General features: G+C 28.2%; 42 protein-coding genes, 3 pseudogenes and 1 riboswitch. Of the genes and pseudogenes, 39 read left to right on the forward strand and 6 right to left on the reverse strand.

The window, feature by feature from the left end:
• The first annotated feature begins 506 nt into the window (after positions 1-506).
• From hisS to treR, 7 genes and pseudogenes are all read left to right on the forward strand, one after another.
• Positions 507-1,802: a histidine--tRNA ligase gene (gene hisS, locus I2E98_RS12575; protein WP_195469247.1), complete on the forward strand. Its 1,296-nt coding sequence runs from the start codon at positions 507-509 to the stop codon at positions 1,800-1,802.
• 217 nt (positions 1,803-2,019) lie between these two features.
• Positions 2,020-3,459 carry an FAD-dependent oxidoreductase gene (locus I2E98_RS12580; protein WP_195469248.1) on the forward strand — a complete coding sequence of 480 codons (1,440 nt, stop codon included), beginning with the start codon at positions 2,020-2,022 and terminating at the stop codon, positions 3,457-3,459.
• A 124-nt stretch (positions 3,460-3,583) separates the two neighbouring features.
• The gene (locus tag I2E98_RS12585; RefSeq protein WP_195469249.1) at positions 3,584-5,509 is read left to right on the forward strand and encodes an oligopeptide transporter, OPT family; all 1,926 of its coding nucleotides are present in this window, start codon (positions 3,584-3,586) and stop codon (positions 5,507-5,509) included.
• Positions 5,499-5,843: a PqqD family protein gene (locus I2E98_RS12590; protein WP_195469250.1), complete on the forward strand. Its 345-nt coding sequence runs from the start codon at positions 5,499-5,501 to the stop codon at positions 5,841-5,843. Before I2E98_RS12585 ends, I2E98_RS12590 begins: the two co-directional genes overlap by 11 nt.
• 325 nt (positions 5,844-6,168) lie before the next feature.
• A pseudogene (locus tag I2E98_RS12595) lies at positions 6,169-6,906 on the forward strand (glucose PTS transporter subunit EIIB); the annotation flags it as partial.
• 2 nt (positions 6,907-6,908) lie between these two features.
• Positions 6,909-7,631 (forward strand): annotated as a pseudogene (locus I2E98_RS12600) (alpha-amylase family glycosyl hydrolase); the annotation flags it as partial.
• Between the two features lie 35 nt (positions 7,632-7,666).
• The gene (treR, locus tag I2E98_RS12605) at positions 7,667-8,377 is read left to right on the forward strand and encodes a trehalose operon repressor (protein ID WP_195469252.1); all 711 of its coding nucleotides are present in this window, start codon (positions 7,667-7,669) and stop codon (positions 8,375-8,377) included.
• Positions 8,378-8,461: 84 nt separating this feature from the next.
• On the opposite strand, the gene I2E98_RS12610 is transcribed toward treR, so the two are convergent.
• On the reverse strand, positions 8,462-9,517 hold the full coding sequence (locus I2E98_RS12610) for a hypothetical protein (RefSeq protein WP_243251130.1): 1,056 nt from the start codon (positions 9,515-9,517) through the stop codon (positions 8,462-8,464).
• A 164-nt stretch (positions 9,518-9,681) separates the two neighbouring features.
• Between I2E98_RS12610 and I2E98_RS12615 the strand changes: the two genes are divergently transcribed.
• The 5 genes and pseudogenes from I2E98_RS12615 to I2E98_RS16070 all read left to right on the forward strand — a co-directional run.
• Positions 9,682-11,325 (forward strand): potassium/proton antiporter, encoded by a 1,644-nt coding sequence (locus tag I2E98_RS12615; protein WP_195469253.1) that lies wholly within the window; start codon positions 9,682-9,684, stop codon positions 11,323-11,325.
• Positions 11,326-11,483: 158 nt separating this feature from the next.
• On the forward strand, positions 11,484-12,293 hold the full coding sequence (locus tag I2E98_RS12620) for an MBL fold metallo-hydrolase (protein WP_195469254.1): 810 nt from the start codon (positions 11,484-11,486) through the stop codon (positions 12,291-12,293).
• Between the two features lie 133 nt (positions 12,294-12,426).
• A riboswitch (cobalamin riboswitch) is annotated at positions 12,427-12,633 on the forward strand.
• A 356-nt stretch (positions 12,634-12,989) separates the two neighbouring features.
• A complete protein-coding gene (locus tag I2E98_RS12625) occupies positions 12,990-13,364 on the forward strand; it encodes an ABC transporter substrate-binding protein (protein ID WP_195469255.1) in 375 nt (124 codons plus the stop codon).
• Between the two features lie 43 nt (positions 13,365-13,407).
• Entirely contained in the window at positions 13,408-13,695 is a 288-nt protein-coding gene (locus I2E98_RS12630; RefSeq protein WP_243251135.1) for an iron chelate uptake ABC transporter family permease subunit, read from the forward strand.
• Positions 13,680-13,763 (forward strand): annotated as a pseudogene (locus I2E98_RS16070) (ABC transporter); the annotation flags it as partial. The gene I2E98_RS12630 and the pseudogene I2E98_RS16070, both read left to right, overlap by 16 nt.
• Before the next feature lie 66 nt (positions 13,764-13,829).
• Here I2E98_RS16070 and I2E98_RS12635 read toward each other — a convergent pair.
• Together I2E98_RS12635 and I2E98_RS12640 are read right to left on the reverse strand one after the other, a co-directional pair.
• A complete protein-coding gene (locus I2E98_RS12635) occupies positions 13,830-14,489 on the reverse strand; it encodes a TIGR04100 family radical SAM protein (protein WP_195469256.1) in 660 nt (219 codons plus the stop codon).
• A gap of 19 nt (positions 14,490-14,508) precedes the next feature.
• Positions 14,509-15,339: a pyridoxamine kinase gene (locus I2E98_RS12640; protein WP_195469257.1), complete on the reverse strand. Its 831-nt coding sequence runs from the start codon at positions 15,337-15,339 to the stop codon at positions 14,509-14,511.
• Between the two features lie 285 nt (positions 15,340-15,624).
• On the opposite strand from I2E98_RS12640, the gene I2E98_RS12645 reads away from it, so the two are divergent.
• From I2E98_RS12645 to I2E98_RS12690, 10 genes are all read left to right on the forward strand, one after another.
• Positions 15,625-16,809: a M20 family metallopeptidase gene (locus tag I2E98_RS12645; RefSeq protein WP_195469258.1), complete on the forward strand. Its 1,185-nt coding sequence runs from the start codon at positions 15,625-15,627 to the stop codon at positions 16,807-16,809.
• A gap of 35 nt (positions 16,810-16,844) precedes the next feature.
• A complete protein-coding gene (locus I2E98_RS12650; RefSeq protein ID WP_195469259.1) occupies positions 16,845-17,495 on the forward strand; it encodes an HTH domain-containing protein in 651 nt (216 codons plus the stop codon).
• 164 nt (positions 17,496-17,659) lie between these two features.
• Complete coding sequence (locus I2E98_RS12655; protein WP_195469260.1) at positions 17,660-17,848, forward strand: hypothetical protein; 189 nt, start codon at positions 17,660-17,662, stop codon at positions 17,846-17,848.
• A 9-nt stretch (positions 17,849-17,857) separates the two neighbouring features.
• Positions 17,858-18,337, forward strand: coding sequence for a two-component regulator propeller domain-containing protein (locus I2E98_RS12660; RefSeq protein WP_195469261.1), 480 nt, complete (start codon positions 17,858-17,860; stop codon positions 18,335-18,337).
• 59 nt (positions 18,338-18,396) lie between these two features.
• Positions 18,397-18,933, forward strand: coding sequence for a two-component regulator propeller domain-containing protein (locus tag I2E98_RS16225; protein ID WP_347708039.1), 537 nt, complete (start codon positions 18,397-18,399; stop codon positions 18,931-18,933).
• Between the two features lie 152 nt (positions 18,934-19,085).
• Positions 19,086-19,244, forward strand: coding sequence for a hypothetical protein (locus I2E98_RS12670; RefSeq protein WP_195469262.1), 159 nt, complete (start codon positions 19,086-19,088; stop codon positions 19,242-19,244).
• Between the two features lie 87 nt (positions 19,245-19,331).
• Positions 19,332-19,535 carry a cysteine-rich CWC family protein gene (locus tag I2E98_RS12675; RefSeq protein ID WP_195469263.1) on the forward strand — a complete coding sequence of 68 codons (204 nt, stop codon included), beginning with the start codon at positions 19,332-19,334 and terminating at the stop codon, positions 19,533-19,535.
• 411 nt (positions 19,536-19,946) lie between these two features.
• The gene (locus I2E98_RS12680; RefSeq protein WP_243251132.1) at positions 19,947-20,270 is read left to right on the forward strand and encodes a YhcH/YjgK/YiaL family protein; all 324 of its coding nucleotides are present in this window, start codon (positions 19,947-19,949) and stop codon (positions 20,268-20,270) included.
• A gap of 212 nt (positions 20,271-20,482) precedes the next feature.
• Positions 20,483-20,899 carry a hypothetical protein gene (locus I2E98_RS12685; RefSeq protein ID WP_347708037.1) on the forward strand — a complete coding sequence of 139 codons (417 nt, stop codon included), beginning with the start codon at positions 20,483-20,485 and terminating at the stop codon, positions 20,897-20,899.
• The gene (locus I2E98_RS12690; protein ID WP_195469264.1) at positions 20,812-21,531 is read left to right on the forward strand and encodes a hypothetical protein; all 720 of its coding nucleotides are present in this window, start codon (positions 20,812-20,814) and stop codon (positions 21,529-21,531) included. Before I2E98_RS12685 ends, I2E98_RS12690 begins: the two co-directional genes overlap by 88 nt.
• 321 nt (positions 21,532-21,852) lie before the next feature.
• Here the strand turns inward: I2E98_RS12690 and I2E98_RS12695 are convergent, their stop codons facing one another.
• Complete coding sequence (locus I2E98_RS12695) at positions 21,853-22,242, reverse strand: LysR family transcriptional regulator (RefSeq protein ID WP_347708038.1); 390 nt, start codon at positions 22,240-22,242, stop codon at positions 21,853-21,855.
• A 200-nt stretch (positions 22,243-22,442) separates the two neighbouring features.
• Positions 22,443-24,485, reverse strand: a complete 2,043-nt coding sequence (locus tag I2E98_RS12700) for a hypothetical protein (protein WP_195469265.1) — start codon at positions 24,483-24,485, stop codon at positions 22,443-22,445.
• 519 nt (positions 24,486-25,004) lie between these two features.
• Between I2E98_RS12700 and I2E98_RS12705 the strand changes: the two genes are divergently transcribed.
• From I2E98_RS12705 to I2E98_RS12720, 4 genes are all read left to right on the forward strand, one after another.
• Positions 25,005-26,975 carry an ABC transporter substrate binding protein gene (locus I2E98_RS12705; protein WP_195469266.1) on the forward strand — a complete coding sequence of 657 codons (1,971 nt, stop codon included), beginning with the start codon at positions 25,005-25,007 and terminating at the stop codon, positions 26,973-26,975.
• A 205-nt stretch (positions 26,976-27,180) separates the two neighbouring features.
• The gene (locus I2E98_RS12710) at positions 27,181-27,849 is read left to right on the forward strand and encodes an HAD family phosphatase (RefSeq protein WP_207737618.1); all 669 of its coding nucleotides are present in this window, start codon (positions 27,181-27,183) and stop codon (positions 27,847-27,849) included.
• A gap of 74 nt (positions 27,850-27,923) precedes the next feature.
• Complete coding sequence (locus tag I2E98_RS12715) at positions 27,924-28,127, forward strand: heavy-metal-associated domain-containing protein (RefSeq protein WP_195469267.1); 204 nt, start codon at positions 27,924-27,926, stop codon at positions 28,125-28,127.
• Positions 28,128-28,355: 228 nt separating this feature from the next.
• Positions 28,356-29,300, forward strand: coding sequence for a CPBP family intramembrane glutamic endopeptidase (locus I2E98_RS12720; RefSeq protein WP_195469268.1), 945 nt, complete (start codon positions 28,356-28,358; stop codon positions 29,298-29,300).
• 61 nt (positions 29,301-29,361) lie between these two features.
• On the opposite strand, the gene I2E98_RS12725 is transcribed toward I2E98_RS12720, so the two are convergent.
• Positions 29,362-30,090, reverse strand: a complete 729-nt coding sequence (locus I2E98_RS12725) for an AraC family transcriptional regulator (RefSeq protein ID WP_195469269.1) — start codon at positions 30,088-30,090, stop codon at positions 29,362-29,364.
• A gap of 217 nt (positions 30,091-30,307) precedes the next feature.
• On the opposite strand from I2E98_RS12725, the gene I2E98_RS12730 reads away from it, so the two are divergent.
• From I2E98_RS12730 to xdh, 13 genes are all read left to right on the forward strand, one after another.
• Positions 30,308-32,356 (forward strand): NEAT domain-containing protein, encoded by a 2,049-nt coding sequence (locus I2E98_RS12730; protein ID WP_195469270.1) that lies wholly within the window; start codon positions 30,308-30,310, stop codon positions 32,354-32,356.
• A gap of 98 nt (positions 32,357-32,454) precedes the next feature.
• Positions 32,455-33,108: an NEAT domain-containing protein gene (locus tag I2E98_RS12735; RefSeq protein WP_195469271.1), complete on the forward strand. Its 654-nt coding sequence runs from the start codon at positions 32,455-32,457 to the stop codon at positions 33,106-33,108.
• A gap of 37 nt (positions 33,109-33,145) precedes the next feature.
• The gene (isdE, locus tag I2E98_RS12740) at positions 33,146-34,036 is read left to right on the forward strand and encodes a heme ABC transporter substrate-binding protein IsdE (RefSeq protein WP_195469272.1); all 891 of its coding nucleotides are present in this window, start codon (positions 33,146-33,148) and stop codon (positions 34,034-34,036) included.
• 2 nt (positions 34,037-34,038) lie between these two features.
• Positions 34,039-35,031, forward strand: a complete 993-nt coding sequence (locus I2E98_RS12745) for an iron ABC transporter permease (RefSeq protein WP_195469273.1) — start codon at positions 34,039-34,041, stop codon at positions 35,029-35,031.
• Positions 35,031-35,801: an ABC transporter ATP-binding protein gene (locus tag I2E98_RS12750; protein WP_195469274.1), complete on the forward strand. Its 771-nt coding sequence runs from the start codon at positions 35,031-35,033 to the stop codon at positions 35,799-35,801. The genes I2E98_RS12745 and I2E98_RS12750 overlap by 1 nt, the downstream gene beginning before the upstream one ends.
• Before the next feature lie 21 nt (positions 35,802-35,822).
• Positions 35,823-36,173, forward strand: a complete 351-nt coding sequence (locus I2E98_RS12755) for an FAD:protein FMN transferase (protein ID WP_195469275.1) — start codon at positions 35,823-35,825, stop codon at positions 36,171-36,173.
• A gap of 181 nt (positions 36,174-36,354) precedes the next feature.
• Positions 36,355-37,554, forward strand: a complete 1,200-nt coding sequence (locus I2E98_RS12760) for a YgeY family selenium metabolism-linked hydrolase (RefSeq protein ID WP_195469276.1) — start codon at positions 36,355-36,357, stop codon at positions 37,552-37,554.
• Between the two features lie 54 nt (positions 37,555-37,608).
• The gene (ygeW, locus tag I2E98_RS12765; RefSeq protein ID WP_195469277.1) at positions 37,609-38,802 is read left to right on the forward strand and encodes a knotted carbamoyltransferase YgeW; all 1,194 of its coding nucleotides are present in this window, start codon (positions 37,609-37,611) and stop codon (positions 38,800-38,802) included.
• Positions 38,803-38,917: 115 nt separating this feature from the next.
• A complete protein-coding gene (gene arcC, locus I2E98_RS12770; RefSeq protein WP_195469278.1) occupies positions 38,918-39,850 on the forward strand; it encodes a carbamate kinase in 933 nt (310 codons plus the stop codon).
• Positions 39,851-39,879: 29 nt separating this feature from the next.
• Entirely contained in the window at positions 39,880-41,085 is a 1,206-nt protein-coding gene (gene dpaL, locus I2E98_RS12775; protein WP_195469279.1) for a diaminopropionate ammonia-lyase, read from the forward strand.
• A gap of 98 nt (positions 41,086-41,183) precedes the next feature.
• A complete protein-coding gene (gene ssnA / locus I2E98_RS12780; RefSeq protein WP_195469280.1) occupies positions 41,184-42,518 on the forward strand; it encodes a putative aminohydrolase SsnA in 1,335 nt (444 codons plus the stop codon).
• Between the two features lie 27 nt (positions 42,519-42,545).
• Positions 42,546-43,634 (forward strand): 4Fe-4S binding protein, encoded by a 1,089-nt coding sequence (locus tag I2E98_RS12785; RefSeq protein ID WP_195469281.1) that lies wholly within the window; start codon positions 42,546-42,548, stop codon positions 43,632-43,634.
• Between the two features lie 20 nt (positions 43,635-43,654).
• A complete protein-coding gene (gene xdh / locus I2E98_RS12790; RefSeq protein WP_195469282.1) occupies positions 43,655-46,213 on the forward strand; it encodes a selenium-dependent xanthine dehydrogenase in 2,559 nt (852 codons plus the stop codon).
• Positions 46,214-46,352: the final 139 nt, after the last annotated feature.

The raw sequence follows: 46,352 nt of genomic DNA on the forward strand, positions 1-46,352 counted from the left end.
TTTGACTAAAATGTAAATTCTAATTATTGTACATAATTATTTTCCAATTTTTATACAAAAATATATTGACATTTACAAGTATTGATTATATGATAGTAAATAAGTTATAATTGAATCCATAATAACGACATCCTTTCAGGGTTAAATTTGTTTGGTTAGAGATTCAATTTTAACATGAAATTAGGGGGTCGTTGTTTTTTTATACAAAAAAACTTGCGAAACCTTGATATATAAAGATTTTAAAAGAAAAGTAGTGTAAAAAACTTTACACTAACTAATTTATTTTAGGAGGAAGATTATGAAAACACTTAATATAAGCAAACAAAACAAAGTGCATCATCATTACTAGAGACTTGGTCTGTTTAAAGACAGATACAAGTCTATCAGTGTAGGCTTGTATCTCTGGTAATGATAAATTAAGTGGAATCATAATTTATTTATAGCCATGTGGGATATATGCCTGCATGGCTTTTTTGTATAAAAATTATTTTAGGAGTGAATTAATTATGAAAAGAAATATTATAAAACCAAGTATATTACCAGGATTCATGGAGTTATTACCAAAGGAGCAGCAAATATTTAATGATATAGTATCTAAAATAACAAGGGTATACGAAGATAATGGATGTTTGGCTATAGATACACCAATAATAGAAAAATCAGAAGTATTACTTGCAAAAAGTGGAGGAGAAACAGAAAAACAAGTTTATAGTTTTCAAAAGGGAAAAAACAATTTAGCATTAAGATTTGATTTAACAGTGCCTTTTGCTAGATATGTGGCTCAATATTATAATGATTTAGTTTTTCCATTTAAAAGATATCAGATAGGAAAAGTATATAGAGGAGAACGAAATCAAAAAGGAAGATATAGAGAGTTTTATCAATGTGATATTGATGTTATTGGTAAAGGAAAATTAAGTATAGATAATGATGCATGGGTTATAAGCTTAGCATCTAAAGCGTTTAAAGCAATAGGATTAACTAATTATAAATTTCAAATAAGTAATAGAAAAATATTAAAAGGTATATTAAGTGAATTAAAAATAGAAAATGTTAATGAGGTAATGATACTAATTGATAAGTATGACAAAATAGGAAAAGAAGTATTTACTAGTGAGTTAGAAAATCTTATAGGTAGTGAAAAAAGTGAGTATCTTAATAATATATTAGATATTAGTGGTTCTAATGAAAAAGTATTAGAAAATCTTTTTAATCTTAATATTAAAAATGAATATTTCATTGAAGGATTAAGGGAACTAAAAAAAGTAAATTTAATGTTGGGAATATTAGGGGTAAATGATGATGAATTTAAAATAAATTTAAAGATTATAAGAGGTTTAGATTATTATACTGGAACTGTTTTTGAAACAATATTAGTAGGTAATGAAAGTTATGGCTCTATTTGCTCTGGAGGAAGATATGATAATTTAGCAGAGAAATATACTGATAATGTTTTACCAGGAGTAGGTATTTCCATTGGAGTTACTAGGTTATTTTTTGTATTAAAGGAAATTGGATTTATAGATAAATATAATATAGAAAATAAGATAGATTATTTAATATTACCTATTGGAGAGACAATAGAGTATTGTGGAGAAGTATTAAAGAATTTACAAGGGAAAGGTTATAAAGCAAATATATATTTTGAAGAGGATTCACTAAAGAAGAAAATGAATTATGCTAATAAATTAGGTGTTAGCAATGTAATTTTAATTGGTGAAGAGGAAGTTGGGAAAGGGGAAGTTAAGGTGAAGAATATGAATAGTGGAGATACTATAAGTATTGATTATAAGTTAATATAAGATATCATTAAAGTTAAATAAAGAAAAATATTTTTAATTATAAAATTAGATTTTTATTAAGATATTTAGGATTGCTTACAGTGAACCGTATCATAGATAATGATGCGGTTTTTTTGTTATTCTTATTAAAGGAATTAGAAATATTGATATATAAAAATAAGAAAATATAACTGCATACAGATTTATAAAAGTGAAACAATATAATGGAGGTGATATGATGAAATCAGTATGGAGTGAAAGTTGTAATTTTGGTAAAAGAGAAGAATTAAATGGAGATATAAAGGTAGATGTATTAGTTATTGGTGCTGGAATAGCAGGAATATTAACAGGTTATATTTTAAGTCAAAGGGGGAGGGATGTAGTATTAATAGAAAAAGATAAAATTACAAGCGGAAATACAAAAAATACTACTGCAAAAATAACATCACAACATTATCTAATATATGATAAGTTAATAAATGAGTTTGGAGAGGAAAAGGCTAGGCAATATGCAAAGGCAAATGAACTTGCTATAAAAAAATACAAGGAGATTATTGAAGAAAGAAGAATAGATTGTGATTTTGAAGAAGTTCCGGCTTTTGTTTACTCACTAAATGAAGTGGATTCAATTAAAAAAGAAGTAGAAGCAGCAAAGAGAGTAGGAATAGATGCAGAGTTTGTAGATAAGATAAATCTTCCTTTAGATATCAAAGGCGCTGTTAAGTTTAATAATCAAGCACAATTTAATCCATTAAAGTTTTTAGTAGATATTACAAAAGAATTAAAAATATATGAGAATACTAAGGCAATAAAGGTAGAAGATAATATTGTAGAAACAAATAAAGGAAAGATAGTAGCTAATGAGATAGTAGTAGCTACACATTATCCAATAATAAATGTACCAGGATTTTATTTTATGAAAATGCATCAAGAAAGATCCTATGTTATAGCTTTAGAAAATGCACAAAAAGTTGATGGAATGTATATAGATTATGAGAGTAATGGATATTCATTTAGAGATTATAATGGACTATTACTATTTGGAGGAGAAGGTCAAAGAACTGGAGAAAATGAAACTGGAGGAAGTTATGATAAATTAAGAAAAGCGGCTAAAAAGCTCTATCCAGAATCAGTAGAAAAATACTATTGGTCAGCTCAGGATTGCATTACTATAGATGGTATACCTTATATAGGACAGTACTCCGATAACACACCTAATATATATGTAGCTACAGGTTTTAATAAATGGGGAATGACTAGTTCAATGGTATCAGCTATGATAATATCTGACTTAATAACACAACAGGAAAATGATTTTTCAGAAATATTTTCGCCACATAGATTTGATTTATCATTATCTATTAAAAATGTTGCTAAAGATATGGCTACAACAGCTAAAAACTTTATTGCACAGAAGGTATATATTCCAAGTAGCGAAATTGAACATATTAAAAATGGACATGGAGGAATTGTTGAGTATGATGGACAAAAGGTAGGAGTATATAAAAATGATGGTGGACAGATATTTACAGTCTCAACAAAATGTTCCCATTTAGGTTGTGAACTTCATTGGAATGCGGATGAATTAACATGGGATTGTCCATGTCATGGATCAAGGTTTGATTATAAGGGAAATTTGATAGATAGTCCTGCGGTTAAGAATATTGTAGAAGATTAAAAAGGCCATAAGAATAGTATGATAGGAATCTTTACAATAAAAATATAATCTCCAATTATGTAAAAAAATAAAATGCATATACTAACTATATTGCAGTAATAAAACAAAGGAAGGAGATTATATTATGAAGAACAAATTATCTAAAGATGCTTATGGTGGTGTACACGGAAAAGATTATGTTCCATATATAACTGATAAATCAAAAAAAGGAACTAATATTGCTGTAATGATAATTGGAATAATATTAGCTGTTATATTTGCAGCATCAACTGCTTATTCAGGAATGAAGTCAGGATTGACAGTGGCAGCAGGAATACCAGGGGCAATAATTGGTTCAATGTTTATAGGAATATTTGCAAAGGATAAAGGTATACTTGGAAAAAATATAACACAAGGAATGTCAAGTGGTGGAGAATCAATAGCAAGTGGTATGATATATGTTTTACCTGCAATTATCTTAATAGGAAGTGATTTTACTTTCTTAGAAGGTATAAGTGTAGGAATAGGTGGAGCATTATTTGGAATAGGAGCTTTATCATTAGTTTATAACTATCTAATAGTTGAAGAACATGGAAAGCTAATGTATCCAGAATCAATGGCAATATCTGAAACATTAGTAGCATCAGAAGGTGGCGGAGATGCTATTAAGTTCATGGGTATAGGTTTTGGAATAAGTGGTATTATTAATGTCTTAACAGGATCATTTTTAAATATAATTAACAATACGATTACTTATGTAGGAAGTAAATTTTATAAATGGAAATTTTCTATTGAGGTAAATCCACTTTTATTAGGAATAGGATTTATAGTTGGATTAGAAGTTTCTATAACTATGCTTGCAGGATCAATATTATCTAATTTTGGTATTGCACCATTAATAGGTTATTTTACTGATATGGCAGAGAGCAATGTTAGGAGCTGGAATGATACATCAATTCTTATTCACCAAATGGATGTAAATGCTATAACAGGAAGTTATGTTAAATATATAGGCGCAGGTATGATGCTTTGTGGTGGTATAATAGGTGCACTTAAACTTATACCAACTATAGTTGTTTCTATAAGAGAAACATTAAAAGCAAAATCACGTAAAGAGGGAAATACAGAAAAAAGTTCAGGTGAAATGATAATACTTTTAGCAGGTGTTGTAATAGCATTCCTAGCAGGATTTTTTATTTCACAAAGTATTTTAATGGCAATAGTATCTGCAATAGTTTCATTAATATTATCATTATTATTTGTAATAGTTGCTGGGCGTTTAACAGGTACAATCGGAACATCAAATCTTCCTGTTTCAGGAATGACAATTGCTTCCTTAGTAATACTAACATTAGTATTTGTAATAATGGGATGGAAAGGGCAAGCAGATAATAAATCATTACTTTTATTTGCAGCATTTATGGTTGTAGCAATATCAGTAGCAGGTGGATATAGCCAATCACAAAAAGTAACTTATGTTATAGGTGGAAGTAAGAAAGAAATGCAAAATTATTTTGCAATAGCAAGTATTATAGGTGTTATTGTTACTACAGGAACAATATTAATACTTTCTAGTCAATTAAGAATTACTGGAGCAGATGCGCCGTTTGCATTACCACAAGCAAATTTAATGTCTACATTAACTTCAGGTATAATGTCAGGAAACTTACCATGGCCAATGATTATAGTTGGTATTGTTATGGCCTTATTTTTATTCTTGTTAGATTTACCAATAATGACAATTGCAATAGGATTTTACTTACCTATAGCTACAACTACAATTATTTTAGTTGGAGCATTAATACGTGTATTTATTGAAAAAATGAGTAAGAGTGAAGAAGAAAAGGAAGTTAAAGTTGCAAATGGAATAAGCCTTTCATCAGGACTTGTTGCAGGGGGTTCTATTATAGGATTAGTAGGAATTATATTACAAGTAACAGGATTAATAAAGCCAAGAGTTCCAAGTGGATTTGCCGCTAGCAACATGATGGGAATATTATTGTTAATAGTCTTAGTTATAGCTACTACAGTTCCTATTATGATGTCAAAGGTGAAGAATCATGAAAGATAATGAGGAGATTTTAAGTTTAAAATTTAGAATTTGTGATAATGTTGAGTATAAGGTTGACGATAATGGAATAGTTACAGTGCTTGAAAAACAGGATCATAAGATTCAAAAGTTTTTCAGAAAGTTAAAATTTAAAATTCCTTTATATAAGGAAATTACCCTTGATGAAATTAGTAGTGAAGTATTTTTACAAATAGATGGTGATAAAACTGTTAAAGAAATTGGTGATAATTTAGAGAAAAAGTATGGAGAGAAAGTAAATCCATTGTATGAAAGATTATTAATTTTCTTAAATCATATATATATAAATTGTGAATATATTGAAAAAATAGATTAGATTTTAAATCTGATAAAGAAGTGTTTTTGTATCATGATAGGAAATGGATAGAGGAAGCTTTAAGCAATATAATAAAAAATGCTATAGGGCATACAGATATCAATGGGAAAATTGAGATAGGATTAGATATATTTATTAGTATAAATCTACTTTGGAAGTAAGAGAGTACCTTACTTCCAAAGTAGATTTTTTTTCAATAAATAGGAAAGGATAAAATCAACTGTGAAAACTATTTCAGAAATTTGTTGACAAACATATACGTACAAGTTATTATTAAAGCATAACATGAGATGTACGTACAAGTTTTGAATAAGGAGGAAAAGCGATGGGAAAGTATATTGATGAATCAAAAAGATTGCTTGAATGTGTAGGAGGAAGAGAAAATATTGCTGCAGTTACACACTGTGTAACACGTATGAGATTTGTATTAAAAGATACAGCTAAAGCAAATAAAGAAGAGATTGAAAAAATAAAGTCTGTAAAAGGTACATTTATTCAAGCTGGACAATTCCAAGTAATTATAGGGAATACAGTAACAGATTTTTATAACGATTTTGTAAAGGTGTCTGGAGTAGAAGGAACGAGTAAAGAAGATGCAAAAGATGCAGCAAAATCAAATATGACTTTTATTCAAAGACTTATGGCAAATTTAGCAGAAATATTTTCACCACTTATTCCAGCAATTTTAGCAGGATTTGTATTAGTTTATTTAGAGAGATTCTTTAGAAAAATATCACCAGCAGCTATTTCTATGATAATAGTACCATTCTTTGCATTAGTACCATCAGTACTTATTGCACATACAGTACTTGGTCCTATAGGCTGGAAAATTGGGGATATGATTTCAACTGTAGTATATTCAGGGTTAACATCATCATTTAGTTGGTTATTTGCAGGTGTATTTGGATTTGTTTATGCACCATTAGTTATTACTGGTTTACATCATATGACAAATGCTATTGATCTTCAATTAATGTCACAAGTTGGTGGTACATTATTATGGCCGATGATTGCTTTATCAAATATTGCTCAAGGTTCAGCAGTACTTGCAATGATATACTTACATGGAGTGCTGTATTCTGGTGTAACCATGACCAACCTAGAGCAATATCAAGATTTGGAAATGATAAAAAATATCATAATGAAAGTGGTAAAATGTTAGCCACAACTATTCATATGATGAGAGGAACACCATATATTTATCAAGGTGAAGAATTTGGAATGACTAATCCTTACTTTGATACAATAGAAGAGTATAGAGATGTTGAGTCAATAAATTATTATAATATATTAAAAGAGCAAGGTGAATCAGAAGCTGATATTGTAGAAATTTTAAGATCAAAATCAAGAGATAATTCAAGAACTCCGATTCAATGGAATAGTGAAGAAAATGCCGGATTTACAACTGGAACACCATGGATACCAGTAGCAAAATCTTATAAAGAAATAAATGCAGAAAATGCTCTTAAAGACAAGGAATCTATATTCTATCATTATAAGAAATTAATATCATTAAGAAAAGAATATGATGTTATTTCAAAGGGTAATTTTAATATGATCTTAGAAGATAATAATAAAGTACTTGGATATACTAGAAATTATGAAAATAAGACATTAGTTGTTTTAAATAATTTCTATGGAGAAGAGGCAAAGATAGATATTCCATCTCAATTATTAGAAAATAATAATGTTAAGGTATTAATATCTAACTACTCTAATGAAGTTAAATTAAATAAGGAAATGACTCTTAGACCATATGAATCAATAGTTTATTATATTGAGAAATAGCATATTTATATGATAAAATTACTATGGTGATATAAATGGATAAAAAGTATTTAAATATATATAACATTATAGTAAATAAAATAGAAAGTAAAGAATATCAAAGTAATGATAAGTTACCATCAGAAAAGGAACTAATGGATCAATATAATGTATCTAGGGATACTGTTAGAAAATCTTTAAATATGTTAGAGCAAAATGGATATATACAAAAGACTAAAGGAAAAGGATCTTTTGTATTAGATATAAACAAATTTAACTTCCCAGTATCAGGTGTGGTTAGTTTTAAAGAAATTGCTCAAAAGTCTACTAGTAATATAGAAACTTTTGTTGAGTTTTTGGATTGCATATATCCCCAAAAAAATATAGCAAGAGGATTGGAAATTACTGAGGATGAAAAGGTGTGGAAGATTATTAGAACAAGATCCTTTGATGGAGAAAAGGTAATTTTAGATAAAGATTATATGATTAAAAGGTTTGTAGACAATCTTACATATGATGTATGTAAGAATTCCTTATATGAATATGTAGAAGATGTATTAGGATTAAAAATTGCATATGCTAAGAAGGAAATAACAGTGCAAAATGTAACTGAAGAAGATAAAAAATATCTAGATATGAAAGGCTTTGATATGATAGTAGTAGTAAAAAGCTACACATATTTAGATGATACAAGTTTATTTCAATATACGGAATCAAGGCACAGACCAGATAAATTTGTATTCGTAGACTTTGCACGAAGACATTAAATTTGATATTATGTAGATATAAAAAATTGCTATTTTATCTTTCACCAAAGGTAAAATAGCAATTTTTATTTAATGTACTAATTTTTAATAAGGTAAAGGTGTGTAGTAAGTATATGGTTTCCAGTTAGTAGTTATTTTTTCTTCTTTTATTGAATAGGTAACATCCAAATCATTTCTTTTATATTCATTAAATTCATTTAATAAGTTATTAAATTTAACAGAAAATTGAATGAGCGCTTCAGGTATTAATGAAACAGAAGCATTAAATTTTTCTAAAGGATTTAAATAAGAATCACTACTTCTAAATGAAGTGATAGTATTTATAGCAACATTACTTGCATTATTAGCCATTTCATTTATTTTAGACTTTAAAGATTCATTATAAGTATCTGGATAACTTATATCTAAAGTAATGCTATAGTTAGTATTTCTATATTTTAAGCATGGAATTCCTGATTCAAGTTTATCATCATCTATATATCCTATAGTTTCTATTATATAATCTTCTTTGACTTCGGGAATATCTATAGAGGCCAATGTTTTAGTATAAATATTTTTAGTTCCATTTATAGAATATTCTTTTTTACTACTTTCTAATGGCAAACTATTATCTCTTAAGTTTTCACACTCTTCACAAATATCATCCGATCTATAACATATAAATGAGTCTATTCTTCTTAAATCTAATCCAAAGTAAACCCAAGAAAAGCCAAGCCATCTAAAACCTGATACAGAGCGTCTATCTACATTAAGTAAGAATGTCCAATAGCTTCTACCACTAACTTCCCATATATAAGTATATTTAAAAAGACAAAATCTTATTGAATTAGGGCTAACTGCTTTTGTATCTTTAGATGATGAAAAGTTTTGAACTCCTTTATCCTTTTTACTAGGAATATAGTTAGGTGGAGGAGATTTTGGCATGTTAGGTTGACCTGGTGAACCGCCAGGGAAGTTGCTTCCGGGTAAATTAGGAAAGCCGGGTAAAACAGGAAAGCCTCCAGGGAAATTTCCGCCAGGTGGCAATTCAGAGCGTGAATTTAGAAATTCATAAGAAAAAGGAGAAAATTCATAATCTGAATAAGGAGAATTTAGATTGTTATTGTTATTTGTGAAATAATTATAATTATTTTTGCTCATTAAAAAAATGCTCCTAATTAAATTATTATAAAAATATTATATTCAATGTAAGAGAATAAGTTAATTTTTAAAATTTAAAAAATTTTATACTCAGATAAATAAAATGATGAATATTATAAAAAAGAAGGGTAGTAAATATGAGAATTTTATGAAGGGGGTAATATATGATAAAAGTAATGATTATTTGCGGATTAGTATTATTAATGTGTATAACTTCTACTAAAATATTATATAAGTTTGGGGTACCAATTCTTTTAGTATTTATAGTATTTGGAATGTTATTTGGATCTGATGGACTTGTTGGAATATACTTTAATGATTATCAATTGGCTAGTAAAATAAGTACCATAGCATTGATATTTATAATGTTTTATGGAGGATTTGGTACTAATTGGAGTATGGCTAAACCAGTTGCAATACAATCAATTTTTATGTCAACATTAGGGGTTGTTTTTACAGCACTATTAACAGGATTATTTTGTTTTTTTGTATTTAAAACAACATTGTTAGAAGGATTACTTATAGGATCAATTGTTGGGTCTACAGATGCAGCATCTGTATTTGCAATATTAAGATCTCAGCAGTTAAATTTGAGAGGATCAATTGCATCTATGTTAGAGTTAGAAAGTGGTAGTAATGATCCATGTGCATATATGCTTACAGTAATAATATTAGGGTTAATGGCTGGTGGGGGATATGGTAATATAATCCCAATGATAATAAAGCAAGTTATAGTAGGAATAGTAGTTTCAGTTGTTTTAGCTAAATTATCTATTTATTTATTGAGGCATGCTAAATTTGAAATAGAAGGGTTTTATCCAATCTTTGTAACTGCTATAGCAGTGTTATCTTATTCATTAAGTGAATATTTTTCAGGAAATGGATATTTAAGTGTCTATATTACAGGTATTATAATAGGAAATGCAAAGATACCACATAAGAAAAGTATATTTCAATTTTTTGATGGAATATCATGGATTATGCAAATTATGTTATTCTTTTTACTTGGATTAGTGGCATTTCCATCTAAGATACCATCAGTTATGGTTAAGGGAATATCAATTTCACTATTTATGATTTTTGTAGCAAGGCCAGTTGCAATATTTAGTATTTTATATTGGTTTAAGACACCTATAAAAGAAAAAGTTTTTGTATCATGGGTAGGGATAAGAGGTGCGGCATCAATAGTTTTTGCAATATTTGCTGAAACATATGGAGTTGCAATAAATAATGATATTTTTCATATAATATTTTTTATAGCATTATTTTCAGTGGCTGTACAAGGTACAGTTATTCCAAGATTAGCTAAAAAATTAGATTTAATAGATAATGAGGAGTCTGTTTTAAAGACTTTTAATGATTATAAAGAAGATAAGAGTACAAGGCTTATAGAGTTTACAATCGATGAGCATAATATTATAGCTAATAAAACAATAATGGATGCTAATATACCTGAAGATATTCTTGTGGTAATGATAAAGAGAAATGGCGATGTATTTGTACCAAATGGATCTACAGAAATTTTACCAGGAGATATATTGGTATTATCAGGAAATAAGCTTAAACATTTCAATGAATATAAAGAAGAAAAGAGTACCACATTAACAGAGGTTTCTGTTGAGAAAAAAAGTAGTTTAATTAATAGAGCCATAAAAGATGCCAATATTCCTGATGATGTTCTTATAGTTATGATAAAAAGAAGAGGGGAAGTAATAGTTCCTAATGGAAATACAGTAATTCTTCCAGATGATATATTAGTTATAACATCAAATAATATGGAAGAAATAGAAGATTTATTAACTGTATAATTTAGTGGAAATTCACCATAAAATTATGGTGAATTTTTGTATGAAGTAATATTTGATATTTATAGAATTAACATAACTTTGAAAAATTAACTTTTTATTTATTATATATTTATGTAAGATAGATATAAGAAAATTTTTACTAGAAAGAGGTACATAGTATGAATATGGAATTGATTATGTTAGGAACAGGTTCTGCAATGGTAACAAAATGTTATAATACTTGTTTTGCATTAAGAAATAATAACGAGTATTTCTTAGTAGATGCAGGTGGTGGAAACGGAATATTAGCCCAATTAGAAAAAGCTGAAATTGATTATAAAAATATTAAAGGTATGTTTGTTACACATGGACATACAGATCATATAATTGGAGCAATATGGATAATAAGAAAGTATGCATCATTAATGAATGAAGGAAAATATGAGGGTGAATTTAATATATACGGACATAATGAAGTTGTTAATATATTAAATACTTTAAGTAATATAATGTTAACTAAAAAATTATTAAAATTTGTTGGTAATGGTATTAATATTTGTGAAGTATGTCATGGAGATAAAATAGATGTTATAGGAATGAATATAGAATTTTTTGATATAGAATCAACTAAGGATAAACAATTTGGATTTAAGGCAGTTCTTCCAAATAAAAAGACATTAGTTTGTCTTGGTGATGAGCCTTATAAGGAGATTTCTAAAGTATATGTTGAAAACTGTAATTGGTTGCTTTCAGAAGCATTTTGTTTATACGCAGATAGAGAAATATTTAAGCCTTATGAAAAAAATCATAGTACGCCTATTGAGGCAGGAAAACTTGCAAAGGAACTTAATGTAGAAAATTTAGTTTTATATCATACAGAAGATAAGAAGCTTCCAGAGCGTAAAAAGCTTTATAGTGAAGAAGCAAAATCTGTTTATGATGGACAAGTATTTGTTCCCTATGATTTAGAAAGAATAGAACTAAAATAAAAATTTATATAATAAGATTATAAAATTTAAAATTAAGTTGTAAAATTATAGTGTTTTTAAATACTATAATTTTACAGTTGGATATGGACAAATTTAATATATTTAGATATACTTAGTTAGTTGTTAAATATAACGATAATAAAATAATATTGGTTAGAAATAGATATATAGAAATATCTATTTTTATTAAAAAGGAAGTTAGGTGAAAGTCCTACACAGTGCCGCTACTGTATTTAGGGAATGGTATTTCAAAGTAATCCATTGAGCATATATGCTTGAGAAGGAGAAATAACGTGATGATCTATAAGTCAGGAGACTTGCCAGTATTATAATATCGATACTCTTCGGTAAAAGAGTGATATTAATAAAAATTAAATATCAAACAAGTAAGAGTATCCTTATATCTTTATATTGAAATAAACAAATATAAACAGATAAAGGGAGACAAAGATGAAAAAATTCAAAAACTTAACAGCAATTCTATTAAGCACAATGCTTATCTTAGGACTTGTTTCTTGTGGGACAAGCAATCAAGAGTAAGGAGATGTAGATTCAAATTTACAGTCTCAAGAAAATAATGACTCACATTACCCAGTAACTATAACAACTTATAATTATTCGAAAGAACCTGTTGAAATAACTTTCGATAAGGCACCAGAAAAGGTAGTAGCTATTTATCAAAATTCAATTGAAACTATGCTAGCATTAGGACTAGAGGATAGAATAGTTGCAGCTGCAGTCCTTGATCATGACGTAAAAGATGAATACAAAGAAGCTTTTAGTAAGGTGAATTATTTAGAAGAGTTTACTGTTAATGAAGTTTCTTCAAAAGTAAGTAATGAAGAAAAACAAAGTGCTATGGTAATAGAGTTTTATGATGATGAAATATATACATATGGTTCTAAAACTTTAGCAGGGGATATGGTAACAAAATTAGGAGCAGAGGTTTTAAATCCTGAAGGTGGAAATATAGGAGCAGGAGATTTAATTAAGCTAAATCCAGATTGTATTTTTGTTTCTTATATGGACATGGGAGATGAAAATATTCCAGTTGAAGAGGTAAATATCTAATATAGGGGGAAGAAGTAACTCTATAAAGCTACTTTTGGCAGGAATGGCATTAAGCTCCGTTTGTAGTTCTTTTTCAAGTTTTTTAGTCTATATATCAGATGACTCACAAAAGCTGAAAACTGTAACTTTTTGGTTAATGGGGAGTTTAGCAGGAGCTAAATGGAATGAAATAATCATTATATTACCAGTTATAATTTTAGGAACAATATTTTTTATTACTCAATATAGGACATTAAATTTAATGTTATTAGGAGATGAAGTATCAATTACATTAGGTACAGATTTGCATAAATTTAGAATTATATATCTATTAATCTTGCAAGAGCTTTAGCACAACAGCCACAATGTTTAATATTAGATGAGCCAACAAATCATTTAGATATAAAATATCAACTGCAGAGTAAATTAAGAAGCTATATCTAAAATTAAATTTTAAATTTAGATATAGCTTTTTTTATTTATATTTTATTCAAAAGCTCTAACTCTTAGTTTTATTCCTAAATCATCACATACTCTTTGACTTGCTTTAATATCTTCCTCACCAATACAATCAACAACAGTGAATACAACATTAGGAATATAAGACTTACATGATACAGCGAATTTTTTCATGGCATCATAAGATTCAATTCCAAACTTACTCTTAGTTATTTCATAAAATTCTTTAGCTGTTGGTGCATTAAGGCTTATAGAAACTGTATCAATTAATCCTTTTAGTAAAGGTGCAATATCTTTTTTATTAATTAAATCTCCAAGACCATTAGTATTAATTCTAATTGGAATTTTTGGGTTTCTATCTTTTATATATTTAGAAACTTCAATTATTGCATCTAATCTTTCAGTTGGTTCTCCAAACCCACAGAATATAATTTCATCGTAAAGATTAATATCAATAGATTCAAACTCACTAATTACTTCATCTACTGTTGGTTCTTTTTCCAACCATAGACTATTAGATTCAAGCATTTTTTTAGTTTGTCTTAAACAAAATGTACATGCACATGGACAACGGTTAGTCAAATTTACATATATATTTTTCTTTATACCATTAGATTCCATTTCTTCGATTGTTATATTTTTTAAGCTTATAAAATTTCCATTATCACTAGTATATAGAATAACCATATTACCCCATCCTTTTATATTATTTTAATTCAGTTAAGAATTCTTCAAAGCAAACACCATAGTTATCTGGTAAGTTTAAATCAGTAGTAAATTTTAATGATTTACTAATAAAATCTGTTGCTTTTTTTACTGCATCTGCAAAATCTTCACCTTTAACAAGACTAGCAGATACAATAGAAGAGAAAACATCACCAGTTCCTGAACGGTCTTCCCCTATTTTTTCAACATCTATAATTTTATAAGGTTTATTAATTTCAAATATAAAATTTTCTATTGCTCCTTGTCTTTGTAAGCCAGTAATTACTATTTTACTTGGACCCTGAAGAGATAATCTTTCACATAATAAATATAATTCTTCGTGTGTCGGAGTATCAGCAGGATAAGATAAATCTAATAATCTACAAAGTTCAGTAAGGTTAGGTGTTAATACATCTGCATATTTAATTAGGTTTTGCATTTCTTTGCACATTTCATCTGTATAAGTAGAATAAAGCTTGCCATAGTCGCCCATAACAGGGTCTATTAAAACTATATTATTATCAGTTTTAAATTTATCTAAAAAGTCTATTACTATCTTAATTTGTTCTTTAGAACCTAAAAAGCCTGTGCATATTCCATCAAAGTTTAATCCAAGGATTTCCCAATTATTAATATATTCTTTCATTTTAGGAGTATAATCTTCAAAAAAGAAGTTATTAAATCCAGTGTGGTTTGAAAGTATAGCTGTTGGTATGAAACAACATTGAACTTTAAGTGCTGAAATAATAGGCAATGAAACGGCTATGGAACATCTACCAAAACCTGTTATATCATTTATAAGAGCTATTTTTTTTTGATTAAATCCCATCATTCTTTTCACATCCTTTAAATATTAATTATAAAAGAAGAATTTGGGAAAATCAATTTTAGAAGCTTTGTAACGATACAATATTGTATTTATAAAAATTAAGAAGGTATGTCATAATGAATTTAAAAATTTAAGGTAATATAATTTTTGATTTTGTTAAAATTTTTTAAATAAAAAAAACTAGACTATAGATGTCTTATTTAGAGAATACTATATAAATTAAAAGTGAATTAATTCATAAAAATAAATAAAATTTAAAGTTAATTTAAAAGTAAATGAGGTATGGATATGAATAAATTTATAGAACAAGCCAAATTAATAAAAGATGATATTATAAGTTATAGAAGAACTATTCACGAAAATCCTGAAGTAGGTGCAGAATTACCTAAAACAAAAGCTTATGTAATGGAGAAGCTAAGAGAGTTTGGATATGATCCAAAAGAAATATGTGAAAGTGGTATAGTTGCTACAATAGAAGGAAATAAAGTAGGAAAAACATTTTTATTAAGAGCTGATATGGATGCACTTCCAATGGAGGAAGCTACTGAATGCGATTTTAAATCAAATAATGGTTGTATGCACTCTTGTGGACATGATATGCATACAGCAATGCTTCTAGGAGCTGCAAAGTTACTTAAAGAAAATCAAGATGAAATAGAAGGAACTATTAAGTTAGTATTCCAACCAGATGAAGAAGGGTTTACTGGAGCAAAAAAAATGTTAGAAGCAGGAGTACTTGAAAATCCTAAAGTTGATGCAGCAATGGCAATGCATGTACATTCTGGAACACCTTCAAATCTTATATTATGTGGTTTAGGAACTAGTATAGCAGGCTGTAATAGATTTAGAATAGTTGTAAATGGAACAGGATGTCATGGAGCAATGCCTGAACTTGGAGTAGATCCAATTAATATAGCAGCTCATATATATATATCTTTACAAGAAATAATAGCTAGAGAAATATCAGCTACAAAGCCTGCAGTTGTAACTATAGGAAAGTTTGTAGGAGGAGAAGCACCAAACATAATACCAGGAGAAGTTATTATGGAAGGTACTATAAGAAGTTTAGATAAAGAAGTTGGAGAATTCATATTTAACAGAATTAAAGATATAGTTGAATCTACTGCTAAAATGTTTAGAGGAGAGGCTAAATTAATAGAATTATCATCAGTACCACCATTAGCTAATGATACTGATTTAGCTAAAGAGCTTACATCTTATGTGAAGGATTTAGTAGGAGAAAAAGCTGTGTGCTTATTTGAAGGAGGAGGAATGGGTTCAGAGGATTTTGCATCTTACTCATATGAAGTTCCAAGTGTTTATCTTATGTTAGGTGCTGGTATAAAACAAGAAAATCCTTTATACGGTGAACCAATGCATAATGAAAAAGTAGTATTTAATGAAGATATATTAGTTACAGGAGCAGCTATGCATACATATTGTGCTATTATGTGGTTAAAAAATAATAAATAAGCACAGTAGAATTGAAAAAATGAAAGGTAAAAATAATGAGATTATTAGATATTGTATTTTACCTCTTGAGAAGTAGTTCTAAAGTTACGATTAGTGAACTTTCAAGAATTTATAATGTATCTACAAGGACTATAAAAAGAGATCTAGATAAACTATCGGTATTAGGCATTCCTATAATAATTCATAGGGGGAAAAATGGGGGTGTTGAGATAGATGAAGACTATGTAATAAGACGACAAATGTTAACATATAATGATTATGAAGAGCTAATTTTAGCATTATATATCGGTGAAAATATAAGTAAGAATATAGATAAATCATTTTTAATTGACAAATTTAGAGTAGTAGAGAATGAGAAGTGTTCTGAAATTTTAAGTAAGTTTAAAGAAAGATTCATAGTAGATTTATATGAAGAAAAATTTGATACTAAAAATGAAATTTGCAAGGAAATTGATAAAGCTTTAGATAATAAATGCTTTATAGAGATAGAAACAAGAAAAGGAAAATCAGTTATAATTCCAATTTCATATGTTTTAAGAAAAGAAGGATTATGTTTATATTGTTATAGTGAAGAATATAATCTTATATTAATAAATGAAATATATAATGTTAAAATTCTTAATAAAAGTTATGATAATAATATAGTTAGTTATATAGATAATAAAAAGAATTTAAAGGTAATATAAAACAGAATTTGTTAAATTCTAGAAACAAGACATTAAATGTCTTGTTTTTTGTTATTATTATTAAAGTAATCAATAAGTTATATTAATTGATAATTTGTATTTTGATGTAAAGATTATAAGGATTAAAGAGAATAAATGATGAATTTAGGAGCGAAATCAAAAAAATGGGTAAAAAGATCATATTATTTATGGTTATATTTACTGTTTTGTTAAGTGGGAATACTTTAGCATTTTCTAGTAAGATTAATTTTTATAATAGTTCAGTAGCTGAATTAGATAAAATAAATTTTAATAGTTTATCCTCAAAGGATGGGTTAACAAGTGATCTTATAACTTATATTTATCAAGACTAAATAGGATATATGTGGATAGGTACTGAAGATGGATTAAATCAATACAATGGAAATATAGTAGTTCAATATAATTATGAAAAAAATAATAAAAAAAGTCTTACTTCAACTTGCATAACAAGTATAAATGAAGACAGCTATGGTAACATATGGGTTGGAACTGATTCTGGATTAAATATTATTAATAGAAATGAGGATAAAGTAATAAGAATAGAATCAAATAAAGAGTCAGAAGATATTTTATCTGATTATATGATAACCTCAATATATAGAGATAGTAAGGATACTATGTGGGTTGGTACTACAAATGGTCTTAATAGGTATGATGAGAAAAATAATAAATTTATAAAATACTATTCAGATGGAACTTATAAAAGCATAACTAATAATTACATAACAGATATAGATGAGAATGAATCAGGGGAGTTATGGGTATCTACTAGGGATGGAATATCTATTATAGATTTAGATACTTATGCGGAAGTGGATTAATAAGATATATAGCAAGTACTAATGAAACAAAAATTTATAACGAAGGGCCAGACTATTTAATAAGTAACTCAATAAGGTGTTTATATGAAGATAGAAGTGGGGTGCTATGGGTAGGGACGAATAAGGGGGTTAGTATATTTAATAAAAACACAAAAGAAATAATATCATATCCTTATGAAGAAATAACTCCAAATCTATTTTTCAATGAAGGTTTAAAAATATTAAATGATGACAAATATGTATGGATTGCAAGTGAACAAGGACTTTATAGATATAGTAGAGAAAATAATGTGATAGTTAATTATAGAGAAAATTTTATTGAAAAAGGTATTACTAACTATAAAGTATTTGATATTTTTCAAGATGAAAGTGATGAAAATATTCTTTGGTTAGCTGGGGGAAAAGAAGGAGGATTAATAAAGTTTCATAAAACTGAAGGTGTAATTAAAAATTATTTATCAACTTCAGAAGAAAATTCATTAAGTTATGATTCTATAAATTGTATTCAAGGAGATGAAAAAGGAAACCTTTGGATAGGAACTGAAGTAGGATTAAATAAGTTTAATATTGAAAAAGAGACGTTTACCCTAAAGTAGATAAAGTAGTTTTAGATAACTTATGGATAAATAGAGAATTATTCATAAGTGATGGCGATAACATAGAACTTAATTACGATGAAAATAATATAGCAATTCAATATTTTCTTCCTGATTATGCTCGAATAGGTAGTATAACTTATTTATATAAAATGGATGGATTAAATGAAGAGTGGAATATTAGTAGTAGAGATGGGTCTGCAGTTTATACAACATTGAAACCAGTGGAAGAAAATAAAAAACTTTACGAGAAAAATATTAGAAATGAAAAGTTTAAAAATGATTATTCCATAGTATTACCTATAAATTAAAAAAATAGCATTATATTTATAATGAAAATAGGGAATATGTTATATTTGATGCAAAATAAAAATAAGTTAAAAAGGAAGGTAAATATAATGGAAGTTAATAAAAGTATTTGCCCTATTTGTGGAAAACCCAATAATTGTGCATATGAGAAAGGGTTATCACATGGAAGCTGTTGGTGTGAGAAAATTGAGGTTCCTAAAGAATTAAGAGATCAAATACCTGAAAATTTACGAGGAAAAGCTTGTATTTGCAAAGAGTGTGTAATGAATTATAAAGAGAAAAGTAGTCAATAAAATGAAAAAGTGACATCTCTATATAGGAGTATATGGAGATGTCACTTTTTTGTATAAAAATATTAATAGAAAGATATGCAAAAGATATTTTTTTAGTAGGGTTTATAAATTATTAATATTTTTAATGAAAATTATTAACAACTTCTATGAATAAAATTAATAGATTAAAACTATGCTAACTCATTGAAATAACTATAGAAAGTGATAAAAAAATAACAAAGTTTATAATTAGATTTAATAATACTATTCAAAAAAGGAATAATATCATTCCTAAAATGAATTAAAAGTGGGTTTGATTGTCTGTAATATAACAAATGTAAAGTTTGTGTGTAAAACCTTGTAGAAAATTGTAGAAAAAATAACAATAAAAACGAGGATGGATTTAGACACTAATTTTAGAGGAGTTATAAAATGATTTTCGGAAATATAAAGTGTAATGAAAATATATCAAGCTATCCAATGGCTATCCAAAAAGCTATAAATTACCTTAAAGAAAATGATTTAGTAGCAATGGAACCAGGAAGATATGAATTAGATGGCGATAATATGATTTTACAAGTACTTGATGTACAAACTACTGAAAGATGCAATTTACGTCCAGAAGTACATGAAACATATATTGATGTTCAATTCCTAGCAAGAGGAAAAGAGAAATCTCCAGCTGACTTAGAAAGTGCAGCACACGTTATAAAAGTAATGGATGATATATTAGAAGAGTATAGAAAAAGATATTAATTAAAATTTAGTTAGGCATTGCTAATATTATGAGAAACTTATATTATTAAAAGGTTGTCTTTATAAAATTTATATTAGCAATGCACTACTAAAAAATTTAAATAACATTGTTAATTAATAAATTAACGAATTAATACGTTAATCAGGGAGGCCCTGAAGGATGGGGTGGAGTTCTTGTAAACTTCATATTTGGAGCATGGTTTGGTAGAATAATGCTAGAAACAGGTATAGCATCTACTATGATTAAAAAGATAGTAGAATTTGGTGGAGATAAGCCTATTGTTACTTCTACACTTTTAGCTATAGTTACAACAGCAGTATTTTCAAGTATGTTTGGAGCAGGAGCAGTTGTTGCTATCGGAGTAATTGTACTTCCAATATTATTATCATTAGGTATTCCTAAGGTTACAGCAATTATATCATTCTTATTATCAATTGGAGCTGGTTTATATATAAATCCAGTTATATTTAACCAATATCAAGCATTCTACTTAGGACCAAATGGAGAGCAAGCATATTTCTATGATTCAACATACTTAAGATGGGGATTTGTAGCTTTAGCAGTTCAATTATTAGTTGCTATAATAGTTCCTATGATAGCTATAAAGAAGAAGAAGAGAGTTCATTAAAAGATATAGATTTAGGAACAGGAAGAGTTATAAAAATATCTAATAGTATAATTAATAAAAGAGATTTAACTATTAAGAATATAGAAAGTAAAATTAATGAATTGAAAAAATTGGGGGTTCAAGTACTTGTAACATCTAGAGCTTTTGGAGTAGATGATATGAGCGATGAAATAATGGTTGCAGAAGTAATTTCTTCTATAGGAGTTGCGCTTTCTATGATAAGAGAATCTGTTGAAAGAGTGATACCTAATCCAACACCTCAAGATGTGAAAAATATTAGAAGTGAAGTTATGACTAGAGTAATAGAAAATGGAGCAGATCCATCTAGTGTGGATATACATATTGAAATTGATAATACTACATCTAAGCTTATTGCAATTGCAACAGGAGCAGCAGAAGCTAAAGCAATGGATTTATTAAAGGAATGTACAGAAGAAGAAGCTAAAGAGTTAGCTGCAAAGGATATGAATGTAGATATAAAAGATGTTAATCTAAAAGATAAAACTAATAATTTTTATGTTTTTGATGCAGAGATAAAGGGAAAAGAATTGATTCGTATTTTAGATAAAAAAGGATTTATTAAGGTACAAAGAAATAATGGTACAGTAGTAAAGAAGAAAAACTGGAGCTAATAAAAAAGGCTAATTTATGTGGGAGAGAATATGCAAAAAAGATAAGGGAAGAAAATGGAAGTATAAATGTATATAAAATTACAAAAAATTTAGGAATTAAAGTTGATTATCCTCAAAGACCTAATGGAGGAGGTCATATTATATTTGCACAATTTGTTAATCCTAATAAAGTCACTATTTTTAAAGATAGTGTTGATAAAGCAATAGATTTAATAGATAAAGAAAATCTTCAAGAGCTATTTAACAATGTAAATATAGAGGAAATTTTATTAGCACATGAAATTTTTCATTATATAGAAGAACACAATAGAGATGATATGTTTATTCAAACAGAAAAGATAAGATTTTAGAATAATTATTTTTAAATGATGCAATTGTTGAGGTTAATCCGTATTGTGTTAAAACAGCAATTGTTCCAATGTTTAATGTGCAGTTTTTAGATGAAGAATGTTTACGCATTGCTTGAATAATATTATTATAATCATCTAAAAACTTTAAGGCATATATGTAGAAGTCTTCCCCTGCTTCAGTTAATGACGTTACTCTTGAATTTCTATCAAACAATGTAGTATCAAGTTCTTTCTCTAAAGCTTTAATTTGTTTTGATAAAGATGATTGAGAGATACAAAGTTCATTGGCTGCAGTTGAAAAGCCATTATATTTTTTTACAGCCCAAAAATACTGTATTTGTTCAATAGTGATAATAATCACCTCGCTTAAAAAAATGTCATAATATATATTATATACTTATAATTAAAAATGGCTAGTATTATTTCAATAGTCCCTACAAATTAATTTCTAAGGAGAATACGAAGAAAATTATATCTTTTAGCTTAAAATCCAGTAATAAAGAAAAATTAATAATATTCCCAGAGGTAATATCATTAATTTTCGTCATCACCGCATTTAATCTAGCTATAAATAGTTTGTTTAAGTTTTGAGATAATATCTATTAATTTAGTTTTTGTTTTAGATTTATAATAATCAGGATTTGTAATAACATCTACTGGAATAGGTGATTTCTTCTTACCTGATAATCTATAGTTTATATTCTTTAAATAAAGATTTACAAATGTAAGCTTTGAATTAAGCTTAGATAATTTTTTGAAGTATTTTTTCGCATTAGTTAAATCATTTGTATAATAAAAGCTAATTGCATATTTAGTTAAAAAATCTTCATTATCAAGCAACATACTACCTGCAGTAGTATTAACACTTTTATTTAAATAGTAAAGGGCTTCTTGATAATTTTCTATTTTAGTTAGTAATAAAGCTAAACTACAAATAGAGTAATAATCGTCATCTTTAAAAGAAAGAACCAGCTTAAAATTTGTAATTGCAACGTCATAAGATTTATTATTTGAATAATATTGACCAAATAATTTATATAATTCAAAATCCTTATCGTATAAACTTAAAGCTTTATTTAAGTAATACTCTGCATCATTTGATCCACTAGCAACTAAATCATAAGCCATTGAACGAAGTTCTATATATTCTTCTAATACATTAGAATTAATATCTTTTATAGAATCGTAGCTTAATGTTTCATTAAAAGATAATCTATCAAATAAATAATCAATTTTTAAAGTAGGATAAATTGATATTAATTCATCATGTCTAGATAGCCAGTTAAATTTATCATTCAGTAATGTAAAAATATTTTTAGGAATATTTTTATTATTAGTTATAAATTCTATAATATTTTGTTCTACTAAATAAAATAGTATTTCATTTGAAGCTATAGGTAAAGAAAATAATTCTTCCCAGCTTTTCTCATCTATTCTAAATGAGAAGTTGTTATAGATTTCTTTCAATTTATTCATAAATGGTTCAATATATGGATTAAGATATTTTTTATAAATTGGAATTGTTAAAGGTAAAGATACTGAATCATTAGAAAGTTTATTCTTAATAGTATCTAGTTCAGCTTTTGTTGAAATATCCCAAGGCCTTAATTTAATTATTAATGTATATAAGTCTTTAGCTTTTTGTAAATCATATGAATGATGATAACAGTGGGCTAAATCTATAATGCGATCCAAATCAAGTGTATTTTTTAACTTTTTAATATATTTTTCTAGATAATAGATTGCATTTGAATATTGATTAGTTTTTGCTAGTAAATGTCCAAAATTTGAAAGACAAAACATATCGTTAGAATTTATGTTAATAGCTTCTCTAAAGTAATTTAAGGCCATAAGATTATCATTTTTATTAAGATAATAGGTTCCTAATAGTTTTAATAAGTCTAAATCTTTTGTATATATAGAATAGGCGTCAAATAAGTAGCTTTTATCAGTTTCTTCTTTAGTAGAGTTTAGAGATAAATAAGCTTTTTCTCTAAGAGAAAGATATTCATCTAACTGATCTGCATTAATATTTGATAAATAATTATAAGTTAAAGGCAATGGATTATTTATCTCATTTATTATAAAATCAACTATTTCACTTGAAATATTAGTTTTTAATTCAATTTCTCTGCTAGTCCAATTGAATCTAGAATTTAATAAATTATAAATATTTGTAGGAAGATATTTATGTGTATATATATACTTAATAAATTCTATTTCTAACTTTTGGTTGATAGAAGGGTCTTTTAAAATAGGCAATGTTAGTAAATTAATCCAAGAATCCTTAGTAAATCTCAAGCTAGGATTAGTATAGATTTCATTTAATTTATTAATAAATTTATCTACTGAATCTATAGCTGTATCATCTATGGATGAATTTATTAAAGCAGATAAAATATCGAAATTAGAATTATTTAATAAAGCTATATTTAAATCTCCAATAGATGCAGTAGCTAAAGATATAGCTTTATTATATGCTAACTCTAATTCTTCAGCATCTTTATTATTTTCAGATATAGAATTACTTAATTCAACATAAGCTTCGTTAATTTTATCAATATTTCTAGTTGGTGTTATTCTTAAAACAGTCCAGCAACTCATAAGGTTAAATTACCCTCCTATTCATCAAATTTTTATTTAATAAATCTCTTGCTATAAAAAAATAGCAGAAATATAAAAAGTATTGTATATACATATTTTATATTAAATAGAAAATAATGTAAAAACATTTAATCACAAATATTATTACATTATTTTCATGATAAAATAGAATTAAATGTAAATAATAGGAGAAAACAAGAAAAAGATTAAATATAATAGAAAGCAATAGTATTAAATGAGAAATCAAGGAAAAAAATGCAAAAAAAATACTAAAAGTTGAAATGTCATATTTGAATATCATAAAGGAAAATTGATTAAATGAAAGAATAAAAGATATGATAAGTTTTTATAGTAATATAATTTATAGAGGCCATTCTAATAGGCAATGTGGAGTGTACAGGAAGTAAAAAGTATAAAATATGAAGAAAAATATTAATAAAAAGATAGGAAAAAAGTACAAAAATGGAATTAAAAATAGTATAATATTGGTATGGAGATTTAATGAACAGGAGATAAGGGATGAAGAAGATACGATGGAGATTAAGGGTTTTAATAAGTATTTTAATAATTACTTATATTACATTATGTAACAATATTGTTTATGCAAATGAATATGAAGAGGAAAAGTTAAGTGTCTTATTTATTAGTTCATATAATTCAAATTTTATATCTTTTGCGGATCAAGTTGACGGGATAAAGGCTGGATTTGAAAATAACGTTAATTTAAGAGTTGAATATATGGATCTAAATGGATATTATAATAGAGAAAATGAAGAGAAATTTTATAATTTACTAAAATCTAGTTTTGAGAACTATGAAAGTTATGATGGCATAATAGTAGGAGATGACGAAGCATTAGAATTTTGCTTAAGATATAGAAATGATATATTTAAAGATATTCCAATATCATTTTTAGGGATTCAAAAGGAAGAGCTACTAGAAGAAGCTTTTAAATATGAAAAAGTTTCAGGAGTGCGAGAAATAGAATCTATAGAAGAAAATTTAAAGCTAATTAAAGAATTTCACCCTGAAACAGAAAATATAATTTTTCTAAATGATATTGGCGAAGTGTTTTATGAAAATATTGTTAATAGTCATTCTGACTTAAATTTTGATAAAATAATCACAAGTGAATTAACTATAGATGAATTTAACGAGACTATAAAGAATATAAAAAATAATAGTGTTATAATTTCACTTTATCCTAATGATTTCAGAAGTGGAGAATGGATAAAAACTTTAGATATAAATAAATTAATAGCAGAAATAAACCGGAGAATTCCAGTATATAGTGTATTAGAGTATAGTATCGGTACTGGAAGTGTTGGCGGTAAGGTGATTAATCATTTTAATCAAGGGAAAAAAGCAGCAGAAATAGTATTAGGATTATTAGAGGGGATAGATGAAGAAGAATTATATAGTGATGGTGAAGATGCTAATGAATATATATTTGATTATAATGTATTGAAAAATTTTAATATAAAAATAAAAAAATTGCCCCAAAATTCACGAATAATTAATAATCTGATGGATATGATTAGACAATATAAAACGGTATTTATTGTACTTACTATTATATTTACTATATTAATACTTTTAATATTAGTATTAATAAAATATATATACTATAAGGGAAAATATGAAAAAGAAATAATAAATGCAAAGAATAAAGCAGAAGAAGCCAATAAACTTAAAGCTCATTTTATAGCAAATATAAGTCATGAGCTTAAGACGCCAATAAATGTAATATTATGTGCAGCGCAACTTATGGAGAGTAATAGGTATGAAAAAGATAAAGAGGCTAATACCATTAATATAGTAAAGAATAATTGCTATAGATTAATTAGATTAATAAATAATATGATAGATGTAGAAAAGGCTGAATTAAATGATTTAAAATTAAATTTAGATAATATTAATATAGTTAGTTTAACAGAGGAATTAGTAATGGCTGTAATTCCATATGCAGAAAAGAAAAATTTAAATTTAATTTTTGATACAAATGAAGAAGTAGTGATAATGAAAGTTGATGTTAGTAAAATTGAAAGAGTTATTTTAAATTTAGTATCCAATGCAATTAAGTTTTCAAATGATAATGAAAGTATTTATGTAACGATAAACTCTTTAAATAAATACTTAGAGATTATTGTCGAAGATAATGGAATAGGAATAGCAGAGGAGGATAAGCTTAATATATTTGATAAGTTTATGCAGGTTGATAATGGTTTAAATAGAAAAAATGAAGGTAGTGGAATAGGGTTATCAATAACTAAATCTTTAGTAGAACTACATAATGGTGAGATTATAGTTGAATCTGAAATTAATAAGGGAACAAAGTTTACGGTTAGATTGCCTAAGGAAATCAGTGAAAATAAAAGTGATATTTGCAAAGAGTTTGAAAAAAAAGATTCTCATGAAATAAACATGATAGAAGAAATGAAAAATATAAGATATAAAACAAAAACAGAATTGTCAGATATATATATATAGAAGAAGCTCCACTAAAATTTTAGTAGTGGAGCTTCTTCTATAAAATATGTTAAATTTACTGGCAAAAGCATATGTTTTTATGTATATTATCTAGAAAATAATATGGAGAAAGAGTGTATATTTAAATTATGATATAATTTAGTATAAATAAATTATTACTAAAATTTGTAGAAGATAATAGTAAATAGAGGGTGGCAATAGTTAGATGAATTTAGAAATTGATAAAATAAAAGCTGTAATATTTGATATGGATGGAGTAATATTTGATACTGAAATGGTATATTTAAAGGTATGGTCAGAGGTTTTTGAAAAGTATGGATATAAAATGACAAAAGAAATATATGCATCAGTATTAGGTACTGGTCGTGAAAATGTCAAGAAAGTATTTTTAAGTAATTTTGGAAGTGATTTACCAATAGATGATATGTATATAGAAAAAGATGAAAATTTAGCTAAAGAAATAGAAAAAGGTGTTCCTTTAAAGCCAGGGGTATGTGAGATTTTAGAATACTTAAAAGAAAATAATTTTAAAATTGCATTAGCAACATCGGCTCTTTCTGAAAGGGCCTTTAAACAATTAAAACAAGCTAATATTGAGAGCTTTTTTCATGATATAGTGTGTAGGGATGAGGTAAGGGAAACTAAACCGAATCCTGATATATTTTTAAAGGCTGCAGATAAGTTAAGTATAAGGCCAGAACAATGTATTGTAATTGAAGATTCAAGTGCAGGAATAGAGGCTGCATTTAACGCTGGTATGCTTCCTTTTCATGTTGTTGACTTGAAAAAAGCCGATGAAAAGATTTTAAGTAGTGCCTATAAAAGTTTTAATAATCTAAATGAAATAAGAAGTGAATTAATGAGTATAAAATAAAAAAAATTTATTTAATAATAATAATGTTTTTTGAGAATACTATCTATGTAATTTTGATAAAAGGAGAAGTATTAATGGAAAGAGAACATTATATGGTAAATGGTATTGCAAATGAAAATATGAAAACGCAAATTAAAAATGCACTTGAAAAAATAGATGGTGTAAATAATGTTTGTGTAGATATGGCACGTGGAAGTGTTGAGGTAATTTATAATAAGCCAGCAACAGAACAAGAGATAAGAAGTTGTATTGAAAATACAGGACATAAAATTGAATAAAGTTATATGAATAAAATGCTAATAAGAAAAGGTATCTTAGTAGCATTTTTTTTGTTTTGCTTTAAAAATAACTAATTTAAATTATGTAATCATAGAGTATTTATTATAATAATAAATGAGTTAATGGCAAAATAATACTTTATACTAGATATAAGTTTGTTAGATATAACAATAAAAAAATAAGAAAAATGTGGTAAAATATAACTGGAAAGATAAGGAGGGGGAAAAATGATATTTAAAAACAAGTATAACGAGGTAAGAAGTGGATGGAAAATACTTTTAGTATTTTTACTTTCATGTGCTTTGACATTTGGAGCATCTATGTTAATAGGAGTAATAATTGGTATTATTTTTTTAATTAAAGGAAATGCTGATTCTTTGATGAATTTTAACATAGAATCTACGGCAGAATATGAATTAATTTTTCAAATTAGTACTTCCATAAGTAATATTTTACTTATTATATCTTGTATTATTATATGGAAGCTATTTGAAAAAAAGAAAATTAATAAGATGGGTATAACATCTATTAAAAAAGGTTATAAAGAGTTAGTTATAGGATTAGTATTAGGGGCAATTACAATGAGTATGGTAGCTATAATTATAATAGCTATAGGAAACGTTAAGCTAATAAATCCTATTAGTAAACCACAGATATCCATATCTTTATTATATGGATTAATAGGTTTTATATTTGTTGGCTTTGGAGAAGAGATATTATCTAGAGGATATATTATGTCTGTATTAAAGCAAACAAGAAATAAGTGGTTTATATTAATTGGACCAGCATTAATATTTGCGGCATTACATTTAGGTAATAATGGAATAGATGTATTGTCATTTATTAATTTATTTTTAGTTGGTGTGTTATTTGCATATATGTTTATGAAGTCTAAAAATATTTGGATGCCAATAGGATATCATATAACATGGAATTATTTTCAGGGGTATATTTGGGGATTTGGAGTAAGTGGAATAAGTGTTAATGGATTATATAAGGTAGAAAATGTAACTAATAATATAATAAATGGAGGAGCTTTTGGGCCAGAGGGAGGAATAATAGTTACAATTATTACTTGCTTAACTTTTGGATTTGTATATTGGTTTTATAAAGATAAAAAAATTGATGATTTTATAGGAATCGAAAATAAGGAAATAATAAATTTAAAATAAGAATAATAAGTTAAAAAAATCAACTATCTTCTATAAAGTAAATAGAAGGTAGTTGATTTTTCTAGTTTTTATTTTTTAGATATTCATCTCTAAATTCTAATGGAGTTTTTGAGGTGATTTTTTTAAATACTGTACTAAAATAACTTTGATTGTTATATCCTACAGAAAGTGAAACATCAAGTAGAGATATATTAGGTTTTTTTAATAGTTCTTTGCTTTTTTCTATTCTATAGTTGTTTAAATAGTTTATAAATGTTGAGCCAGATTCTTTTTTGAATATGCTACAAAAATAGCATTTATTTACGTTTAATTGTTTACAAACATCATCTATTGATATTTCATTAGCATAATTTTTTTCAATATATTTAATAGCATGATTTACAACAGGAGAGTTAATCATATTTGATTTATTACTACAAATATGATTATGGATAATGTAAGAGTGTAATTTAATAATATTTTGCAATCCATCTTCTGTTAGTGTATTAATAGCATTAGTATCATTAGGATTTTCATTAATTATATATGGTCCTAGTAATAGAGATATTTTAGTATTGTCATAATGATTAAATCTAATACAAGTAAAAGCTATATCAGTATTTATATTAAACGAAAAAGTATTAGAGCAAAAATCAGATTTCTTAAGTTCCTCTATAGCTTTAGAAGTATAAAAAGAATTATTTATTTTTGAATCATGATTATAAGCAAATATAGTTTCAAATTTATAGTTTAAAACTAATATTGGAATAGTAAGGTAGTTGAAGAAATTAGTTAATATATTTGAAATCATTAATTTTAGTATCCTTCCCTTAAAATTTTTTAATGTTTTTAAAATATAAAAATATTGTTAAAAAAAATATAAATATTGTTAAAACATATTAAGAAGATATATGATATCATCTTAAAGTAAATGAGAATCAATATCAATAATTATCGAATATAATTATTAATATGTCAATTAGAAGAGATAAATAAATTTTAGAAATATACTTAGGAGGAATATGGTTATGTTAAGAAAGAAACTTTGTAAGATGTTAGCAGCTTTAATGGTATCAACAATAGTATTAGGAAATAGTGTACAAGCTGTTGGAGCTACAGTAGTTGAGACTATAGCTAGTGAAGGGGAAAACCAAGGAAATGTCTTAGCTGATGGAACATATAAAATAACAAATAAAACTTTACAAAAAGGAACGGATAATAATAGTGCAATAAGAAATTATATAGATACAAATTCTATTGTAACAGTTAAAGATGGAAAAATAACAGTAACTATGAAGTATAATGAAAATGGATTAGAAACTGTAAAATCAACAAATTCAATAACTGTTGACGGACAAGAAATTGAATTTAAGAACAATGAAGATGGTTCAATAAGTTTTGAAATAAGTTCAATAGATACTTTATATACAAGAGTAAAAATTAACTTAACATATTATAATGCTATGATTCCGGAGTTTATTGCACCAGGAGGAATGCATGCAGTTGATGTTGATTTACTACATGAAGGTGAATTAGTAAAGGACTCTTCTAATGATTCAGGTAGCGACAATGAAAATCAAGATAATGTTTTAGCTAATGGAATATATAAAATAGCTAACAAGGCATTAAAAGTAGGAACAGATAGTGAGAGTGCAATAAGAAATTATATAGATGCAAATTCTATTGTAACAGTTAAAGATGGAAAAATTACTGTAACTATGAAATATAATGAAGCTGGATTAAAAACTGTACAATCAACAAATGAAATAATAGTAGATGGAGAAAAGGTTAACTTAACAAAAAATGAAGATGGATCAATAAGTTTTGATATTGAATCAATAGATGTATTATATACAAGAATTAATGTTAATTTAACTTATCATGATGAGAATCTTCCAGAGTTTATTTTCCCAGGGAAAATACATACAGTTGATATTGAGTTATTACATGAAGGAGAATTAACTGAATATAAAGAAGATGATTCTTCACAAGATTCAGGCAATAACGGTGAAACAAACAAGCCAGGTGATGAAAATAACGGTGGAAACACTGGAAACGAAGGTTCAAACAATGGTGGTTCAAATAATAATGGTTCTAATAACGGCGGTTCAAATAGTGGAGTAACCGAAGAACAAGGAGCTAAGGTTTATACAGGTAAAAATAACGTAACTCATGATAGTGAGACAGGGCTTAGTATGGCAAGAAAAGCTTTAGAAGAAGCATTAAAAGTTGAAGATGTAAACGGGAAAAAATATGTTACATTAACATTTACACCTATGGGATCAACAATGATGAATAATCATACAGTATACGTTAATGGAGCAAAAGTAGAGGCAACTAAATCAGTAAATGGTGAGATTGTTAGTTTAAGATTTGCTGTTGGAAGCTTAGAAGATTCAATAAAAGTTTCTGCTTATGTTACTATGATGGGAAGCAATGTTGAATTCGGAGTTGATATATTAGAAGATACATTAACATTAGTTACAGATGGGACAACTAATAATGGAGGAACAACTGGAGGAGTAACAGGTGGTACAACAAGTGGTTCAACAACTGGTAGCACAACTAATGGAACAAGTGGAAATACAACAACTACTGAAGAAACAAAGATAACTAAAGGTAAATTATATTCTATTCAAAATAGTGTAACTCATGAAAGTGAAACTGGAAGAACAATGGCTAGAAAATATTTAAACTCTACTTCTAAAGTTGAAGAAATAGATGGTAAATACTATGTTACTTTAACTTTCACTGGAGCAGAATTCATGCAAAACCATGAAATTTATGTAAATGGTAAAAAAGTTACTGTAACTAAGAGTACAAGTGGAGATACAACAAATGTTAGATTTGCAGTTTCAAGTTTAAGCGATAGCATAAAAGTTAAAACTTATGTAGTACCAATGTCTAGAGAAGTTGAATTTGGTGTTACATTATTAAAAGATACTTTAACATTCATTAAAGAATACACAGTAGATACATTACCAGAAACAGGAGCACCTATTGGTTCAGGAGCAGTTGCAGGTTTAGGAATGCTTTTAACATCTGCAGGAGTTGTTTTAGCAAAAAAAAGAAAGTAATATAAAGTATTAATAAAATTATATGAGGGGGTAAATAAAATAGGAAAGCTATTTATTTGCCTCCTAATTTAGGTTTAACAATTAAGGAGAAGATAAAAATGAAAATATTAAATAAATTTAAAGGAATTTTAGTAGCTGTAATGGCTTTAGGAATATTCTTAACTTTAGGAACTAAGAATACATATGCAACAGAAAGTAATATTGCAAGTGGAATTTATGAAGTAGAAAATGATGTTTATCATGAATCAGAAACTGGAATGGCAATGTCAAGAACTTACCTTTTACCATCAATGAGTGTAGAAGTTACAAAAGATCATATAATTTATACTATTGGTTTTTCAGGAAGCGATTATATGGAGAACTATAGAATGAAGGTTAATGGAGGAGAAGTTCCAGTAGAGTTAGTAGAAGAAAACAATGAAGATGGAACTGTTAAATTAAAGGTTGAAGTTGATAAAGTAGATGCAGATATGGATGCACTTATTTATGTTGGTCCTATGGAAAGAGATGTTGAGTTTAAGGTTATACCTAAGATGGAAACTTTAACTTTAATAGAGGCAATAGAAGAAGTTGAAGAAATGCCAGCAGAAGATGAAGTAGTAAATGAAAATGAAGAAGTTCAAATAGAAGAAAGTCTAGCAGTAGCAGCAGACAAAGAAGAAAATAACAATAATGTTGCTTTAATTATAGCTGGAGTAGTTGTTATAGTTGCAATTGGAGCATTAGTAATTGTAAAAGCAAAAAAGAAGTAACAAATAACTTAAAAGATTTATAGGAAGGTTATACATTATGAAATATAAAAGAATTATATCTATGATAGCAGCAGGGATTATGACTTTAGGATTGGTAAGTTGTAGTTCTGAAAGTAGCGAAGATAAAACTGTTGCAATAGGTAACGGGGAAGAGGTAGTAGTTGCTACATCTGTTGCAGTAACAGAAATATTAGATGCATTAGGAGTTAAAGTTTCAGGAGTACCAAGTACTGTATATGAATTGCCAGAAAGTACCAAAGGGGCGGTAGAGGTTGGAAATCCAATGAGTCCGGATTTAGAAATAATTAAATCATTAAATCCAACAATGGTAGTATCAGTAGATACTTTAGGGTCTGATTATATGAATTTATTTACAGAAAATAACATTCCAAGTGAATTTATTTCTTTAGAAAGCTTAGATGGATTAAAAGAAGCAATAACTAATTTAGGAGAAAAATTTGATAAAAATGAGGAAGCTAAGGCCTTATTAGAAGAAATAGAATCAAAGGAATTAGAAGTTAAAGAAAAAGCGGAGTCTTTAGAAAATCCAGAAGTTCTAGTTTTATTTGCGGCACCAGGTTCAACAATGATAGCAACGTCAAAATCTTATATCGGAAGTTTAGTTGAACTTGTTGGTGGAAAAAACATAATTGAAGATAATAGTACATCATTTACAACTTATAATAAAGAAGATTTAGCTATGCTTAATCCAGAAAAGATTTTAGTTATGGTGCATGCTTTACCAGAAGAAACAAAAGTAGCATTACAAGCAGAAATGGCAAGTGATTCTGCATGGCAAAATATAAATGCTGTAAAAGAAGGAAATGTAATTTACCTAGATAGTGAATATTTTGGAATGAGTGCAAACCTTAAGGTTATTGAAGGATTAGAGATATTAAGTGATATAGTTCATGGCAATGGAGAATAATTATGAGAGTTTCAGATAAAAAATTTAAATTATCATTTATAGTAATATCCTTAATAGTGTTATTAGCAACTATATTAATTTCATTAAAGTTAGGTAGTGTAAATATAACATTTAAAGAACTTATAAGCGGGTTGTTTTCAGGCCAGTCAGATGGAAATATTGGAATTATTAAAGATTTAAGAATGCCGAGAGTGATAATAGCTGTATTAGTTGGAGCAAATTTAGCGATAGCAGGGGTTTTATTACAATCTGTAATAAGAAATCCACTAGCAGATCCATATATAACAGGTATATCTTCAGGGGCTTGTGTAGTTACAATTTTCTTTATGGTATTTATACCAAGCGTAACTAATTTAAGACCTATATTTGGATTCTTTGGTGGATTAGTATGCTGTGTGATTATTTATTTTATGGCATATAAAAATGGATTATCGCCAATAAGAATTGTATTAGCAGGTGCAGCATGTAATGCATTATTAGGTGGGTTCTCATCTATGATTACTGTTAGTGCAGGGCTTGGAGCAAGTAATATTCAAAAGTGGATGATGGGAAGTCTAGCAACGGTTAATTGGAGTAATGTACATATACTATTAATTTATTCTGTTATAGGAATAGTTGCAGCATTACTATTAAGCAAGGTTTGTAATATATTAGCTCTTGGTAGTAAAAATGCAAGAAGCTTAGGTTTTAACTCTGATCTATATATGATAATAGTTACTGCTGTAGCTGTATTTTTAGCTAGTATATCAACTGCAATTGCAGGTATTATATCCTTTGTTGGATTAGTTGTACCACATGTTTGCAGAATTATTATAGGATCTGATCATAAGTATTTAATTCCTTGTAGCGGAATAGTAGGAGGATTCTTAGTATTATTTGCTGATACTGTTGGAAGAATGGCCATGAGACCTAATGAAATACCAGTAGGAGTAGTAACTGCTATATTGGGAGCACCATTTTTCTTATATCTTTTAAGAAGGAGTGACTTAAAGTAATGATAAAGGCAAAGGACTTATACTTCTCTTACAATAAAGATAAAAACTTTATTACTAACTTAAGTGTTGAAATAGAAAAGGGAAAGATAACGACTATATTAGGACCTAATGGTAGTGGTAAATCTACGCTATTAAGTATATTTGCAGGATTGAACAAGCCTACTTCTGGAGAAGTAAGTATTAATGGAAAATCTGTAAAGGCTTTAAAGCAAAAAGAATTAGCAAGAGAAATCGCCACAGTTCATCAACAAAATACAGTTCCTAGTGATATTACTGTTAAAGAATTGGTGTCTTATGGCAGAATTCCTCATAAAAAGTATTTCCAAGGAAATAATGAAAGCGATGATGAAATCATTGAATGGGCTATGAAAAGGACAGGTCTTGAAAAGTTAAAAGATAAAGCTGTTATGAGTATGTCTGGAGGAGAAAGACAAAGAGCTTTTATAGCAATGGCCTTAGCACAAAAAAGTGAAATTTTATTTTTAGATGAACCTACAACATATTTAGATATTTATCATCAAGTTGAGATATTAGAACTTGTTAAGGAGTTAAATGAAGAAAGTAAATTAACAGTTGTTATGGTATTACATGATATTAATCAAGCTATAAAATATAGTGATAATGTTATAGTAATGAAATCTGGACAAGTGATATCAAGCGGAAGAGCTAATGAAGTTATAAATATGGATTTACTTAATAATGTATATAAAATTGGTGGATTTATTAATGAAATGGAAACAGAAACAGTATTTGTTCCATTAAAACTATAAAGTTTAAAAAGGAAGTATAATATGAATAAGAAAAATAAAGTATTAACAGCTGCAGTTTGTGGAGTGATATCAGGGGCTTATGAAAGAGCATTTATATATAAAGATGAATTATATTGTCATATATTAAATCCTAAAACTGGCTATCCTATAAAATCAGACTTGAAATCAATAACAGTAGTAAGTAGTGAATCTATAGATGGAGATGCACTTTCAACTCCTTTATTTATTATGGGAAAAGATAAGGCTTATGAATTTATGAAAAAGCATAATATTAGTGGAGTAATGATTACCAATAATGATGAGATAATAATTACTAAAGATTTATTAGAAGGCTTTAAATTATTTGAAAATTATAAGGTATTGGCGTTTTAATAAGTTTATGTTTAAAAGGTATAAGGAAACTATTAAATGGTTTTCTTATACCTTTTTTTACTTTGCATAGTTTTTTTATATTAAAGGTAATATTAAACAAATATTTTGGCGCTATTATTGCTATATATATATTAGTGTAATTATTTAATAAAAATTTTGTTTGGAGTATTGGGAGGCTATTATGGATTTTAAAGCAATTAAATTACAAGCAGAGGGATATGAAAAGAATATGACTAAGTTCTTAAGGGACTTAATAGCAATACCAGGAGAAAGTTGTGGAGAAAAAGATGTTATAAATAGAATTGCTGAAGAAATGGAAATGTTAGGATTTGATAAAGTTGAGATTGATGGAATGGGTAATATTTTAGGATATATGGGAACTGGAGAAACATTAATAGGGTATGATGCTCATATTGATACAGTTGGACTTGGAGAATTAAGCAACTGGGACTTTGATCCATATAAAGGTTATGAAACAGAAGAAGAGATAGGTGGGCGTGGAGCATCAGACCAACTTGGTGGAATTGTATCAGCGACTTATGGAGCTAAAATAATGAAAGATTTAGGCCTTTTAAGTGATAAATATACTGTATTAGTAACAGGGACTGTTCAAGAAGAAGATTGTGATGGATTATGTTGGCAATATATATATAACGAAGATAAAGTAAAGCCTGAATTTGTAGTAATTACAGAACCTACAAATGGAAATATTTATAGAGGTCAACGTGGACGTATGGAAATAAGAGTAGAAGTTAAGGGAATTTCTTGCCATGGTTCTGCTCCGGAACGTGGAGATAATGCCATATATAAAATGGCAGATATACTTCAAGAAATAAGAGTTTTAAATGATAATCTTCATTATGATGAATTCTTAGGAAAGGGAACTGTTACTGTTTCTGAAATATTCTTTAATTCACCATCACGTTGTGCAGTTGCAGATATGTGTGCAATATCATTAGATAGACGTTTAACAGATGGAGAAACATATCAATCAGCTTTAGAAGAAGTAAGCAATTTACCATTTGTAAAGAAATATAAAGCTGAAGTATCAATGTATAAATATGAAAGGCCAAGCTATACAGAACTTGTATATCCAACAGATTGTTATTTCCCGACATGGGTAATTCCAGAAGATGCACCAGCAACTAAAGCTATGGTTGAAGCCTATAAGGGAATGTATGGAGAACCAAAGGTTGATAAATGGACATTCTCAACTAACGGAGTTTCTATAATGGGTAGATTCGGAATACCTTGTATAGGATTTGGACCAGGAAAAGAAGAAGAAGCCCATGCACCAAATGAAAAGACTTGGAAAGCTGATTTAGTAAGATGTGCTGCAGTTTATGCTGCTATGCCAACTATTTACTGTAAGAATAAATAATAAATATTAAGCAGTAATATTTTAAAATAATGAGAATAAAGGGAGAGATATAAAATGGGATTAATGGATAAATATATTGAAATATTAGATGGATTAAACTTTAAGGATATGTATAATAATGATTTTTTATTAACTTGGGAGAAGTCAAAGGATGAATTAAAAGCTGTGTTTACAGTTGCTGAAGCTTTAAGAGAATTAAGAAAGAATAATATATCTTCAAAGATATTTGATAGCGGACTTGGAATTTCATTATTTAGAGATAATTCTACTAGAACTAGATTTAGTTTTGCATCAGCTTGTAATTTACTTGGACTTGAAGTTCAAGATTTAGATGAAGGAAAATCTCAAATAGCTCATGGGGAAACAGTAAGAGAAACTGCAAATATGATTTCATTTATGTCAGATATAATTGGAATCAGAGATGACATGTATATAGGAAAAGGTAATGCATATATGAGAGAAGTTTCTAAGGCTGTTAGGGAAGGATATAAAGATGGATGTTTAGAACAAATTCCAACTTTAGTTAATTTACAATGTGATATAGATCATCCAACTCAAGTAATGGCAGATACATTACATTTGATAAATGAATTTGGCGGAATAGAAAATTTAAAGGGAAAGAAAGTTGCTATGACTTGGGCATATTCTCCTTCATATGGAAAGCCATTATCAGTACCACAAGGAGTAATAGGATTATTAACTAGATTTGGAATGGATGTTGTACTTGCTCATCCAGAAGGATATGAAGTAATGAGTGAAGTAGAAGAAATAGCAGTGAAAAATGCAAAAGAGTCAGGTGGATCATTTACAAAGACAAATTCTATGGCAGAAGCATTTAAAGATGCAGATATAGTATATCCAAAGAGTTGGGCACCATTTAGTGCTATGGAAAAGCGTACTGATTTATATGCAAAGGGAGATACCGAGGGAATTAAGGATTTAGAAAAGGAATTATTAGCACAAAATGCAAAATATAAAGATTGGGAATGTACAGAAGAGTTAATGAAGACAACAAAAGATGGTAAGGCAATATATCTACATTGCTTACCAGCAGATATAACGGGAGTAAGTTGTGAAAAAGGGGAAGTAGAGGCTTCTGTATTTAATAGATATAGAACATCATTATATAAAGAGGCTAGTTTTAAACCATATGTTATTGCAGCAATGATTTTCTTAAGCAAAATTAAGAATCCACAAGAAACTTTAAAAAATCTTCAAGATAAAGGAAAAGAACGCCAAAGTAAATAATGGCTTAATGAATAAATAAGAAACAATAAAGAGTGATTAAGAAATAAGAGAAAGATATACTCTTAGCTCTTAGATAAATCTCTATTGATAATATTTATAGAAAATGGGGGTCGAAATGAAAAGAAAAATAGTAATTGCTTTAGGTGGAAATGCTTTAGGTAATACACTAGCAGAGCAAATGGTAGCTGTAAAATCAACAGCAAAGGCTATAGTTGACTTAATAGAGCAAGGCAATGATGTTATTATATCTCATGGAAATGGGCCTCAAGTAGGAATGATTAATAGTGCTATGACAGAATTTCATAAAACAAATAAAAAATATTCAATATGCCCTATGTCTGTATGTGTTGCAATGAGCCAAGGATATATAGGCTATGATTTACAAAATGCGATAAGAGAAGAATTGTTAAATAGAAATATAAATAAAGGAGTATCAACAATAATAACTCAAGTTGAAGTAGATTCCAAGGATAGTGCCTTTGATAATCCAACTAAACCTATAGGTGCATTTATGACTAAGGAAGAGGCCGACAGTATAATTAAAGAAGGTAAAAAGGTAATAGAGGATAGCGGTAGAGGTTATAGGAGAGTCGTTGCATCCCCTAAACCTATTGGAATAGTTGAAGTTGAAACTATAAAAGCTTTAGTTGAAAGTGGGCAAGTAGTTATAGCTTGTGGTGGTGGTGGAATTCCTGTAGTTAGTGAAGGAAATCACTTAAAAGGTGTTGGTGCAGTAATAGATAAGGATTATGCTAGCTGTGTATTAGCAAAATTTATAGATGCAGATTGCTTTATAATTTTAACATCGATAGAAAAGGTAGCTATAAACTTTGGAAAAGAAAATGAAAAGTGGCTTGATGAAGTTACTACAAAAGAAATGAGAGAATATGTTAGTCAAGGGCATTTTGCACCAGGATCGATGAAGCCTAAGGTAGAAGCCGCAATAGAGTTTGCAGAATCTAAGGAAGGTAGGTATTCATTGATTACTTTATTAGAAAAGGCTAAATATGGTATAGAAGGAAAGACAGGAACTAAAATATATAAATAGATAGAGTTTAAAGGGGAGAGTGGGTGAATATGAAAGAAAGAATAGAATGGAAAGAAAATACTTTGCCAAAGGTAGAGGATGCAAATAGATTAAAGTTTTTAAGTAAAGAAGAAATTGAAAAGACAAAACAATTTCATAGTAGTTTTCCACAATATAAAGAAACACCATTAGTTAATTTAGATAATTTAAGTAAGCAAATAGGTGTTGGAGGAATATATATTAAGGATGAATCATATAGATTTGGATTAAATGCATTTAAGGTATTAGGTGGATCTTTTGCTATGGCAAAATACTTAGCTCAAAAGTTAGGTAAGGATATTTCTGAATTACCATATGAAAAGTTAATATCTAATGAAGTAAGAGAGAAGCTTGGTGATATAACATTTGTAACTGCTACAGATGGAAATCATGGAAGAGGTGTAGCGTGGACTGCTAATAAATTAAAGCAAAAATCAGTAGTTTATATGCCTAAGGGTTCTTCTCAAACTAGACTTGAGAATATAAGAAAAGAAGGTGCTGATGCATCAATAACTGATATGAATTATGATGAAGCTGTTAGGTTAGCTGCTAAATATGCAGATGAACATAATGGGGTTATTATTCAAGATACTGCATGGGAAGGTTATGAGGATATTCCAGCTTGGATAATGCAAGGTTATGGAACTATGGGATTAGAGGCATTAAATCAACTTAAAGATTTTGGAATTGAAAGACCAACACATATATTTATACAAGCAGGGGTTGGGTCTTTAGCAGGTGCAATTCAAGGATTTTTTGCATCGGTATATAAGGAGGATTGTCCTATAACTACAATTGTAGAAGCTAGTGAAGCTGCTTGTATTTATAAATCTGCTGTTGCTAATGATGGTAATTTAAGAATTGTAGATGGTGATATGCCTACTATTATGGCAGGATTAGCCTGCGGTGAGGCAAATATTATTGGGTGGGATATTCTTAAAAATCATTCAAAGATGTTTATTTCTGCACCAGATTATATTTCTGCAAATGGTATGAGAATACTTGGAAATCCAATTCAAGGAGATAAGAAGGTAGTCTCAGGTGAGTCAGGAGCTGTAACACTAGGATTGTTATATGAAATAATGACTAATAAAGAGTATTCAGAGTTAAAAGAAAAATTAGGCTTAGATGCAAGTTCAAAGATTCTTCTATTTAGTACAGAAGGCGATACTGATCCGGATAAGTATAGAAAAATTGTTTGGAAAAATGAATATTAAAAAATAAAAAAATAGCACCTACCTGTTTAAAGTTAGAATTTTTGGTAAAATTAATATATTGTAGTTAAAATTAAAAATATCAAAAAGTAGGTGGAATTATGATTTTAATTGGAAATGGACGAGTTATTACTAATGATAATAATAATACTTTTATAGAAAATGGATGTATAGCTATAGAAGGCAATATGATTAAAGAAGTTGGGGAAACTTCAAAAATTAAATATAAATATGCTAATAAGTATGATGAGTTTATAGATGCTAAAGAGAAGCTTATAATGCCAGGAATGATAAATACTCATCATCATATATATAGTGCTTTTGCTAGAGGATTAGATTTGAAAAATCCTCCAGCAGAAACCTTTACTGATATTTTAAAGAATGTCTGGTGGAGAATTGATAAAAAGCTTTCACTAGAAGATATAAGATATAGTGCATATACAACTTTAATTGAATGTATAAAAAATGGTGTAACAACTGTTTTTGATCATCATGCAAGTCCTATGTCGGTAGAAGGAAGTTTATTTGCAATATCTAATGTAGCTGATGAGCTAGGTATAAGAGGGTGTTATTGCTATGAAGTTTCAGATAGAGATGGACAAAGAATACTTAAACAAGGAATTAATGAAAATATTGATTTTATAAAATATGCTAATGCAAAAGAAGATGATATGACTAAAGGTATGTTTGGAATGCATGCATCATTTACTTTAAGTAATGAAAGTTTAGAAAAGTGTAGAGAAGCTATGGATGGAATTGATGCAGGATATCATATTCATGTATCAGAGGGAATTGAGGATTTAAATAATAGTTTAAGATATAGTGGAAAAAGAACTGTTGAAAGATTAATGGATTATGGAATATTAGGTGAAAAGACTATTGCATCCCATTGTATACATGTTAATGAAACTGAATTAGATATTTTAAAAGAAACTAATACTAGTGTTGTTAACAATCCTGAGTCTAATATGGCTAATGCTGTAGGTGTTGCACCTGTAATTAAAATGATAGAGAAAGGCATTAGAATAGGGATGGGAACAGATGGATACACAAGTGATATGTTTGAATCAATGAAGGTTGAAAATATTATTCATAAGCATAATTTGTGTAATTCTAATGTTGGATTTATGGAAACATCAAAAATGGTATTTAACAATAATAAAGAGATTGTTTCAAAATATTATAATAATCCATTAGGTGTTTTAGAGGAAGGAGCATATGCTGATGTTATAGTAGTAGACTATAATCCTATGACTCCTATGGATAAAAATAATTACTTTGGACATATTTTATTTGGTGTTTCAGGTAGAAGTGTTGATACAACTGTTATTAATGGAAAAGTTGTAATGAAAGATAGAGTAATAGTTAACATTGATGAGGAGCTTATTTATAAGAAAGCACGACAAGTAGCAGAGAAGTTGTGGAAGAAACTTTAAATAAGAATAAAGAGGGGGGATATGGGAATGGCAAGTTTAAATATTGATATATTAGGAATGAAATTTAGTAATCCGATTTTTACTGCAGCTGGACCAGGTGCAAAGGATGGAGAACTTTGTGTAAAGGCAGTACAAGGGGGAGCTGGAGGAATAGTTACTAAAACTATATCAGAAAACCCGGCAGATGTACCAAGACCTTGTATGGCAAAAACTAATTCAGGTTTTTTAAATACAGAGTTATGGTCAGAGTTACCAAAAGAACAATGGGCAGCGAAAGAGTATAAGAGAGCAAAGGAAGCTGGAGTTCCAATGATAGTAAGTATGGGATATACAGCAGATCAAATTTCAAAGGTTGCACCTTTAGTTAAACCTTATGCAGATGCAGTAGAACTTTCTACACATTATGTTGGAACAGATATTGGACCAATAGTAAATGCTATGAAGGCTGCAAAATCAGCATTGGATTGTCCTGTTTTTATGAAGTTAAGTCCTCATACCGATATTCAAGGTATAGCAAAAGCATTAGAGGATGCAGGAGCAGACGGATTAGTTATGATTAATTCCTTTGGACCTTGTATGGCAATTGATATTGAAACTGGATATCCGATTATGGGAAGTGAAAAAGGTTATGGATGGCTTTCAGGATCACCAATAAGGCCATTAGCTGTAAGAAATATATATGATGCATCAAGAGTTGTTAATATTCCTATTATAGGAGTTGGAGGAGTTACCTCAGGAAAAGATGCTGCTGAAATGTTAATGGCTGGTGCAAGAGCAGTACAAGTATGTACTGAAGCTATATTAAAGGGACCAGGTGTTTATGGAAAAATTGCTAAAGAGTTAAATGAATTTTTAGATAGCCATGGATATAGTAACGTAAATGAAATAATAGGTATTTCTCATAAGAAGGCAGAGGAAAGAAAATTTAGAACAACTTCTATTCCACCTAAGGTTAATTTAGATAAATGTATAAAATGTGGACAATGTAAAGTAAGTTGTGTATATGAGGCGATTGATATAAAAGATAAGTTACACATAGATAATAGTAAATGCTTTGGATGTGGTCTTTGTGTAACTAAATGTCCTAAAAATGCCCTAACAATGCAATATAATTAGGGTAGCGAGGAGAAGGGGATATGGTCAAATTTTTACTAAATGGAAAGGTATGTAGTATAGATGAAGATGAGTCTTTAATAGAATTTTTAAGAAACAAGAAAGAGTTAATATCGGTAAAGAATGGATGTGGGGAAGGGGCATGTGGAGCTTGTATGGTGTTAGTTGATGGAAAAGCAACTAAGGCTTGCATATTAAAGGGACAAAAAATTAAGGATAAAGAAGTTATTACAGTTGAAGGTTTAGATGAGAAGTATAAAAAAGCTTTTGCTTATTCATTCACACGGGTTGGAGCAGTTCAGTGTGGCTTTTGTATACCAGGAATGGTTATAAGTGCTACAGGATTATTTAATAAAACATTAACTCCAACTTCGGATGATGTAAAAAAAGCACTTATAGGAAATATATGTAGATGTACAGGGTATAAAAAGATTGAAGAGGCCATATTAATGACAGCTGAAATTATAAGAGAAAATAAGGAAATACCATTAGTAGGGTACAAGGGACTAGTTGGTGAGCCTTTAGGAAGAATTGATTCAGAAGATAAGGTATTAGCTATAGATGGATATTGTGATGATTTGAAGGTAGATGGAATGCTTTATGGAGTTGCACTTAGACCAGAGTATCCTAGAATATTGATAAAAAATATTGATTATAGTGAAGCTTTAAATTTGAACGGAGTAGTTAAGGTTGTAACAGCTGAGGATGTGCCAGGAAATAGATTTTGTGGACATTTAAAAAAAGATTGGCCAGCTTTAATAGCAATAGGAGAAGAAACAAGATATGTAGGAGATACTATTGCATTAGTTGCAGCAGAAAGTGAAGAGATAGCAAGAAAGGCAATTAATTTAATTAAAGTAGAATATGATAGATTAATACCTATGACTTGTCCTGAAGATTCTCTTAAAGATGGAGCTCCAGAACTTCATAAAGGTGGAAACATATTAGCAAGAGAAGTTTTAAAAAGAGGTAATGTTGATGAAGCTATTAAAAACTCCAAGTATGTTGTAACTAATAATTATTCTGTGCCTTTTACTGAACATGCATTTTTAGAACCGGAAAGTGCATTGGCAGTACCTACAGATGAGGAGTTAGTTGTTTATACTGGAACACAATCTGTTTATGATGATTTACATGAGATTATATCATTATTAGGAGCTCAGGAAAGCAAGGTTAGAATAGTATCAAAGTATGTTGGTGGTGGATTCGGTGGAAAAGAAGACATGAGTTGCCAACATCAAGCAGCATTACTTGCATTTTTAACAGGAAAACCTGTAAAGATGACTTTAAAAAGAGCAGAAAGTATAAAGGTTCATCCAAAGAGACATGCAATGAAAATGGAATTTACAACAGCATGCGATGAAAATGGAAGACTAACAGCTATGAAAGCAAAGATTATTGCAGACACAGGAGCTTATGCATCTTTAGGAGGACCAGTATTACAAAGAGCTTGCACTCATGCTGCAGGTCCTTATAATTATCAAAATTCTGAAGTTGAAGGTATAGCAGTTTATACTAATAATCCACCAGGAGGAGCATTCAGAGGGTTTGGTGTAACACAATCAGCATTTGCCAATGAAGCTAATATAAATAAACTTGCAGAACTTGTTGGGATATCTCCTTGGGAGATACGTTTTAGAAATGCAATTGAACCAGGACAAGAATTGCCTAATGGTCAAATAGCAGATGTAGGGACTGCATTAAAAGAGACATTATTGGCTGTTAAGGATGAATATGAAAAAAATGAATTTGTAGGAATAGCATGTGCCTTTAAAAATGCGGGAATAGGAGTAGGACTTCCTGATATAGGAAGAACTATGTTAGAAGTTAAAGATGAAGTTGTCATTATAAAAACTTCAGCAGCTTGTATGGGACAAGGAATAGGTACAACCATCACACAAATAGTATGTGAAACTTTGAACTTAGATGCCAGTAAAGTTAAATGGATAAAACCAGATACTAAGTTAACTCCAGATTCGGGAACATCAACAGCATCAAGACAGACATTGTTTACTGGAGAAGCTACAAGAGTTGCAGCTTTAAAATTAAAGGAAGCCCTTAAGACAAAAAGCTTAAAAGAGCTTAATGGTAAAGAGTTCTATGGTGAATTTTATGGTAAAACTGATAAAATGGGAAGTAATAAAAAGAATCCAGTCAGTCATGTTGCATATGGTTTTGCAACTCAAGTTGTTGTTTTAAATAAAGAAGGTCAGGTAAAAAAAATAATTGCAGCCCATGATGTTGGAAGAGCTATAAATCCTTTAAATGTTCAAGGGCAAATTGAAGGTGGAGTAGTTATGGGATTGGGATATGCACTAACTGAGGATTATCCATTAAAAGAATCAATTCCTACTGCTAAGTTTGGAACTTTAGGATTATTTAGATCAACTATGGTTCCAGAAATAGAAAGTATTATAATTGAAAAGAATAATGCAGAATTGGCATATGGAGCTAAGGGGGTGGGGGAAATAACTTGTATACCAACAGCACCAGCAGTTCAAGGTGCATATTATAAGTTAGATGGAGTTTTTAGAACTAAGCTACCTTTAGAAAACACATTTTATAAAAAGCCTAAAAAATGATTATTTAATATGAATCCACCTTATTGTGTTATTGTATAATAATGGTGGATTTTTAATATATACTATAATAGTGCAAAAATACTTGAATAATTTTACAACTGAATAAAATAAAAAAACATTTATGATAAATCCTTGCTAT

Origin of the sequence: Clostridium sp. D43t1_170807_H7 (genome assembly GCF_015555905.1) — a bacterium.
GTDB lineage: Bacteria > Bacillota > Clostridia > Clostridiales > Clostridiaceae > Clostridium.

Bases quoted from the DNA above. Each gene is read 5' to 3' on its own strand.
- I2E98_RS12675 (WP_195469263.1), top strand. From the start codon at position 19,332: ATGGAAGTTAATAAAAGTATTTGCCCTATTTGTGGAAAACCCAATAAT.
- I2E98_RS12670 (WP_195469262.1), top strand. From the start codon at position 19,086: ATGGATGGATTAAATGAAGAGTGGAATATTAGTAGTAGAGATGGGTCT.
- dpaL (WP_195469279.1), top strand. From the start codon at position 39,880: ATGAAAGAAAGAATAGAATGGAAAGAAAATACTTTGCCAAAGGTAGAG.
- I2E98_RS12645 (WP_195469258.1), top strand. From the start codon at position 15,625: ATGAATAAATTTATAGAACAAGCCAAATTAATAAAAGATGATATTATA.
- treR (WP_195469252.1), top strand. From the start codon at position 7,667: ATGGATAAAAAGTATTTAAATATATATAACATTATAGTAAATAAAATA.
- I2E98_RS12715 (WP_195469267.1), top strand. From the start codon at position 27,924: ATGGAAAGAGAACATTATATGGTAAATGGTATTGCAAATGAAAATATG.
- I2E98_RS12705 (WP_195469266.1), top strand. From the start codon at position 25,005: ATGAAGAAGATACGATGGAGATTAAGGGTTTTAATAAGTATTTTAATA.
- I2E98_RS12760 (WP_195469276.1), top strand. From the start codon at position 36,355: ATGGATTTTAAAGCAATTAAATTACAAGCAGAGGGATATGAAAAGAAT.
- I2E98_RS12590 (WP_195469250.1), top strand. From the start codon at position 5,499: ATGAAAGATAATGAGGAGATTTTAAGTTTAAAATTTAGAATTTGTGAT.
- I2E98_RS12690 (WP_195469264.1), top strand. From the start codon at position 20,812: ATGGGGATTTGTAGCTTTAGCAGTTCAATTATTAGTTGCTATAATAGT.
- xdh (WP_195469282.1), top strand. From the start codon at position 43,655: ATGGTCAAATTTTTACTAAATGGAAAGGTATGTAGTATAGATGAAGAT.
- I2E98_RS12580 (WP_195469248.1), top strand. From the start codon at position 2,020: ATGAAATCAGTATGGAGTGAAAGTTGTAATTTTGGTAAAAGAGAAGAA.
- I2E98_RS12620 (WP_195469254.1), top strand. From the start codon at position 11,484: ATGAATATGGAATTGATTATGTTAGGAACAGGTTCTGCAATGGTAACA.
- I2E98_RS12745 (WP_195469273.1), top strand. From the start codon at position 34,039: ATGAGAGTTTCAGATAAAAAATTTAAATTATCATTTATAGTAATATCC.
- I2E98_RS12585 (WP_195469249.1), top strand. From the start codon at position 3,584: ATGAAGAACAAATTATCTAAAGATGCTTATGGTGGTGTACACGGAAAA.
- I2E98_RS12635 (WP_195469256.1), bottom strand. From the start codon at position 14,489: ATGGTTATTCTATATACTAGTGATAATGGAAATTTTATAAGCTTAAAA.
- I2E98_RS12655 (WP_195469260.1), top strand. From the start codon at position 17,660: ATGGGTAAAAAGATCATATTATTTATGGTTATATTTACTGTTTTGTTA.
- I2E98_RS12660 (WP_195469261.1), top strand. From the start codon at position 17,858: ATGTGGATAGGTACTGAAGATGGATTAAATCAATACAATGGAAATATA.
- I2E98_RS12720 (WP_195469268.1), top strand. From the start codon at position 28,356: ATGATATTTAAAAACAAGTATAACGAGGTAAGAAGTGGATGGAAAATA.
- I2E98_RS12785 (WP_195469281.1), top strand. From the start codon at position 42,546: ATGGCAAGTTTAAATATTGATATATTAGGAATGAAATTTAGTAATCCG.
- I2E98_RS12650 (WP_195469259.1), top strand. From the start codon at position 16,845: ATGAGATTATTAGATATTGTATTTTACCTCTTGAGAAGTAGTTCTAAA.
- I2E98_RS12685 (WP_347708037.1), top strand. From the start codon at position 20,483: ATGCTAGAAACAGGTATAGCATCTACTATGATTAAAAAGATAGTAGAA.
- hisS (WP_195469247.1), top strand. From the start codon at position 507: ATGAAAAGAAATATTATAAAACCAAGTATATTACCAGGATTCATGGAG.
- I2E98_RS12755 (WP_195469275.1), top strand. From the start codon at position 35,823: ATGAATAAGAAAAATAAAGTATTAACAGCTGCAGTTTGTGGAGTGATA.
- I2E98_RS12610 (WP_243251130.1), bottom strand. From the start codon at position 9,517: ATGAGCAAAAATAATTATAATTATTTCACAAATAACAATAACAATCTA.
- I2E98_RS12750 (WP_195469274.1), top strand. From the start codon at position 35,031: ATGATAAAGGCAAAGGACTTATACTTCTCTTACAATAAAGATAAAAAC.
- isdE (WP_195469272.1), top strand. From the start codon at position 33,146: ATGAAATATAAAAGAATTATATCTATGATAGCAGCAGGGATTATGACT.
- I2E98_RS12640 (WP_195469257.1), bottom strand. From the start codon at position 15,339: ATGATGGGATTTAATCAAAAAAAAATAGCTCTTATAAATGATATAACA.
- I2E98_RS12680 (WP_243251132.1), top strand. From the start codon at position 19,947: ATGATTTTCGGAAATATAAAGTGTAATGAAAATATATCAAGCTATCCA.
- ssnA (WP_195469280.1), top strand. From the start codon at position 41,184: ATGATTTTAATTGGAAATGGACGAGTTATTACTAATGATAATAATAAT.
- I2E98_RS12730 (WP_195469270.1), top strand. From the start codon at position 30,308: ATGTTAAGAAAGAAACTTTGTAAGATGTTAGCAGCTTTAATGGTATCA.
- I2E98_RS12710 (WP_207737618.1), top strand. From the start codon at position 27,181: ATGAATTTAGAAATTGATAAAATAAAAGCTGTAATATTTGATATGGAT.
- arcC (WP_195469278.1), top strand. From the start codon at position 38,918: ATGAAAAGAAAAATAGTAATTGCTTTAGGTGGAAATGCTTTAGGTAAT.
- I2E98_RS12725 (WP_195469269.1), bottom strand. From the start codon at position 30,090: ATGATTTCAAATATATTAACTAATTTCTTCAACTACCTTACTATTCCA.
- I2E98_RS12700 (WP_195469265.1), bottom strand. From the start codon at position 24,485: ATGAGTTGCTGGACTGTTTTAAGAATAACACCAACTAGAAATATTGAT.
- I2E98_RS12735 (WP_195469271.1), top strand. From the start codon at position 32,455: ATGAAAATATTAAATAAATTTAAAGGAATTTTAGTAGCTGTAATGGCT.
- I2E98_RS12615 (WP_195469253.1), top strand. From the start codon at position 9,682: ATGATAAAAGTAATGATTATTTGCGGATTAGTATTATTAATGTGTATA.
- ygeW (WP_195469277.1), top strand. From the start codon at position 37,609: ATGGGATTAATGGATAAATATATTGAAATATTAGATGGATTAAACTTT.
- I2E98_RS12630 (WP_243251135.1), top strand. From the start codon at position 13,408: ATGGCATTAAGCTCCGTTTGTAGTTCTTTTTCAAGTTTTTTAGTCTAT.
- I2E98_RS12625 (WP_195469255.1), top strand. From the start codon at position 12,990: ATGCTAGCATTAGGACTAGAGGATAGAATAGTTGCAGCTGCAGTCCTT.